Raw genomic sequence first — 55,379 nt, forward strand, 5'->3', positions numbered from 1 at the left:
ACGCGCAGGAGAGTCCCCGCAGGACGAGCGCGCAACCCAGGCCGGACATTCGCAGCCCGGGTTAAGTGCGCGAGCCGAGGAGACGCTCCGGAGCGGCCCCGGCCCACACCCGGCAAGCACGGCGCAGCCGAGGCCGCACCCGCCGAGCCCCCCGCAGGGGAAGCGGCGGCCCCGGCCCACACCCAACGCCCAACCCAGCCCCGCCGGCGATTGAGGCGCGGGGCCTGGGGCAGAGCCCCAGCAACGGCGCCACACCCGGCCAAGCCCCCCGCAGGGGAAGCGGCGGCCCCGGCCCACACCCGACGCCAAACCCAGCCCCGCCGGCGATTGAGGCGCGGGGCCTGGGGCAGAGCCCCAGCAACGACGCCGCACCCGGCAAGCACGGCGCAGCCGAGGCCGCACCCGCCAAGCCCCCCGCAGGGGACACGGCAGGGCTAGAGCTCCTTGTGGGGGCGGTCCGCGCCCGGCAGAGGCTTCGGGGGTTTGACCTTGATCTCCACGCCGCCCCAGAAGGCGAAGCCGGTCACCACCACCCGCGGGGCGCCCGGCTGCGCGGGCCCCGGCGAGTCGCGCTGGTCGAAGGCGCCCATCACGCCGAGGCCCCGTACGTCGACCTCGACCCCCGGCGGCACGGTGATCTGGATGCCGCCCATGATGGCGACGCAGGCGATCACGACCTCCCGCTCCGCGAAGTTCGCCTCGCGCAGGTCGATCTCCCCGCCGCCCCAGAACGCCACCGCGTTGAAGCGGGCGGGCACCGTCCACCGCCCCTTGCGCTGGAACCCCGACATGACGGCCACGGCCGTCGACGAGGACCCCGCCCCGCCGATCCGGGCGGGCCAGGACGTGCCCGGCCCGGCAGCCGACGGCAGACCGCCCCCGCCCGCCACCGGCGCGGCAGCCCCCGGCACGGCCGGCAGGTCCCGGGTCAGCGGTTCCAGTTCCGCGTAGGTCCGGGACCTGTACGCCGCGTCCAGCCGCTCCTCGAACTCCTCCATGTCGAGCCGGCCCTCGGCGACGGCGTCCCGCAGACGCTCCACCACCCGGTCCCGGTCGGCGTCCGACGCCCTCAGCTCCGGCAACGGCTTCTCCGGCCGCTCGTCACTCATGCGCACCAGCCTATGCAGTCATCAAGGGGAGTTGTATGACTTGCCCCTGATCAGCCCCTGACACGGACCCCGGCTTACCCCTGAGACGACGGCGCCGGGCAGCCCCCAGCCCCCTCAGCCCCGCCCCGCGTACATCCGCGCGATCACGTCCTCGATGTCCGGCTCCCGCACCGACAGGTCCACCAGCGGATAGTCCGCCGCGACCGCCGCCACCAGCGGCGCCGCCGAGGCCCCCGCCGGGAAGGCCAGCCACTGCCGCGGCCCGTCCACCCTCACCACCCGCGCCCCCGCCACCTCGATCGGCGGAAGCTCCCGCTCCAGGTCCACCACCAGCGTCCGCTCGCTCTCCGCCACCGACCCCGCCGAGTGCAGCCCGCCCAGCGGCCCGTCGTACATCAGGCGTCCGTGGTCGATCACCATCACCCGCTCGCACAGCTGCTCGATGTCCTGGAGGTCGTGCGTGGTCAGCAGCACCGTCGTGCCGAGCTCCTCGTTCAGCTGCCGCAGGAAGCCCCGTACCTTCGCCTTGCTCACCACGTCGAGCCCGATCGTCGGCTCGTCCAGGTACAGCACGTCCGGATCGTGCAGCAGCGCCGCCGCGATGTCCCCCCGCATCCGCTGGCCCAGCGACAACTGGCGCACCGGTACGTCCAGCAGCTCGGCCAGGTCCAGCCGCTCCACGCAGCGCTCCATGTTCCGCGCGAACCGCTCCGCCGGGATCCGGTACATCCGCCGCATCAGCCCGTAGGAGTCCTTCAGCGGCAGGTCCCACCACAGCGTGGTGCGCTGCCCGAACACCACCCCGATCCGGTGCGCGAGGCGCATCCGCTCGCGCGCCGGGTCGATGCCGGCGACCCGCAGCCGGCCGCCGCTCGGGGTGAGGATGCCGGTCAGCATCTTGATCGTGGTCGACTTCCCGGCGCCGTTGGGCCCGATGTAGCCGACCATCTCGCCCCGCGCGACCTCGAAGCTGATCCCGTCCACCGCCCTGACCTGGCGTTTCTCCCGGCGCATCAGGCCCACCCGGCGGCGTACGTCGAAGACCTTCTCGACCTGGTCCAGCGCGATCAGTGCCTCTGCCATCTACGGTCAGCTCCCCGTGCTTCGGTACGAACGGACACCCGCGCGCCACGCCAGCGACGCGGGCAGGAAGGCCAGGAAGGCGACCAGCGGGCTCGTGTACGCGACCCACCCGGGCAGCCCCAGCGGATCGGGCCGCCCCAGGACGTACAGGGCGGGCAGCCAGTTGACGAAGGCCAGCGGCACGACGAAGGTCACCCCGCGCAGCAGGTCCTTCGCGAACACCGTCGGCGGGTACTGGAGCATCGTGCAGCCGCCGTACGTGAAGGCGTTCTGCACCTCCGCCGCGTCCCCGGCCACGAACTGGAAGGCCGCGCCGGCCACCAGCACCGCCGAGAAGATCGCCGCCCCGGCCACGACCATCACGGGCACCAGCATGATCCGCCCCGGCGTCCACTCCACGTCCAGCACCACCAGCGCCCAGCCCAGCACCCCCAGCCCCTGCCCGATCCGTCCCAGCCGGCGCAGCGCGAACCGGTCGGCCGCGACCTGGGCGAGCACGGGGACCGGGCGCACCAGCATGGTGTCGAGCGAGCCGTCCCCGATCCGCTGGCCGACCCGGTCGGTATTGCCCATGACCAGGTCCGCCAGGCCCAGGGAGGCCGAGCAGGACCCGTACAGCAGGGCGATCTCGGGCAGCGTGAATCCGCCGAGGGCGTCCACGTGCGAGAACATGATGTAGATGCCGACGAAGTCGAGCAGGGTGATCGCCGCGTTCCCGAAGGTCGCGAGGAAGAACGACGTCCGGTACGTCATCGTCGACCGGATCCACATCGCCGCGATCAGCCCGTAGCCGCGCACCCCCTCCCACGTCCGGCTGCGCCGCGGCACGTCCAGTGCGCCCAGCGCCTCCGCGACCGCGGGGCCGCGGCCGGGATCCCGTTCCACCACGGCCTCAGCCACCCTGCACCACGACCTTCCGCGTCGCCGCCGACTGCAACATCCGCCCCACGCCCAGGAGTACGAACGCCCACGCCAGCTGGAAGCCCAGCGCCCGGGCCACGCCCGCGGCCCCCGCGTGCTTGCCCAGCAGCACGTCCATCGGAACCTGGAGCATCGCCGCCCAGGGCAGCAGCCGCACGAACTCGCCGAAGGCGCCCGGGAACACGGTCAGCGGCAGCAGCACCCCGGAGAAGAAGATGGAGATGACCGTGGCCATCAGGTTGACCCCGGCCCCGTCCATCAGCCAGAAGGCCGCCAGGCCCAACAGGTAGCGCACGGCGAAACTGATGACGAGCCCGAGCACGACGGACACCAGGAACAGCAGCCAGCGCACCGGGTCCACGGGCAGCGCCAGCGGGAAGGCCAGCGCCCCCGCCAGCAGCGGCACCACCCCGCGCCCCAGCAACTGGAAGCCCGCCCGCCCGAGATCGGCGGCGAGCCACCACATCTGGAGGTCCGCGGGCCGGTACAGGTCGACGGCGATGTCCCCGGTCCGGATGCGCTCCTGCATCTCCTCCTGGAAGCCGCCCCCGATGAACGCCCCGGCGGCGAGCAGCGACTGGCTCACCCATACGAAGGTCAGGGCCTGCGCCTGGTCGTAGCCGCCGAGTCCGGGCCGCTCGTCCCACAGCGCCACGTACGTGCAGGCCAGGATGAACCCGAAGACGGTGTTGGTGAACACCCCTGCCAGCGTGGCCGTTCCGTAGGTGGCGTAGCGCCGGAATCCGCCCGCGGCGACCGCCAGGTAGAGACGCGCTCCGTCCGCCTTGCTCCGGCCCGGGCCGCGCGCCGGACCGCGCGCCGTGCCAAGACCCGTACCGAGGCCCGTACCGAGGCCCGATCCGGACCCCGTTGCGTGAGCCGCTCCGCGATCCACCGCACCCCTCCGTTTCCCAGGTCGTTCCCACGTCGTACCCACCTCGGCCAAAGCGCGCGAGCTTAGTGCGGAGGGGCGATCCACGCGACCGATTTACGCCCGTCCGGCTCGGAATCGCCGGTCATCGGGTAGACAACATGAGGTACAGAAGTGGATATTTCGCACGGCGCCGAGGAGCCCTGGAGATGAGCGACCAGTCACCCCCACCGGGCTGGACCCCTCGCGACCCGGACGCACCCGGTGAGCGGCCGCCGACCCCGGCCCGCCCGCAGGCGGCCGCCGGACCCGCCGGGAAGGCCCGCCGCAACCGCAAGCGGACCGGCTGGCGCCGCCTCTTCCCCACCTGGCGCATGGTCCTGGGCGGCCTGCTGCTGATCGCGCTGCTGATCGGCGGCGCCCTCGTCGCCGGTTACCTGCTGGTCGAGATCCCGCCGGCCAACGCCGCCGCCACCGCCCAGTCGAACGTCTACCTCTACTCCGACGGGTCCCCGCTCGCCCGCGACGGAGAGGTCAACCGCGTCAACGTCCCGCTCTCCCAGATCCCCCGGACCGTCCAGGAGGCCGTACTCGCCGCCGAGGACCGGGACTTCCACTCCGAACGGGCGGTGGACCCCAAGGCGATGCTCCGCGCCGCGTGGAACACCGCGACGGGCAAGGGCACCCAGTCCGGCTCGACCATCACCCAGCAGTACGTGAAGAACTACTACCTGGGCCAGGAACAGACCATCAACCGCAAGGTCAAGGAGTTCTTCATCGCGATCAAACTCGGTCGCGAGAAGTCGAAGGCCTACATCCTCGAGGGCTACCTGAACACCAGTTACTTCGGCCGCAACGCCTACGGCATCCAGGCCGCCTCACAGGCCTACTACGGCAAGGACGTCGGCAGACTCACCACCGCCGAGGGCGCCTACCTCGCCACGCTCCTCAACTCCCCCAGCGCCTTCGACGTCGTGTCCCACCCCCAGGCCCGCCCCCGCGCCCTCGCCCGCTGGAACTACGTACTCGACGGCATGGTCAAGAAGCAGTGGCTGACGGCGGCCGAGCGCGCGGCCACCCAGTTCCCCGAGCCCGGCAAGGTCCGGCCGGCCGCCGGACTGTCCGGACAGCGCGGTTACCTCGTGGAAGCGGTCAAGGACTACATCACCGAGCACAAGATCCTCGACGACAAGACCCTCGCCGAGGGCGGCTACCGCATCACCACCACCATCGACAAGGCCCGCCAGAACGACTTCGTCGAAGCCGTCGACGCACAACTCGTCAGCAAACTCGACCCCGACGCCCGCAAGGCCGACCGGCTGGTCCGGGCCGGCGGCGTCTCCATCGACCCCGCCACCGGCAAGGTCGTCGCCATGTACGGCGGCATCGACTACACCAGGCAGTACGTGAACAACGCGACCCGCCACGACTTCCAGGTCGCCTCCACCTTCAAGCCGTTCGTCTTCGCCGCCGCCGTCGAGAACGACTCCCGCACCCAGGACGGCCGCCGGATCACCCCCAACACCGTGTACAACGGCGACAACAAGCGCCCCGTCGTCGGCGGCCGGATCCGCTACAACCCGGAGAACGAGGGCCAGGTCTCCTACGGGAACATCACCGTCAACACCGCCACCGACCTCTCCGTCAACGCCGTGTACGCACAGATGGCGGTCGACGTCGGCACCGCGAAGGTCAAACAGACCGCCGTCGCCCTCGGCATCCCCGAGAGCACCCCGAACTTCGACGCCGGACCGGCCATGGCACTGGGCACCATGCAGGCCAGCGTCCTCGACATGACCCAGGCCTACGCGACCCTCGCCGACCACGGCCGCCGCACCCCCTACACCTTCCTGGAGAAGATCGCCAAGGGCGACGACACGATCGCCCTGCCCGACCGCGACCCGGTCCAGGCCGTTTCCCGCGAAGCCGCCGACACCACCACGTCCATGCTGGTCAGCGTCGTCGACAACGGCACGGGTACGGCAGCCCTCGCCGCCGGCCGCCCGGCCGCGGGCAAGACCGGCACCGGGGAACTGGACCGCTCGGCCTGGTTCGCGGCCTACACCCCGGACCTGGTCACCGTCGTCGCGATGATGGGCCAGGACCCGGACACCGGAACCCTCCAGTCGCTGTACAACGCCCTGGGCGAGTCCCGCATCGGCGGTGGCGGCTACCCGGCCCGGATCTGGGCCGCCTACACCAAGGCCGCCCTGGAGGGCAGCGATCCCCTCGACTTCGAACTCGAACTCCAGCCGGGCGCGGCCCAGCCCCCACCCCCGCCCACGTCCCCCTCCGACTCCCCCGAGGAGACCCCCGGCGAACGCCCGCCGACACCCCCGGGACGCCCGAGCCCGCCGGTGCGGCCCACCCCGCCGACGGGCGGGCAGGACAACGGCGGGCAGGACAACGGGGGCCAGACCCAGGGAGGACAGGACAACGGCGGCCAGGACAACGGCGGCCAGACCCAGGGAGGACAGGACAACGGCGGCCAGACGAACGGCGGCCAGACCGACGGCGGAGCCAGCCAGGGCAACCAGGGCGGCACCACCACCGGCACCCCCGGCACGGACGGCGGCGCCACGGAAGGCCTGCGCCCGCCGTCGGCGTTCCTGGAATAAGGGTCCGCCGGTGACAGGAGCCAGGTCACCGGCCGGAGCCAGGTCAGTGACCTGAGGTCGCCTTCAGCCCCACCACGGCGACCAGCAGCAGACAGATGAAGAAGATCCGGGCGGCGGTGACGGGCTCACCCAGCACCGCCATACCGAGCACCGCCGCACCCGCGGCGCCGATGCCCACCCACACCCCGTACGCCGTACCGATCGGCAGGGTCTTCGCCGCGTAGGACAGCAGCAGCATGCTCGCGACGATCCCGGCGCCCGTGAACACGCTGGGCCACAGGCGGGTGAATCCCTCGGTGAACTTCATGCCGATCGACCAGCCGACTTCGAGCAGACCAGCGACGAGCAGCAGAACCCAGGCCATGACAGGCACCTCCGGAACGAGAGCGGAACGGGGTGCGTCGTCTTGTCGTCAACCCGGTACGGCGCGTCTCGTCGGGGGTTCCTCCCCACGGTAGCAAAGGGCGCAGAAAAGGGCTGGTGACCTCGGCCACCAGCCCTTCACCCGCATCAGCTCACACGGAGCCGGCTCAGCTGAACCAGCCGCCTCAGCTCACATGGTCAGAGGTACAGCCCGGTGGAGTCCTTCGACCCCTCCAGCCGCTCCGCGGCCACGGCGTGCAGATCCCGCTCGCGCATCAGCACGTACGTCGCACCCCGCACCTCGACCTCGGCCCGGTCCTCCGGGTCGTACAGCACCCGGTCACCGGGCTCGACCGACCGTACGTTCTGCCCGACCGCGACCACCTCGGCCCAGGCCAGCCGCTTGCCCACCGCGGCCGTCGCCGGGATCAGGATGCCGCCGCCCGAGCGCCGCTCGCCCTCGGGCAGGTCGGACTTCACGAGCACGCGGTCGTGCAGCATGCGGATGGGCAGTTTGTCGTGGGTGGTGTTCTCGCTCACGCCCCGAACCTACCCGCACCCGCACGCCCCGTACGCCGCAGGGTCGTCACCGCTTGCGGCGCGCCGACAGCACCAGCAGCCCGAGCACACCCGCCGCGACCAGCGCCACGGGCACGATCCGCTCGACCCGCGGAGCCCCGTCCTCGTGCCGCAGGCCGCCCTTCACGTCCGTCACGAGGCGGTTCACCGCGACGAAGGCGCGCCCGGCGGTGTGGTCGACCGTCGAGGCAACCCTGGCCTTCGCGTCCCCCATGATCGTCTTCGGGTGCATGCGCACACCGATCTCGTCGAGAGTCTCGGCGAGCTGCTCACGGCGGCGGACGATGTCCGCCTCGATCTGTGCGGGGGTCCTGGCTTCCGGCACCGCGCTGCCTCCGTCGTCGTGGTCTGTGGGGCGTAGTGCCCCATGAACAGGCTGTCAGCTTAGTCTCGTGGGATAACGATGCCCTCCCGAGGAGACTGTTGAGATGAGCGACCGACTTCAGCCGGGCGACACCGCCCCCGCCTTCACCCTGCCCGACGCGGACGGCAACAAGGTCTCGCTCGCCGACCACAAGGGCCGAAAGGTGATCGTCTACTTCTACCCGACCGCGATGACGCCGGGCTGCACCAAGCAGGCCTGCGATTTCACGGACAACCTGGACGTCCTGGCGACGGCCGGCTACGACGTCATCGGCGTCTCCCCGGACAAGCCGGAGAAGCTCGCGAAGTTCCGCGAGAAGGAGCACCTGAAGGTCACCCTGGTCAGCGACCCGGAGAAGGAGACCCTGACCGCCTACGGCGCGTACGGCGAGAAGAAGCTGTACGGCAAGACGGTGACCGGGGTCATCCGCTCGACGGTGGTCGTCGACGAGGAGGGCAAGGTCGAGCACGCCTTCTACAACGTCAAGGCCACGGGCCACGTAGCCAAGATCATCAAGGACCTGGGCATCTGACCCACCCCTCCCCGCCGCAGCGGCCCGCACCCATCCGGTGCGGGCCGCTCCGCTTATCGGACGAAACCAGCCGTAACCGTCCGACTATCGGCCCGTTACTCCGTACGAGCGCCGCACACGCGGCCGGGAACGGAGGGGGCGAGGATGCCGATCAGCCCGTACACGAGGGAACGACTCGCGGAGGCGGCGGAGGGCTCTCGCACGCTGACCGAGGCGCTGCTGAAACTGGGGGTGGACCCGAAGGGTGGCTCCCGGCGCTATCTGCACGACCGCATGCGGAAGCTGGGCGTGGACATCTCCCACTTCGAGCGGGACGGCAACCGATGGACCCGCGCGGTTCTGGAGGAGGCGGTCAGTGCCTCCAGCAACATGTACGAGGTCCTGCGGCGCCTGGGGCTCGACGCGGTGGGCGGGAATCACACCCATATCAGCCGCCGGGTTCGCGTGCTGGGCATCGACACCACGCACTTCACCGGTCCGTCCCGGAAGGACCGGATGCGGGACAACAATCGACGGCGTACGGCGGACGAGATCCTCCGCGAGGATCGCACGCCTCATGCCAGACGCACTCCGAGCACGACGCTCCGGCGCGCGCTGCTTGATCTCGGTATCGAGGAGCGTTGCGCCGATTGCGGCATAGACGCCGTCTGGATGGGGGAGCCCCTCCCCTTGGAGGTCGACCACATCAACGGCGACTGGCGCGACAACCGCCGGGGAACCTGAGGCTGCTGTGCCCCAACTGCCATGCGATAACGAGCACCTGGTGCCGAGGAGGTCGCAGCGAGCCCTCTCACTGATCTTGCTCGACCAGCCACAGCCGCCTGCCGCTATCATGACAGGCGGCTAGCGGCGGTGGCGCAACGGCGACGCAGCAGACTTAGGATCTGTGGCCCGTGAAACGGCTTGAGGGTTCGAATCCCTTCCGCCGCACCATAACGGCCTGTGAATCGAAGGATTGATTCACAGGCCGTTCGTCTGCGCGGGCTCAGCCCAACAGCTCCCGGACCACCGGGACCAGGGCACGGAAGGCCTGGCCGCGGTGGGAGATGGCGTTCTTCTCCGCCGGGGTGAGTTCCGCGCAGGTGCGGGACTCGCCGAGGGGCTGGAGGACCGGGTCGTAGCCGAAGCCGCCCGTGCCCGACGGGGTGTGGCGCAGGGTGCCCAGGAGGCGGCCCTCCACGACGCGTTCGGTGCCGTCCGGCAGGGCCAGGGCCGCCGCGCAGAAGAAGTGCGCGCCGCGGTGCTCGTCGGAGATGTCGCCGAGCTGGGCCAGCAGGAGCGCCAGGTTCGCGGCGTCGTCGCCGTGGGTGCCCGCCCAGCGGGCCGAGAAGATGCCGGGGGCGCCGCCCAGGACGTCCACGCACAGGCCGGAGTCGTCGGCAACGGCCGGGAGGCCGGTGGCCTGGGCCAGGGCGTGGGCCTTGAGGAGGGCGTTCTCGGCGAAGGTGACGCCGGTTTCCTTGACGTCGGGGATCTCCGGGTACGCGTCCGCGCCGACCAGCTCGTGCGGCAGGCCGGCGTCGGAGAGGATGGCGTGGAGCTCGGCGACCTTGCCCGCGTTGCGGGTGGCCAGGATCAGGCGGCTGGGCGTGGAGGTCATGCCCCCATTATTTCCGGCCGGCGGGCCCGGTCCCACGACCGGGTCAGCCCGGGGTGCAGACCTTGGAGATCTCGCTCGCCGCGTCGGCGACGGGCTGGATGTCCGGGGTCGCGTCGCCGCCCTCGATGGCGGTACGGACGTTCTTGACAGCCGTGTTCATCGAGTCGATGGCCTTGCCCAGGTCGGCGTTGTCCGTCTGGTCGCCGATCTTCTTGAGGTTCGTCTCGATCTGGTCGAGCGCGTTCTGGGCGTCCTGCGGGCTGTTGCCGGCCTGGGAGACCGCCTGCTGGAGGTCGTTCGCGCCATCCGTGATGGCGACCGCGGTGTTCGCGCAGTCCATGGCCGTGGAGATCGCATCGCACGCGGTGAGGGCGGGTATGGCCAGGGCCGCGGCGAGGGCCACGGCGGCGATGCGGTGCTTCGGCTTGTTCGGCTTCACTTCGGGTCCCCCAGGAACTCGGATGCGTGGACGAGCGCGCGGCTGTGACACCGTGCGCCCGTATCTGCGTAGACGCCGGGCGGGGCCCGGCGGTTGCCGCGGGTCCTACAGTTCGAGCGCGCCCAGCTGGATGGCTTCCAGGTCCGCGCAGCCGCCGGCCGCGAGGTCGAGGAGGGCGTTGAGTTCCTTGCGGTCGAAGGGCTCGCCCTCGGCGGTGCCCTGGACCTCGACGAAGCGGCCGTCGCCGGTGCAGACCACGTTCATGTCGGTCTCGGCGCGCACGTCCTCCTCGTAGCAGAGGTCGAGGAGCGGGACGCCGTCGACGATGCCGACGCTGACGGCGGCGACGGTGCCGGTCAGGGGCTTGCGTCCGGCCTTGATGAGCTTCTTCTGCTGGCCCCAGGCGACGGCGTCGGCGAGGGCGACGTAGGCGCCGGTGATGGCGGCGGTACGGGTGCCGCCGTCGGCCTGGAGGACGTCGCAGTCCAGGACGATGGTGTTCTCGCCGAGGGCCTTGTAGTCGATGACGGCGCGCAGCGAGCGGCCGATGAGGCGGGAGATCTCGTGGGTGCGGCCGCCGATCTTGCCGCGGACGGATTCGCGGTCGCCGCGGGTGTTGGTGGAGCGGGGCAGCATCGAGTACTCGGAGGTGACCCAGCCTTCGCCGCTGCCCTTGCGCCAGCGCGGGACGCCTTCGGTGAAGGAGGCGGTGCAGAAGACCTTGGTGTCTCCGAAGGAGATGAGGACGGAGCCCTCGGCGTGCTTGCTCCATCCGCGTTCGATGGTGACCGGGCGGAGCTGTTCGGGCGTGCGGCCGTCGATGCGAGACATGGCTGTGAGCCTAGTCCCTGCGGGCCCGGCCCTGTGTCCCCGTGCGGAGACCCCGTCCGGGTGGGTCCGGGACGGGGTCTGCGGGGGTCCCGGAGGTGGGTCCGGGGCGGTACCAGGGTGGTGCTGGGGTGGTACCGGGGTGGTTCTGGGTTCTGGGGGTCCGGTCAGGAAGCCCGGATCACATCATGTCTTCGATGTCGGCGGCGATCGGGTCGGCGTCGGTGCCGATGACGACCTGGATCGCGGTGCCCATCTTGACGACGCCGTGGGCGCCGGCGGCCTTGAGTGCGGCCTCGTCGACCAGGTCGGGGTTGACGACCTCGGTGCGCAGGCGGGTGATGCAGCCCTCGACCTCTTCGATGTTCTCGATACCGCCGAGCCCGGCGACGATCTTCTCAGCCTTGGTGGCCATGTGTTTCTCCCTGAGTGTTACGAAGAACGAGTCTCGGCGGCCGGTGCGTGCGGTGCCCTCGTACGCGGTCCGCATCGTCACGGTAACGCACGGTTGGCCCTGCTACGCGAGCGCGTGACCGGCATCTATCGAATGATGACGATCAGCGGCAACCTGCCCACAACTGGTCTACACCAGTGTGCCGTACGTGTCGCAACTGCCAAAAACGGGCCGGTCAGGGAGGACGCCGATGAGTGCGAGCAGCGCCGCTGCAGCGCCGCAGCCGAAGTGGTGGAACGGCTTGTTCCAGGGGCTGCAGAAGATGGGACGGAGCCTTCAGCTGCCCATCGCCGTCCTGCCCGCGGCGGGCATCTTGAACCGGCTCGGCCAGAACGACGTCTTCGGCAAGGACGGCCTCGGCTGGACCGACGTCGCCAAGGTCATGGCGTCCGCGGGCGGGGCGCTGCTGAACGCGGACCTCGGCCTGCCCCTGCTCTTCTGCGTCGGCGTCGCGATCGGCATGGCCAAGAAGGCGGACGGCTCGACGGCGCTGGCGGCGGTGGTCGGCTTCCTCGTCTACCGGAGCGTGCTGCGCGCCTTCCCCAAGGCCTGCCCGCCGGGGACCGAGGACATCGGGGGCGGCTGCCTGGGGCCCGAGAACACCTTCGCCGAGTACACCTTTCAGAATCCGGGGGTCTTCGGCGGCATCGTCATGGGCCTGCTGGCGGCCTGGTTCTGGCAGCGCTACCACCGGGTCAAGCTGGTGGACTGGCTCGGCTTCTTCAACGGCCGCCGGCTGGTCCCGATCATCATGACCTTCGTCGCGATCGCCTTCGCGGTCCTGTGCCTGTGGATCTGGCCGCCGATCGGTGACGCGCTGGAGGCCTTCTCCGACTGGCTGGTGGGCCTGGGTGCCTGGGGTGCGGGCATCTTCGGCGTCGCGAACCGCGCGCTGCTGGTGATCGGTCTGCACCAGTTCCTGAACGTGCCGGTGTGGTTCCAGTTCGGCAGCTTCACCAGGCCGGACGGCCAGGTCGTGCACGGTGACATCCCGATGTTCCTGGGGGGCGACCCGGACGCGGGGCAGTTCCTCTCCGGCTTCTTCCCCATCATGATGTTCGCCCTCCCGGCGGCGGCGCTGGCGATCACGCACTGCGCGAAGCCGGCGCGGCGCAAGGAGGTCGGCGGTCTGATGCTGTCGGTCGCCCTGACCTCGTTCGTCACGGGCATCACCGAGCCGCTGGAGTACTCGTTCCTCTTCGTGGCGCCGGCGCTGTACGTGGTGCACGCGGTGCTGACGGGTGTCTCGATGGCGGTGACCTGGGCCCTGGGCGTGCACGACGGCTTCAGCTTCTCGGCGGGGCTGATCGACTACGTCATCAACTGGAGCCTGGCGACCAAGCCCTGGATGATCATTCCGATCGGCCTGGCCTTCGCCCTCGTCTACTACGCGGTCTTCCGCTTCGCCATCACGAAGTTCGACATCCCGACGCCGGGGCGGGAGTCGGACGAGGAGATCGAGGAGATGCAGAAGGAGAACCTCAAGGCGTAGACGAGGGAGTCCGCGGCCGGTCGCCGTCCGGCCCTTCGGCCCCTCCCCCAGGCCCTCGGATCTTTGGATCCGGGGGCTTTGGCCATGTCCGGAGGTCCGGCGGCCCGGGCGTTCCACGACTCCGGGTGCCGTGTGGCGTAGACCACAGGAAATCGAAGGTTCCTTATCTATCCCTCACCGTGTTACAACTGGTCTACACCAGATATTGGTGTAGACCACGCGGGCCCGTCTGCGCTCGCGTACCCCCCTTTTTCGAGACGCCGCCGTCCCCCGGCTCGCCCTGGCGGCGCCTTGCCCACTGGAGGAAGTTGTGACGACGGCTAGCGCTGCCCCGGCAGCCCAGAAGAAGAAGGGCGCTGGCGTGATGGCCGTCATGCAGCGCATCGGCCGGAGCCTCATGCTCCCCGTCGCGGTACTGCCCGCCGGCGCTCTCCTGCTCCGCCTGGGTGCGGACGACATGCTCGGCGACAAGGACGTCTTCCCGACCTTCGTCCTCAAGATCGCCGGCTACATGGCCGCCGGCGGTGGCGCGATCCTCGACAACATGGCGCTGCTGTTCGCCGTCGGCATCGCGATCGGCTTCGCGAAGAAGTCGGACGGTTCCACGGCCCTGGCCGCCGTCACCGGCTACCTGGTCTTCCAGAAGGTGCTCGCCACCTTCACGGACAGCAACCTGCCGCAGAAGGCCACGGTTGTCGGCGACAAGATCGTCATGGTGGACGCCGCGGTCAACGCCGGTGTGCTCGGCGGTGTCGTGATGGGTGTCATCACGGCCCTGCTGTACCAGAAGTTCTACCGGACCAAGCTTCCGGACTGGGCGGGCTTCTTCGGCGGCCGCCGCCTCGTCCCGATCCTCTCGGCCTTCGCGGGTCTGCTCACCGGTGTCGTCTTCGGTCTGATCTGGCCGGTCCTCGGCACGGGTCTGCACAACTTCGGTGAGTGGCTCACCGGTTCCGGCGCCGTCGGCGCGGGCATCTTCGGTGTCGCCAACCGCGCGCTGATCCCGATCGGCATGCACCACCTGCTGAACTCCTTCCCGTGGTTCCAGGCCGGTTCCTTCGACACCGCCAACGGTGCCGTCCACGGCGACATCGCCCGCTTCCTCGCCGGTGACCCGAGCGCCGGACAGTTCATGACCGGCTTCTTCCCGATCATGATGTTCGCCCTTCCGGCGGCCTGCCTCGCGATCGTCCACTGCGCCCGCCCCGAGCGCCGCAAGGTCGTCGGCGGCATGATGTTCTCCCTCGCGCTCACCGCGTTCGTCACCGGTGTGACCGAGCCGATCGAGTTCACCTTCATGTTCATCGCCCCGGTGCTCTACGCGATCCACGCGGTGCTGACCGGTGTCTCGCTGGCCCTGACCTGGGCGCTGGGGATGCGCGACGGCTTCGGCTTCTCCGCCGGCGCGGTCGACTTCCTGCTGAACCTGGGCATCGCCAACAACCCGTGGGGCCTGGCCGGTGTCGGCCTCTGCTTCGCGGTGGTCTACTACGTCGTCTTCCGCTTCGCGATCACCAAGTTCAACCTCCCCACGCCGGGCCGCGAGTCCGACGAGGAGCTCGCCGAGCTGGCGAAGGCCGAGGCCAAGTAGGTCTCAGCACCCGCCGTCATCAGGACCGAAGTCCCCGCCTTTCCCTACGAAAGGCGGGGCTTCGGTCTTTCCGCGTTCTTTAGGTTGGAACCATGACGGAACAGCGCATCCTCGACCTCGACCGTGACCAGCTCGCCGCCCTGCGCGGCCGGGCCCTGACCCGGGCCGTCGCCGCCGCCGAGGGGCGGACCGTGGTCGCCGAGGTCTTCGCCGAACGCGCCGCCATGTCCCCGCACCCGGACGGCCGCGGAGTGCACAACGCCGAGCTCGTCGCCGCCTTCGGCGCGGACATCGTCGTACTGAACCTCATCGAACGGGCCTGGGACGGCGAGCGGCTGCGGCTGCCCGGGCTGGGCGAGTTCACCTCGTTCACGGAGCTGGCCCAGGTGATCGGGCGGCCCGTCGGCGTCAACCTGGAGCCCGGTGACGTACCCGAGGTCCGCCGGGCGAAGCCGGAGTACGCCAAGCGCCTGGTCGGCATGGGCGCGGCGATGCTGTGCATCACGGCGAACCCGGGCACGGGCGGCTCGTACGAGGCGATGGCGCGGGTCACCGGGGAACTGCGCGAGGGCCTGGGCGACGAAGCGGCGCTGTGGTCGGGGAAGATGCACCACGCCGGGCATCCGGAGCGGGTGACCACCGCGCGGCTGACGGCGCTGGTGGACGCGGGCGCGGACGGCGTCGTGATGCCGCTGCCCGGGACCCTGCCGGGGGTGACGCGGGAGCTGGCCGCAGCGGCGGTGGCGGCGGTGCAGGACGCGGGCGCGATCGTGATGGGCGCCATCGGCACCAGCCAGGAGGGCAGCCACGCGAACGTGGTGCCCCAGCTCGCGCTGAACGCCAAGGAAGCGGGCTTCGACGCCCACCACTTCGGGGACTCCTGGATTCCGGGGATGTGCGACCCGGAGGTGATGTACGCGTACTCGGTGGCGATCCGGGGCCGGCGCCACACCTGGAACCGGATGGCCCTCGGCGGCCGCCGGGCCCGCTCCTAGTGCTGTGGCGGTGTCGCGGACCTCGCCGGACGGGCCTCAGAGCACGCAGACCTCGCCGGACGGGCCTCAGAGCTCGTAGACCGCGCCCGCGTACGCCAGGTCGACCGGGCCTTCGTAGACCGCGCGGGCGTCGGCGAGGTTCTGGGCGGCGTCCGTCCACGGCGGGATGTGGGTGAGGACGAGACGGCCGACCTGGCCGCCGCGCGCGTACTCGCCGGCCTCGCGGCCGTTGAGGTGGAGGTCCGGGATGTCCTCCTTGCCGTGCGTGAAGGAGGCCTCGCAGAGGAAGAGGTCGGTGCCCTCGGCGAGCAGCCCCAGCTCGGGGCAGACGCCGGTGTCGCCGGAGTACGTGAGCGAGCGGCCGCCGTGCTCGACGCGGATGCCGTACGCCTCGACCGGGTGGGAGACCCGCTCGGTGCGGACCTGGAAGGGGCCGATCTCGAAGGTGCCGGACTTCAGGGTGCGGAAGTCGAAGACCTCGCTCATGGAACGCTCGTCGGGGACGTCCTCGTAGGCCGCCGTCAGGCGCTTCTCGGTGCCCTCGGGGCCGTAGACGGGGATGGTGCCGCAGCGGCCGCCCTCGTGCCGGTAGTAGCGGGCGACGAAGTAGCCGCACATGTCGATGCAGTGGTCGGCGTGCAGATGGCTCAGGAAGATCGCGTCGAGGTCGTAGAGACCGCAGTAGCGCTGGAGATCTCCGAGGGCGCCGTTGCCCATGTCGAGGAGCAGCCGGAAGCCGTCGGCCTCGACGAGGTAGCTCGAACAGGCCGATTCCGCGGACGGGAACGAACCCGAGCAGCCGACGACGGTGAGCTTCATGGAGCGTGAACCTCCGTGGACGGTCCGTGGACGGAATGCGGGCCGTGCGTGCGTCGAGCGTAAGGCGCGAAACGTCCGGTCGCTCCTCCGCGGCGGGCCGTTGTGGGGGGAATCACCTGCGCTGTCACCCGGGGGAGCGACGGTGGGCACTGGCGTTGCCGTGCCGGGGCGTTCCCGCGCGGCTACGGTCGAAGCATGGACACGTCCTGGTGGCCCGCCGTGGCCGCGGTCGTGGCCCTGGCACTGGTGATGCTGGTCGCGGGGAAACGGCTGGGGCTTCCCAGCCGTCCCCCGCCGCCGCACGGGACCGGCCCGGAGCCCCGGCCGAGACCGGGCGAGCTGTGGTGCCTGGCGGACGGGCGGACCTGTCTGGTGCTGGCGGTGGGGCCGGTACGGACCCACCGGGCGCGGGTCGCGTGGATCACCGGGAAGTACGACGACCGGCGGGCCGGGGTGATCCCGCTGCCCCCGGGGACGGTGGGGGCGCAGGGCCGGGCCGGTTTTCTGGAGGCGGACCGGCCGGCGGAGGTGTCGCTGTGGGAGTTCCGCAAGCGGCTGGGCATGCTGGATCCGGCGGTGTGGGACGAGGTCAAGGGGCTCGGAGGTGGTGACCTGTGACGCCGGTGGTGCGACTGCGGCGCGTGTACGACCCGCCGGAGCCGGGGGCGGACGGGGTACGGGTCCTCGTGGACCGGCTCTGGCCGCGCGGGCTGGCGAAGGCGGCGGCGGGGGTGGACGAGTGGCCGAAGGCCGTCACGCCGTCGGCGGAGCTGCGCAAGTGGTTCCACGCGGGCGGCTCCGCCGGGGAGTTCCGGCGGCGCTACGAGGCGGAGCTGGCCGGGCCGGAGGCGGTGGCGGAGCTGGACCGGCTGCGGGGCCTGGTGGCGGCGGGGCCGGTCACGCTGCTGACCGCGGTCAAGGACCCGGCGTCCAGCCATGCCGCGGTGCTCGCGGAGCTGCTGGGCTAGGGCTTGGGCGGAGCGGGCGGGTGCGGGTGCCGCTGCGCGTGCTGGTCCCCGCCCCGCCCTTTCACCGTTTCCCGGGGCTCCGCCCCGGACCCCGCGCCTCAAACGCCGGCGGGGCTGGATCTTGCAACCCCGAAGGGGCTACGCCCAGAGCTGGCCCTGGAGGACCTCGATGGCTTCCTCCGTGGTGGCCGCCGTGTAGACGCCCGTCGAGAGGTACTTCCAGCCGCCGTCCGCGACGACGAAGACGATGTCCGCCGACTCGCCCGCGGCCACCGCCTTGCGGCCGACGCCGATCGCCGCGTGCAGGGCGGCTCCGGTGGAGACGCCCGCGAAGATGCCCTCCTGCTGGAGGAGCTCGCGGGTGCGGGTGACCGCGTCCGCCGAGCCCACCGAGAAGCGGGTCGTGAGGACGGAGGCGTCGTAGAGCTCGGGGACGAAGCCCTCGTCCAGGTTGCGCAGGCCGTAGACCAGGTCGTCGTAGCGCGGCTCGGCCGCGACGATCTTGATGCCTTCGACGTGTTCGCGCAGGTAGCGGCCGACGCCCATCAGGGTGCCGGTCGTGCCCAGGCCCGCCACGAAGTGGGTGATGGAGGGGAGGTCCGCGAGGATCTCCGGGCCGGTCGTGGCGTAGTGGGCACCCGCGTTGTCCGGGTTCCCGTACTGGTAGAGCATCACCCAGTCCGGGTGCTCCGCCGCCAGTTCCTTGGCCACCCGGACCGCGGTGTTCGAGCCGCCGGCGGCCGGCGACGAGATGATCTCGGCTCCCCACATGGCCAGCAGGTCGCGCCGCTCCTGGCTGGTGTTCTCCGGCATGACGCAGACGATGCGGTAGCCCTTGAGCTTGGCCGCCATCGCGAGCGAGATGCCGGTGTTGCCCGAGGTGGGCTCCAGGATCGTGCAGCCCGGTCGGAGCCGGCCGTCCTTCTCCGCCTGCTCGACCATGTGGAGCGCGGGGCGGTCCTTGATCGAGCCGGTGGGGTTGCGGTCCTCCAGCTTCGCCCAGATGCGCACGTCGTCGGAGGGCGACAGCCGGGGCAGCCGGACCAGCGGCGTGTTGCCGACCGCGGCCAGTGGGGAGTCGTAACGCATCAGACAGCGCCGCCGGCCACGGCCGGGAGGATGGTGACGTTGTCGCCGTCCTTGAGCTCGGTGGAGATGCCGTCCAGGAAGCGGACGTCCTCGTCGTTCAGGTAGACGTTCACGAAGCGGCGCAGCTGGCCGCCGTCGACGATGCGCTCCTGGATGCCCTTGTGCCGCGTCTCCAGGTCCGAGAACAGGTCGGCCAGGGTGGCGCCCTCACCGGAGACGGCCTTCTCGCCGTCGGTGTAGGTGCGGAGGATGGTGGGGATGCGGACCTCGATGGCCATGGCTGGCTCCAGTGTCGTGAAGGGGCGTGAGAGCGTGAACCGCGCGGTTCTTGTGCGCCCCCGCGCGAGAGGGGCTGTGGTGCGCTGTGGGGCTCAGGCAGCGGGACAGATGGCGCTGGCGAGGCGGCACAGGTCGACGTGCAGCCGCGCCACGAGCAGCAGCCTGCCGGGCGTCTCGATGCTCACGTCGTGGGGAACCATGCGGTCATGTTAACGATTCCCGGTCCCCCGTTTGGAGTGTGATCCCGCATCGTGGACGGCCGCGGCTCACATACTGGTCAGTAGGCCTCGACGACCCGCACTTCCTCTTCCGTGATGACGCCGTCGACGATCCGGTACGAGCGGAACTGGAACTCCCCGAGGCCGTCCTTGTCCGCCGTGGAGACCAGGACGTAGTGCGCGCCGGGCTCGTTCGCGTACGTGACGTCCGTGCGCGAGGGGTAGGCCTCGGTCGCGGTGTGCGAGTGGTAGACGATCACCGGATCCTCGTCCCGGTCGTCCAGCTCGCGGTAGAGCTTCAGCAGATCCTTCGAGTCGAACTCGTAGAACGTGGGCGAGCGGGCCGCGTTGAGCATCGGGATGAAGCGCTCGGGGCGGTCGGTGCCCGCCGGGCCGGCCACGACACCGCACGCCTCGTCGGGGTGGTCCTGGCGGGCGTGCTCGACGATCTGGTCGTACAGGGCCTGGGTGAGGGTCAGCATGAGCGACAGGATAAGCAGACGGGCCCCCGCGTACCGAGGAGTGGTACGCGGGGGCCCGGATGCTGGACAGGAGGTCGGTGGCGTCAGACGTCCACGCTCAGCGAGACCTTCACGGAGGTGCCGCCGCCCTGGCCGCGGCGCTTGGAGAACAGGTAGGTCAGGCCCAGCAGCAGACCCCACAGCGGCGCGCAGTAGAGCGAGACGCGGGCGTCCTTGTCGATGCCCATCATCACGATGACCATGCCGATGAACAGGAGGGCGAACACGCTGGTCCACGGGGCGCCGGGGGCCCGGAAGGTGGACTGCGGCAGCTCGCCGCGGTCGGCCTTGGCGCGGTAGCGGATCTGGCAGACCAGGATCATGATCCAGGCCCACATGCCCGAGATGGTGGCGAAGGAGACGACGTAGTCGAAGGCCTTGCCCGGGGCGACGTAGTTGATCCAGACGCCCACCAGCATCAGCGAGGCCGAGAAGGTGGTGCCGATCAGCGGGGTGCCGCTCTTGGTCAGCCTGGTGAAGATCTTCGGGCCCTGGCCGTTGAGCGCGAGGTCGCGCAGCATGCGGCCGGTGGAGTACATGCCCGAGTTGCAGGAGGACAGGGCCGCGGTCAGCACCACGAAGTTGACGATGGCGGCGCCGACGCCGAGGCCCATGCGCTCGAAGGCGGCCACGAAGGGCGAGACGCCCGGCTGGAAGTGCGTCCACGGGACGACCGACAGGATCATGATCAGCGCGCCGACGTAGAAGACGGCGATGCGCCACGGCACGGTGTTGATGGCCTTGGGCAGCGTCTTCTGGGGGTCCTTGGACTCGCCGGCGGTGACGCCGACCAGCTCGACCGCGAGGAAGGCGAACATCACGATCTGCAGGGTCATCAGCGTGCCGCCGATGCCCTTGGGGAAGAAGCCGCCGTCGTTCCACAGGTTGCTGACTGTGGCGGTGTCGGCCGCGTCGGAGAAGCCGATGGTGAGGATGCCGGCGCAGATCAGGATCATGCCGACGATGGCGGTGACCTTGACCATGGAGAACCAGAACTCCAGCTCACCGAAGAGCTTCACGGAGATCAGGTTGGCGCCGTAGAGGATGACCGTGAAGATCAGCGCGTACGCCCATTGCGGGAAGCTGTCATGGGTCCAGTACGCCATGTACTGCGCGGCCGCCGTGACCTCGGTGATGCCGGTGACCACCCAGAACAGCCAGTACGTCCAGCCGGTCACGTATCCCCAGAACGGGCCCAGGAACTCGCGGGCGTAGTCCGAGAAGGAACCGGCGACGGGGCGGTACATGAGCAGCTCGCCCAGGGCCCGCATGATGAAGAAGATGACCAGGCCCGCGATGGCGTAGGCCAGGATCAGGCTGGGGCCGGCCTTGGAGATCGCCTTGCCCGCGCCCAGGAAGAGGCCGGTGCCGATGGCTCCGCCGATCGCGATCATCTGGATCTGGCGGGCACCGAGAGTGCGGTGGTAACCCTCGCCGCCCTCGCCCTGGCCGCCCTCCGCGGGCGTCCTGTCGTGCTGCTCGACCTGCACAGAGGTCATGTCTGGTGAGCCTTTCTCCACGCCGGGCCGCGCCTTCGACAGGCAGCGGTCCGGTCCTCGATCCCCCCGGATACGGATGGAGTTGCACGCCGGCGGTCCGCCGGTTCAAGCAGCAGGGGGACATGGGTGGCGTCCCGTCGGCGGTCGTGAAGATTTATCACGTGCTTATGGGTGGGCGAGGCAGGGAAATGTGACGTGGGACACCAGAAATTGGGGACATAGGTCCTGAAACGCATCAGATCACCGCATGGCGGTGATCTGATCGTTATCCGGATTTGAGCGTCCGCTGAGCGAACGGTGTTCGTCTCAGAGGGTCTCGATGAGCGTCTCCTGGAGGCCTCCGAGCCACAGGTACGCCATCACCATCGGCTTGCGCGGATCGTCGTCCGGCAGCCGGAAGAGCACCGCGCTCTCGTCGTCCTCGGTGATGTCGAGCCGGGCCGCGATGGTCAGCCGCAGGTCGTTGAGGGCGCCGAGCCAGCGCAGCGGCTGCTCGCCGGTCAGCTCCAGCACCGCCACCTCGTCGGCGTCCGGGGTGAGCCCGTCCAGGCTGCGTACGACGGCCAGCGCGTCCTCCCGCTTGCGGGCGCGCAGGTCGTTCTCGGTGAAGCGGCGGAACTCCGCCGAGCGGGCCGTCAGCTCCGCCGGGTCCACGCCCGCCTCACCGGCGCCGTCGGGAGCCCCGTAGGCGTCGGGGAAGAGCCGGGCCAGGGCCGGGTCGGACGGGGGCTCGGAGGGGCCCTCGGCGAACAGTGCGGCCAGCGGGTCGGCGTCCTCGGCCGGCTCCGCCGCCCCGGGGCCGATCAGCTCCAGCAGCTGGACCGCCAGGGAGCGCAGGATGGAGATCTCGATGTCGTCGAGCGCGATGGCGGCCCCGCCGCCCTTCAGCGCCTGGAACGTGCCGCCCATCAGTTGCGGTCCTGGGTGAGGGTCGCCCACAGGCCGTAGCCGTGCATGGCCTGCACGTCGCGCTCCATTTCCTCGCGGGTGCCGCTGGAGACGACCGCCCGCCCCTTGTGGTGGACGTCGAGCATCAGCCGGTGCGCCTTGTCCTTGGGGTAGCCGAAGTACGCCTGGAACACGTACTCCACGTAGCTCATGAGGTTGACCGGGTCGTTGTGCACCAGGGTCACCCAGGGGACGTCGGGTTCGGGGACCGCGTAGGTCTCTTCGGCCGATTCGGTGCGTTCGATCTCAATGGGAGCAACACTCACTCGTCCCATGCTGCCACTGTGACGGCCCCGTCGCACAAACGGGCCCTACATCTCGTCACTCTGACGAAATGTGCGCTAGCATCCGTGTCATGAACCCTGCGGACCTGGGCCTGCCGGTGGACGTGCCGTCGACAGCGCTCTTCACGGACCATTACGAGCTCACGATGCTGCAGGCCGCCCTGGCGAACGGCACCGCCGACCGCCGTTCGGTCTTCGAGGTGTTCACCCGCCGGCTGCCCGAGGGGCGGCGCTACGGCGTGGTGGCGGGAACCGGGCGCGTGCTCGACGCGGTGGAGAACTTCCGCTTCGACGCCGCGGTGCTGGAATTCCTCCGCGAGCGGGCCGTCGTCGACATGCGGACCCTGGACTGGCTGGCCTCGTACCGCTTCTCCGGCGACATCTGGGGCTATCCGGAGGGGGAGGTCTACTTCCCCGGCTCGCCGATCCTGCGCGTCGAGGGCAGCTTCGCCGAGTGCGTGCTGCTGGAGACCGTGATCCTCTCCATCCTCAACCACGACTCGGCGATCGCCGCGGCCGCCTCCCGGATGTCCTCGGCGGCGGGCGACCGGCCGCTGATCGAGATGGGCGCGCGGCGCACCCACGAGCTGGCGGCGGTGGCCTCGGCGCGCGCCGCGTACGTCGGCGGCTTCACCTCGACCTCGGACCTGGCGGCCGGCTTCCGGTACGGGATCCCGACGGTCGGCACCAGCGCCCACGCCTTCACCCTGGTGCACGACAACGAGCGGGACGCGTTCACCGCCCAGGTGGCCTCGCTGGGCAGCGGGACGACCCTGCTCGTGGACACCTACGACGTCGCCGAGGCCGTACGGACGGCCGTGGAGGTCGCCGGCACCGGGCTGGGTGCGGTCCGCATCGACTCCGGCGACCTGCTGCTGGTCGCCCACCGGGTGCGCCAGCAGCTGGACGAGCTCGGCGCGACCTCGACGAGGATCGTGGTCACCTCGGACCTCGACGAGTACGCCATCGCCTCGCTGGCCGCGGCGCCCGTGGACGCGTACGGGGTCGGCACCCAGCTGGTGACCGGCAGCGGGCACCCGACGTGCTCGATGGTCTACAAGCTGGTGGCGCGCGCGACCTCGGCGGACCCGAAGGCGGCGCTGGCCCCGGTGGCGAAGAAGTCCACGGGCGGCAAGACCTCCATCGGCGGCCGCAAGTGGGCGGCGCGGCGTCTCGACTCCGACGGGGTGGCCGAGGCGGAGGTCGTGGGCGTGGGCCCGGTCCCGTCGGCCCTGGCGGACACGCAGCTTCTCGTGCAGCTGGTCAAGGCCGGGGAGGTGATCGCTCGCGAGCCGCTGGAGGCCGCGCGGGACCGTCACCGGGCGGCCCGGGCGGGGCTCCCCCTGTCCGCGACCCAGCTCTCGCGCGGCGAGGCCGTCATCCCTACGGAGTACGCGTAACCCTGCGGGTCCGCTGCCGGGGCTCCGCCCCGGACCCCGCGCCTCAAACGCCGGCGGGGCTGAATTTGGCTGATGCCGCCCGCAGGGCGATCTCAGCCCCGCCGGGGCGCACTCCAGCCCGTCCGGCGTTCGGGGACCGGGGTCCGGGGCGGAGCCCCCGTTTCGGGAAGGGGCGGGGTGGGGGAAGAGCCCCCGCAGGGCCCCGCCGCCGCACAGAGACACCGAGCCGAAGGACAACGTCATGCACCGCGCACTGATCGTCGTCGACGTCCAGAACGACTTCTGCGAGGGCGGCAGCCTCGCGGTCACCGGCGGAGCCGACGTCGCCGCCGCCATCACCGAGCTCATCGGCCAGTCCACGGCCGGCTACCGGCACGTCGTCGCCACCCGGGACCACCACGTGGATCCCGGCCCGCACTTCGCCCGCCCCCCGGCCGAGCCGGACTACGAGACCTCCTGGCCGGTGCACTGCGTCGCCGGGACGGAGGGCGTGGGCTTCCACCCGAACTTCGCCCCCGCCGTGGCCTCCGGCGCGGTCGCCGCCGTGTTCGACAAGGGCGCGTACGAGGCCGCGTACAGCGGGTTCGAGGGGGCCGACGAGAACGGCGTGACCCTGGCCGAATGGCTGCGCGACCGGAACGTCACCGAGGTGGACGTGGTCGGGATCGCCACCGACCACTGCGTCCGGGCCACCGCCCTGGACTCCGCCAAGGCCGGTTTCGCCACCCGCGTCCTGCTGGACCTGACGGCCGCCGTGGCCCCGCACACCACCGCCCGCGCCCTGGACGAGCTGCGGGCGGCGGGCGTGGTCCTCGTGGGCGACCGGGCCGCGTAGCCGCCCCGGCCGCGCCACCGGGCCCCCGGAGGCCCAGGAGGCCCTCAGGTGGCCGCTAGGCCCTGTCCGGGCGATCTTCGCGGGCCCGCGCCGTCTGGTACGGCACCTCGCCGCGTTGTCGGACCGCGCGAGTACGGTCGAGTACGAGCTGCGATCCTCCGCCTTGCGATGCACCGCACCAGACGACGCGGGCTGATCCACGAAGATCGCCCGGACAGGAGCTAGGTGCCCAGCAGGGCCCTGATCGGGTGCCAGAGCTCCTCCGCCCGGTCGGGCGCGCAGCGCCACAGCAGGCCGTCCGGATGGTGCAGGACGGCCGTGACCTCGTCCGGCGTCGGGGGCTGGGCGTTGCCCCGCAGGTACACGGCCCGCATGCCGAGGTTCCGCAGCCTGGTCAGGGCGCGGGCCCGGTTCGCAGCGTGCACCAGCACCCGGACGTTTCCGTCGTCGGCGCCCTCGCCGAGCGACGGCCTCGGCAGCGTGAGCGCGACCACCACGCTGCCGCCTGGCAGTCTGACGAAACCTCCACCGGGCATGTCTGTCATCTCCCCCGTCAATAAGAAACTCGCACCACGCATCTAAACGCGATCGGCCGCCGCCCGCTAGAGGGCGACGGCCGATCATGCTTTGACCTGCGGTTTTGCCGAATTACTTCGAGGAGGGGCCGACCTCGAGGGTCATGACCTCACCGTCGTAGGTCTCCTTCAGGATCTTGATCTTGGTGTTGGTGTCAGTGACCTTCACCGATCCGGTCGGGTTCTCGTCGTAGAAGTACTTGCCCTTGCGGTCGTCGAAGACCAGGTTGGCCGGCTTCGGCTTCAGGAACAGCGACTCGCCGTTCTTGTGCAGGGTGAACGCGTCCGTCGAGTAGGCGCTGAAGGTCGCGTCGTACGGCTGGATCTTGTTGCGCAGCAGCGTGCCGTCCGCCCACTTCATGGGCTTCGCGTTGGCGTCGACCGGCAGGATCAGACCCTGGCCCGGGTGCTGGCTGGTGTTGTTGTCCTTCTGGGAGGTGTCCCACTGCCAGATCAGCAGACCGTCCTGGTACGGGTAGTGCTCGACCCAGTCCGGACGGGTGTTGCCGAAGCCGAAGTTGTACGGGCCCACCTTGAGGGTGGAGTCGTACGAGACGTAACGGCGGTTCTCGGCCAGGTAGTACTGCGCGTACTCCTTGGCGAAGCCGGCACCGATCCGCGAGAAGCCCTTGCCGGTCCAGCCGTTGTCGCCGTCCTCGGCGCCGTCGGTGAACAGCGTGGCGCCGTCCGCGGTGATGTTGACGGCATCGGCGGTGAAGCCCTTGCCGCCCGCGCCGCCGTCCGTCTGGTAGCGGAAGCGGAGGTCGATCTTCTTGCCCGCGTAGGCGTCGAGCGGGAAGTTCAGCGACTTCCAGGCGCCCGAGACACCGGTCAGCGACGGGCTGCCGGAGGCGTCGACCGGGAGGGCCGCGCCGTCGGCGGTGCCGGCGAGGGGCGTCCAGGTGGCGCCGCCGTCGGTGGAGGCCTCGGTGTAGAGGTAGTCGTACTCGGCCTCGATGTCCCACCAGCCCTTGAGCGACAGGGCCGCGGAGGACTTGCCGGTCAGGTCCACGGAGCGGGTGAGGGTGTTCTTGAGGTCGTCACCCATGTTGCTCCACCACTGCGAGGAACCCTCGGCGGGAGCGACGACGTCCGTCTGGACCTTCTTCTTCGGCAGCTCGACGACCAGCGCCTGCTTGTCCTTGGTGTTGTACTCCGCGACGCCCAGCTTGTGGGTGGACTTCGTCGCGGCCTTGGCCGTGTCGTAGTTCAGCCAGCCCAGCTGGAGCTTGTCCCAGGCCGTCATGTCGCCCGGGAGGTCGCCTATGGAGTCCTGGCCGGTGCCGAGCCAGGAGCCCGCCGACATCAGGGACCAGAAGCCGACGCCGTTCTCGCCGCCACCGGAGGTGTCGTACAGGTCCGGGAGGCCGAGGTCGTGGCCGTACTCGTGCGCGAAGACGCCGAGGCCGCCGTTCTCCGGCTGCATCGTGTAGTCGCCGACCCAGATGCCGGTGTCACCGATCTGGGTGCCGCCGGCCTTGTTGTTCTCCGGGCCGGTCTTGCCCGCCTGGGTGCCGTACGCGTACCAGCGGTGCGCCCACAGCGCGGTGGTGCCCTGCACGCCGCCGCCGGCCGACTCGTCCTCGCCCGCGTGGACGATCTGGAAGTGGTCGATGTAGCCGTCGGCCTCGTTGAAGTTGCCGTCGCCGTCGAAGTCGTAGCGGTCCCACTGGTCGTACTGGGCCAGCTGCGCCTTGATCTCGGCGTCGGTCTTGCCCGCCTTCTTCTGAGCCTCCGTCCACGCGAGGACGCCGTCCTTGACGGTGTCCCACACGTTGGAGCAGTTGGTCTGGCCGCAGTAGTTCGAGCCGTAACGACCCTCGTTGTACGGGACCTTGACCCAGTCGGAGACCTCGCCCTCGACCGAGTAGCGGCCCGAGGAGGTCTTCTCGTAGTAGGTCTTCAGCGAGTGCTTGCCCTGGCCGGTACCGAAGTACAGGTCCTGGAAGTAGTCGCGGCTGAAGTCCTTGCGCCAGGCGGTGCTGTTGTCCTTGGCGCGGTCCGGCTGGGCGATCGTGTTGTGCAGCGGACCGGGGGTGCCGCCGTACTTCTGGACCGGGGGCTGGGGGCCCTCCGGGCCGTCCGGGTCGTGCATGGTCGTGGTGTCGACCTGGTCGCCGAACTCGACGAGGATCGTGAAGATCTTGTCGGTCTTCTCGCGGCCGAGCTCGACGTACTTCTTGTCGTCGAGCTTGACGACCTTCGAGGCGCCGCGCTGCTCGACGTCCTTCTTGCCCTGCAGGACCTGCTCCAGGGCGGCCTCGCGCTGCTGCGCCTGCTGCTCGCTGAACGGGCCTTCGAGGTCGTGCTTGACGTGCTCCTTCGACGGAGCCGTCGGGTCCTGCCGGTCGGCGACGGGCGGCGCGGACGAGCCCGGGTCGGCCTGGGCCGTGGTCATGAAGGCGCCGGAGGCCGCGGTGGCGGCCAAGGTCACGCCGATGGCGGCGCCACGCAGAGCGCGGCGCCGTGCGGAGTTGCTGGTCACTTGATGTCGTTCCCCTCCCGCGGCCGCAACGTAGGTCGGAACGTCTCCATAGGAGCGGGGGGTTCCGCGCGGCGCGCGTCTCAAGTGACGACATTTGACCGGAGAGAACAAAGAAAAGACAGACCTTGACTTGTTCCTTACAACTGCACTATGCGGTAGGCGAGTTCCGCTATCCGGACGTTCCGCTGCCATATGGGGCGAAGGACGCTTCCCGACCCCCGTCACGGCGCGAAGGAATGACCCCGTGCGCCCCCTGTGCTCCGGCACCGTGGGTAAGGTCACGCTTACCGGCGGTTCCGCTCGGGCATCCCAGGTCCTAGAGTCACTTGACGCGCGACCTAGTTGAGCCGACTCCCCCTCCCGCCTTGAGGACGGATATCGCCATGCCGCGTCCGACTGCCGCACAGCTCGCCTACGGGTCCGCCACCGTCGTCGTCTCGACGATCGCCATGCTGCTGCTCTCGAAGACGAGCACCGGCCTGGGCGTCGCGGTCATCTCCGCGGCCGCCCTCGCCCTGGGCCTGCTCGTCGCCGTCACCGTGCCGGCCCCCAGGCGCCGCGGCCGCCACGCGGCCCGTACGCGGTCCACCGCGGCCCCTGCGGACACGGCCGGAGCGACGGACGGCGCCCGGGTGCCCGATCCCCGGACGGCCGGCGCCGAACACCCCGTGCACCATTGAGACGTTCGTCACGCACTTGCTCCGCGCCGCGCGAAATCGGCTGAAAACAGACGTGGTTCACCGCCCCGCGACGGGGGCGGCCGACGCGAAGCGGCGCGGGCGGCCTCCCCGTGGGGAAGCCGCCCGCGCCGCGACGTGCCGCGCGCCTGCCGGTCCGCGCGCCCTGTGTGTCTTTGTGTCTGCGTGACTGCGTGACTGCGTGACTGCGTGACTGCGTGACTGCGTGCTAGCCGGACTGGACCACCACCGTCTTGCCCACCTTGTCGTGCAGGCCCTGCTTGTAGGGCTTGTCGACGAGGATCGAGATGACCAGCGCGATCGGCCACAGGCAGAAGCAGCAGATCAGCGTGGGCAGCCAGAGCATGGCGGCGCGGCCCAGGGCGGCGTTGGACTGCGGGACGCTGCCGTCGTTGAGCATCGCGACGCGCAGGCCCAGCGCCTTCTTGCCGACCGTCTGGCCGTTCTTCTTGGTGAAATACCAGTCGTAGCCGACGTACGCGACGATCGAGATCAGCGTCATGATCAGGCCGCTCCCGCTGTAGGAGCGGGTGATGACCTCGCTGATGTCCTCGCCCTCGTTCGTCTCGACCATGTACCGCTTCGTGCCGAACGCCAGCTGGATGAGGAACAGCGGCACGGCGATGATCAGCACGTCGATGATGCGCGCGGCGAGCCGCTTGCCGAAGTCGGCGAGCGGGGGCATCCCGGCGAGCGGATCGGGCATGCCGTAGCCGCCGCCACCGCCGTACGGGTCCCCGCCGCCGCCGTAGGGGGGCGGCGGGGGCGGATACCCGCCTGCTCCGCCGCCGCCCGCACCGCCCGGGGGCGGAGGAGGCGGATACCCGCCCCCGCCGGGAGGCGGTGAGCCGTACGGCGATCCGCCTCCCGGCGGGGGTGTCGGTTCCTGGGGCTTCTTGAGGAACGGGTCGTCCTCGGGCCTCTCGCCCGGCGGCGGCTGGTCGGTACTCATGGCCCGAGTCGAACCCGGCTCCGGTACCCCCGCAACGGGAACGCGTCCGTTCGGGGGTCCGGGCGGGCCCGGGGGGCCCAAGAGACGCCCTAGCGGGCCACGTACGTCTTCGCCGCCTTGTCGTGCCAGGCCTGGCGGCGCGGCCGGTCCACGAGGCACCACAGGCTGCCGGGGAGGCCCAGGAAGGCGTACACCAGCCAGCGGCGCAGGGCGGCGCCGAAGGTGGGCGGGCGCAGGGTGGCGGTGGCCAGTACGCGGACACCGAGCAGCTTCTTGCCGGGGGTGCGGCCCCAACGGGCGGTGGGCAGGGCCTCGTAGAAGACCCCGAAGAGCAGGACCGCGCCGAGGACCAGCCCGAGGTGGCCGGCGATGGTGGCGTCCACCAGCCAGACGGTGGTGGCGCGGCCGCTGCCCCGGGCCACGTCCACCTTGGCCTGGACGTGGGCGGTGGCGGCGGGGAGGAGCGGCCAGGCGGCCCCGGCGGCGACCGCGGCGAGGACGAGGGAGTCCAGGAGGCGGGCCATGGCCCGGCGCGGCAGCCCCGCCGGGCGTACGGCGCGCTCCGCCATCCGCTCGAACACGGCGCGGGCGGTGGTCTGCGGGCGGGCGGCCGGGGAGGCGGCAGCCGGGGCTGCGGCCTCGGCGGCCTTGGGCACCGACGGGCGGACTCCGGCGGGCCGGGGCGCCCGCACCTCCACCGGGGGAGCCTCGTCCGGCTCCGCGGCCGTGTGGCGGGCGGGCTCCGGGGCAGCGCGACGGGCGGGCTCGGGGGCCGCGCGTCGGGCCGGCTCGGGGGCCGCACGTCGGGCCGGCTCGGGGGCCGCACGTCGGGCCGGCTCGGGCGTCCGCCCGGCGGTGCGGGAGCCCGGGGCGGGGCGCGGCGGGACCCAGTCCTCGGCCTCGGCCGCGCGTGCCGCGTCTGGCGCCCGTCCGGCCCCTGGCGCCTGTGCCGCCTCGGAAGGCACGGCCGGTGCGGCCGGCGCGGCCTGCGCAGCCGGGGCGGCGGTCGCGCGCGGGGCCGCCTCGGGCCACGAGGACGTGATCCCGGACCCGCCCCCGGAGCCCCCGGGGGCGTCGGGCCACGCAGGGGCGGGCGCGGCCGCCGCCGCCGGGGCCGGAGCCGGGGCAGCCGCGGCCGGGGAGCGGGCGGACAGGATGCCCTGGGCCTGGGCGGGGAACCGCGTCGCCGGAGCCGCCGCGGCGGCGGCCGTACGGGCCAGCGAGATCCCCGCCGGACGGGCGGTCCCGTGCTGCCCGGCCGGATGCCCGGCGGCGGCATGCCCGGCCGCGAGCCCCGGCTCGTGCTGCCCGGCGGCATGCCCCGACCCCTGCTGCCCGGCCGCTTGCCCCGACCCGTGCGGCCCGGCGGCAGCGTGCCCGGCCACCTGCTCCTCCCCCTGCTGCCCGGCCCCGTGCCGCACCGCCTCGGGCTCCGCGGGGCTGCCCCACGACACCCGGTGGTCTCGCGGCCCGCCGAAGCCGGCCTGGTGGGCGGGGTCGGCCTGCCACACCACCGGCTCGGGCTGCCGTGCGGGTTCCGGTTCGGGCTCCGGTCCGCGCAGCAGCCCGGTCGCGGAGGTGCCGTCCAGGAACACCGGACCCGTCTCCTCGGCGGGAGCCGGAGCGGGAGCGGGAGACACGGCAGGCGCAGCAGGCACGGCCGGCGCGGGGCGACTCGTACCCGGAACCCAGGACGCGCCGTTCCAGTACCGGACGTACCCGGGGATGGACGGATCCGGGTAGTAGCCCTCGCGGGCGGCGTGCTCGCCGTCACCAGGGGAGGCCGTCAATGTCCCCAACTCCGATCGTGGCTTGAGGCTTGTGCAGGGGAGGACCATAGCCAAGAACCGCCACCCGACAGGTCCGGTAACGGGAGAATGCAAGCCTTCGGGCGAACCCCGGGCCATACGACTGTTTCCGGTCACCCGACAGAAATCAGCCAATCTCTCTTTCCCTGCCAGAAGTCGCGTCATACCCCGGCACCCCGGAGCTCTCTCCGGGTGTGGGGCGCGATCCGGCCCCGCACACCGAAGCGAAGCGCACACGAGCGCACCGAAGTGAGGCCGTCATGCACCACCCCGTCATCGAGCGCGAGCTGGAACTCAAGCTGGTCCTGTCCCCCGAGCGCAGCGTCCCCGTCCCCGCCCGGCTCCTCTACCTCACGGACGACCCGTACGCCGTCCACATCACCTTCCACACCGGTTCGAGCACCCCGGTCAACTGGACCTTCGCCCGCGAACTGCTGGTGGAGGGCGTGTTCCGGCCCTGCGGCCACGGCGACGTCCGGATCTGGCCCACGAAGGTCGACAATCGGTCCGTGCTCTGCATGGCGCTCAGCTCCCCCGACGGCGACGCCCTGCTGGAGGCCCCCGCCCCCTCCGTGTCGGCCTGGCTGGAGCGGACCCTGCGCATCGTGCCGCCCGGCACCGAGGCCGAGCGGCTCGGCCTGGACGCGGCGCTGGCCGAGCTGCTCACGCCGACCCCGGCGGACGATCTGTGGCTGCGCGACCCGTGGCCGTCGGACGAGTCGTCCGACGGGGACCTGTGAGGGCGGGCGTACGGGCCGCGCGCCGCGGGCCGCGGGCCGGGGCGGCGTACGTCAGAAGAGCTTGCCGGGGTTGAGCAGGCCCAGCGGGTCGAAGGCGTGCTTGACGGCGCGCTGCATCTCCAGTCCCACCGGGCCGAGTTCCCGGGCCAGCCACTCCTTCTTCAGGATCCCGACCCCGTGCTCGCCGGTGATCGTCCCGCCCAGTTCCAGTCCCAGCGCCATGATCGCGTCGAAGGAGGCGCGGGCCCGGCGCGTCTCGTCCTCGTCGGCCGGGTCGAAGCAGACGACCGGGTGGGTGTTGCCGTCGCCCGCGTGCGCGCAGACCCCGATGAGCAGGTCGTGCGTCCGGGCGACGGCGGCCGTCCCGTCCAGCATCTCGGCGAGCCGGGAGCGCGGTACGCACACGTCGTCGATCATCGTGGCCGGGCGCAGGGTCTCCAGGGCGGTCAGCGACATCCGGCGGGCCTGGAGCAGCAGTTCGGACTCCGCCTCGTCCTCGGCGGGGACGACGGCGGTGGCCCCGGCGGCCGTGCACAGCTCCCCCACGGCCGCCAGCTCCTCGGGGGCGTGCGGGCTGTCGAAGGCGGCGAGCAGCAGGGCCTCGGTGGTGTCGGGCAGGCCCATCTTGCCGAGCGCATTGACGGCGCGGACGGTCGTACGGTCCATCAGTTCCAGCAGGGAGGGCGTCAGTCCGGCCTCCATGACGGCGCAGACGGCGGCGCAGGCGGCCGCGGCGGAGGGGAACTCGGCGGCCAGCGCGAGCTGCCGGGGCGGCGCGGGCCGCAGGGCGAGGACGGCCTGGACGACGACGCCGAGGCTGCCCTCGGAGCCGACGAAGAGCCGGGTGAGGTCGTATCCGGCGACTCCCTTGGCGGTACGCCGGCCCGTGCGCAGCAGCCGCCCGTCGGCGAGGACCACGTCGAGGCCGAGGACGTACTCGGCGGTGACCCCGTACTTGACGCAGCACAGGCCGCCGGAGGCGGTGCCGATGTTGCCGCCGATGGTGCACTGCTCCCAGCTGGAGGGGTCGGGCGGGTAGTACAGGCCCTGTTCGGCGACGGCCCGCGAGAGCACGGCGTTGACCACGCCCGGTTCGACGACGGCGATCCGGTCGACGGGGGAGATCTCCAGGATCCGGTCCATCTTGACGAGCGAGAGCACGATGCAGCCGTCGGAGGCGTTGGCGGCGCCCGACAGGCCCGTACGGGCTCCCTGCGGGACCACGGGGACCCGTAGGGCGGTGGCGGTGCGCAGGACGTGCTGGACCTGTTCGACGGTGCGGGGCAGGACGACGGCGGCCGGGGTGCCGGCCGCGCAGAAGCCGGCCATGTCGCCGGCGTAGGAGGCGGTCACCTGGGGGTCGGTGAGCAGGGCCTCGGCCGGGAGGCCCGCCAGCAGGCGCGCGTGGAGTGCGGCGGAGGGAGAGGGGTGGGTGGAGAGATCGTCATCCATGGGCTCAGCGTGGCAGCCGGGGCCATCGGTGTGAACACGCCCGCGCCCCTCTTCGGACACCTCGGCGAGCTCTTCATATTGACGCACAGTGACCCCATGCACCGTTTCGACCGTATCGACGAGGAAGCGCAGCAGCCGGCGCCGCCCGTGACCTTCACCGGCCGCAAGACGCTCGTGGCGGCCGCGGTGGCGGTGGTCCTGATCGCCGGGGCCTTGCTGATCCGGCCGGCCCGCACCGGCGACGACGCCCGCCCGCCGGGGCCGAGCGAGCGGGCCGCGTCGGCGGTCGGCATGGGTGCGCCCGCGGCGGCGGTGGACCTGACGGCCCTGATGGCGGACCGGGAGAAGTGGCTGGCGCAGCACGGGGACGACGACGCCTCCTGGGCGGTCCTGGGCTCCGCGTACCTGGAACAGGCGCGGCGGACCGCGGATCCGGGCTGGTTCCCGAAGGCGGAGAAGGCGCTGAAGCGGTCGCTGGAGGTCCGGCCGGCCGAGAAGGGCAACTTCGACGCGATGACGGGCATGGGCGCGCTGGCCAACGCCCGGCGGGACTTCGGCACGGGGAAGAAGTGGGGCGAGCTGGTACGGGCGCAGGCGCCGCAGCGGTGGACGGCGTACCCGGTGCTCGTGGACGCGTACACCGGCCTCGGCGACTACAAGGGCGCCCAGAAGGCGATGGAGCGGCTGCTGGAGCTCCACCCGGGCCTCGCCGGGTACCTCCGGGCCTCCCAGGTCTACCGGGACCGCGGCTGGCGCGAGGACGCGGCGATGTCGATGGAGCACGCGGCGGGCGCGGCGAAGACCCCGGCGGAGAAGGCGTACACGCTGTTCCGGCTCGGTGAGCTGTCGTGGGAGCGGGGCGAGACGGCGGAGGCGCTGCGGCAGTACGAGGGCGCGCTGCGCACGGACCCGGCGCAGGCCCAGGCGCTGGGCGGCCGGGCCCGGGCGCTGGCCGCGCTGGGGCGCGGCGGGGAGGCGGTCCGGGACTACCGGATGGCGCTGGGGCGGACCCCCGAGCCGCGCCTCGCGCTGGAGCTCGGCGAGCTGCTGGAGTCGATGGGGCGCGGGGAGGAGGCGCGTACGCCGTACGACATGCTGGGCGCGCTGGTCGCCCGGGCCGGCACGAACGGGGTCGACGACGACGTGGTGCTGGGCCTGTACGAGGCGGACCACGGCGATCCGGGGGCGGCGGTGCGGCGGCTGTCGCAGGAGTGGTCGCGGCACAAGAGCGTGCAGGTCGCGGACGCGCTGGGGTGGGCGCTGCACAAGGCGGGCGAGGACTCGGCGGCGCTGGAGTACGCGAAGAAGGCCACGGAGCTGGGGCTGCGGAGCGCGGATTTCGCGTATCACCGGGCGATGATCGAGCGCGCCCTGGGCGACGAGGCGGCGGCCCGCCGCCACCTCCAGGAGGCGCTGCGGACGAACCCGCACTTCTCCCCGCTGCGGGGGCCGCTGGCGAAGCAGGCGCTGGCGTCGATCGGGCAGCCGCCGCCGGGGGGTCCGGAGAACCTCCAGCCGGCCACTCCGTGGGTGGCGCCGGAACTCCCGAAGGCGGCGAAACCCGTGGCGAAGCCCGTGGCGAAGCCGAAGCCGCCTGCCGAGCCGCCTGCGGCGAAGCCGACCCCGAAGCCCAGCCCGGCTCCCTCGTCCCGCTGACGGCGGCCGCGCCTCGATCCCTGGCCGGGCTCAAAGACCGGGGCTCCGCCCCGCACCCCGCGCCTCGAACGCCGGCGGGGCTGGAATTGCCGCTGCGCGGCAACCCAGCCCCGTCACGGGCACGACCCGGCCCCGCCGGCGTTCGAGGCGCGGGGTCCGGCTGCGCAACCTACAGGTTGCCGCGCTTCTCCTGCTCGCGCTCGATCGCCTCGAACAGGGCCTTGAAGTTGCCCTTGCCGAAGCCCATGGAGCCGTGGCGCTCGATCATCTCGAAGAAGACCGTCGGCCGGTCCTGCACCGGCTTGGTGAAGATCTGCAGCAGGTAGCCGTCCTCGTCGCGGTCGACGAGGATCTTCAGCTCGCGCAGGGTCTCGACCGGCACGCGCGTCTCGCCCGCCCACTCGCCGAGCGTGTCGTAGTACGAGTCCGGGGTGTCCAGGAAGCTGACGCCGGCCGCCCGCATGGAGCGGACCGTGGCGACGATGTCGTTCGTGGCCAGCGCGATGTGCTGGACGCCCGCGCCGCCGTAGAACTCCAGGTACTCGTCGATCTGCGACTTCTTCTTCGCGATCGCCGGCTCGTTGATCGGGAACTTCACCTTCAGGGTGCCGTCCGCGACCACCTTCGACATCAGCGCCGAGTACTCGGTCGCGATGTCGTCGCCCACGAACTCCTTCATGTTCGTGAAGCCCATGACCTTGTTGTAGAAGGCGACCCACTCGTTCATGCGGCCGAGCTCGACGTTGCCGACGCAGTGGTCGATGGCCTGGAAGGTGCGCTTGGCCGGGGGCTCGACGATCGGGTCGGCGGCGACGAAGCCGGGCAGGTACGGGCCGGAGTAGTCGCGGCGCTCCACCAGGGTGTGGCGGGTCTGGCCGTAGGTGGCGATGGCGGCCAGTACGACCGTGCCGTGCTCGTCCTTGACCTCGTACGGCTCGTCCAGGCCGCGCGCGCCGTGCTCGACGGCGTACGCGTAGGCCGCGCGGGCGTCCGGGACCTCGATGGCGAGGTCGACGACGCCGTCGCCGTGCTCGGCGACGTGCTCGGCGAGGAAGCGGCCCCGGTCCGTCGTGGCCTTGATGACGGAGGTGAGGACGAAGCGCGCGCCGCCGTTGGACAGGACGTAGCTGGCCGTCTCGCGGGTGCCGTTCTCCGGTCCGGAGTAGGCCACGAGCTTCATGCCGAAAGCGGTCGAGTAGTAGTGCGCGGCCTGCTTGGCATTGCCGACGGCGAAGACGACCGCGTCCATGCCCTTCACCGGGAAGGGGTCCGCCTCACGCGCGGTGTGGTGGGCGGTGTCGGGGTTCACCAGAGACTCAGTCATGAGCGCAGAGTCCCGCCGATCCACAAGCTGCGCAATAGTTTCCATTTTTGCTGTACAGACTGCCCAGGACGGGCGGAGGATGGCTGAGAGATCTGTGCACTATGACCATCTCCCAGCGCCCCCGGAGGCATCCCATGGGAATCGACGACCTGGATGGCCGGCTCATCGTCCTGCTGGCCCGCGAGCCCCGGATCGGGGTCCTGGAGGCCTCCCGGCGGCTCGGCGTGGCGCGCGGGACGGCGCAGGCGCGGCTGGACCGGCTTCAGTCGAACGGAGTCATCCGCGGGTTCGGGCCGCAGGTCGATCCGGCGGCCCTCGGGTACCCGGTGACCGCCTTCGCCACGCTGGAGATCAAGCAGGGCCAAGGGGTCGACGTACGGGCCCACTTGGACGGCGTACCGGAGGTGCTGGAGCTGCACACCACCACCGGGCACGGGGACATGCTGTGCCGGCTGGTGGCCCGGTCCAACGCCGACCTCCAGCGGGTGATCGACCGGGTCGTCGGTTTTGATGGGATCGTTCGGGCTTCGACGGCGATCGTCATGGAGAATCCCGTACCCCTGCGGATCATCCCCCTGGTCGAACAGGCGGCCGAGGACGACACCCGCTGAGGCGGAGGCGAGGCCGACGCGAGGCCGCACGGCGCCCCACGGGGCCGCAGGCGGCCGGACGCGGGCGGACACACAGGACGAGGCTGCTGAACCCGGTGACGAAGAAACTGACGACCGAGGTGGCGCGGGAGCTGAACGCCAAGGTGGATGTGGAAGGGCAGGACCCGCACCGGGTCGCGAAGGACTGGCTGGTCCAGGAGGGCTTCATCAAGGAGGGCTGATCGAAGGAGGGCTGATCGCCTCCGGTGGGGCGGGCCCGTCAGCAGGACGGGACGGCCTCGCCCTTGTTCAGCGCCCGCAGGGCGTCCACCGCCCCGGTCAGCGTGGTGACGGGGACCAGCCGCAGCCCCGCGGGGAGTTCGGACTGCGCGTCCGCGCACTCCGCCGCCGGTACGAGGAACACGCTCGCCCCGTCGCGGTGCGCCGCCTGCGTCTTCAGGGCCACCCCGCCGACCGCGCCGACCGCGCCGTCCGGGCTGATGGTGCCCGTACCGGCGACGGTGCGCCCGCCCGTGAGGTCGCCGCCGCTGCCGTCACCGTCGAGCTTGTCGACGATGCCGAGGGAGAAGAGGAGGCCGGCGCTGGGACCGCCTACGTCGGCGAGGTTGAGGTCGACCTTCACGGCCTTGGGGTCCTTGTGGAGATATCCGAGGGCGGCCTCGGCGGCGGTCGACTGCGACCTGGTCATTTCCTCCAGGTTGTGCTCCTCGATCTGCTCGGTCGTCTGCCCGGAGGGGTAGATGGCCTCCTTGGGCATGACCGCCCGGTCGGCCCGGAACCAGCTGTCGACGAGCTCGCCCAGGTCCACCTTCTCGGAGGGGCCCGGGGCCTGGATGGTCGTCATGAGGAGCCGCCCCTTGGGCTCCCGGACGGGGGCGCCGGTGATGCTGATGACGTTCTTGCCGTCCCGGGCCCCGAGCACGTCGGCCGTGAGCCCCGGCTGGGCCAGCACGAAGGGCAGCGGCGCGAACCCCGCGACGGCGACCAGGCCGACCACGGGCACGGCACAGACAGCCAGGGCAACGGGACGCGGCAGACGTGTGAGGCGTGAGAGCACCCGGCCAATCTATCCCCCGCCACCGCGGCCCGGCCCGCACACCCTCCGGCCCCGCCGGTAGGCGCGGGGGCGCACGCCGCCAGCCCCGCGGGCACACCCTCCACCCCGCGGGCACATCTCCAGCCCCGCCGGCGCACTTCCAGCGCCGCCGCCACATCTCCAGCCCCGCCGACGTTTGAGGCGCGGGGGCCCGGGGGCAGCGCCCCCGGCAACGGCGCCGCACCCTGAACCAGCCCGGCGGCGGCAGCGAAACGGCAACGGCGCCGCACCCGAAAGCGCACCGGCAGCGAAACGGAAACGGCCCGGCTAGCGCAGCGCGTCGGCGACCTCCCGCGCCGCGTCGACCACCCGCGGCCCGACCCGCTCCGGCACGGCATCGGCCAGCATCACGACGCCGACGCTGCCCTCCAGCCCGGTGATGCCCACGAGCGGCGCGGCAGCGCCACTGGCGCCCGCTTCGAGCTCCCCGTGGGTGAGGGTGTAGCCCGGCTCGATCAGGGAGCCCTGGCGGGCGGCCAGGATGGCCCGTCCGGCGGCCCCGCGGTCCAGCGGGTGGCGGAAGCCGGCCCGGTAGGCCACGTGGTAGTCCGTCCAGGTCGGCTCCACCACGGCCACGGCGAGCGCCTCGGTACCGTCGACGAGGGTCAGGTGCGCGGTGGCACCTATGTCCTCGGCGAGGGACCGCAGCGCGGGCAGGGCCGCCTCGCGTACGAGCGGATGCACCTGTCGGCCCAGCCTCAGCACTCCGAGCCCGACCCGGGCCCGCCCGCCGAGGTCACGGCGGACCAGGGCGTGCTGTTCCAGGGTGGCGAGGAGCCGGTAGACCACGGTGCGGTTGACACCGAGGCGGTTGGAGAGCTCGGTGACGGTCAGACCGTGGTCGGTGTCGGCGAGCAGTTTGAGGACTCTGAGCCCTCTGTCGAGAGTCTGGGAGGTTTCCGCGGTCACGACGCCTCTCCCTCTTTCGGTGGGCGGCGGTGACTCTCGGGGTGGCACGCCGCCGGTCCCGCGGCAGCGCACGGAGAGGCCGCCGGTAGCGGCCATGGCACCGGCTGCGCTCCCGCGGCGGCGCTGCCACGGTGCGTTCGATGCGGGGACATTAGCGAGCGGGTCCGCTGAGCGGAAGGGCTCGTCCAGAATCCGGGCGCCTGCTACCCGTTTATGCCGGTTGATGATCGCACCGGTGTCAATTCGTGACCTCAAATTCCACACAGGGCCTTTACAGGCCCATTACTCTGAGCGCGTTCAAAAAGATATTCGACAGGCCCTGGGGGGGACGTGCTCACGTGCGGCGCCCAGTGCCGCACGGAGGGATTCACCCACCCATGAACTTCAAGCGTCTGGCCGTCGTGGCTGCCGCCGCTGTCGTCGGCCCCTCGGTCCTGATGGCCACCCCCGCCATGGCCGACGAGGCCCAGAACCCGGCGGTCTCCACCCCGGACACGGCCCCCAAGGACGACTCGGCCCCCGCCGAGGCCCCGGCGGCCGAGACCCCGGCGAAGGAGGCCCCGGCCGCGGAGAAGCCCGCCGCCGAGCAGCCCGCCGCGGAGGCCCCGGCCGCCCCGGCCCCGGTCGTCCCGGTCCTGCCCCCCGTCGACGCCCCGGCTCCGGCTCCGGCCCCGGTCGTCCCGCCGGTCGCCGAGACCGACGAGGACCTGGAGTGGGACGAGAACCTGGTCGCCACGGGTCCGAAGCTCGGCCTGAACGGCGTCCCGTCCACCTTCAAGGCGGGCGGCGACTGGACGAAGTTCACGGTCTCCATCGACAACACCAAGGGCAAGCCCCAGGCGAGCTACGTGCTCGTGCTGGCCGTCGCCAACGAGAGCCTCGAGCTCCAGGGCGACGACGTGCGGGTCCAGGTGTTCTTCAATGGCGCCTGGCACGACGTCGAGATCATCGGCGACGGCGGCACCCCCGTCGCCCTGCTGACGGACGACCTGGCGATCCCCAACAACGCCAAGCTGGACCTCCAGGTCCGCGTGAAGTTCAACGCGGGCGCCCCCGCCGGCGAGATCGCCATCGCGGTGGCCGGCGGCAGCAACGAGGACGAGGACGTCTGGTCCGACACCGTCTGGACCGAGTCGAAGATCGTCAAGGGCGGCAACACCACCAAGCCCAACGGCGGCTCCAAGCCCGTCGAGCAGGCCGGCCACGTGACCACCCCGAACAGCGGCTCCGGTTCGACCGGCACGGTCAACACCGCCGGCCAGCTCGCCGAGACCGGCTCCGACGCGGCGACCTCGTGGGCGCTCGGCGCGAGCGGCGTGGCCCTGGCCATGGGTGCGGCCCTCGTCGCGGGCACCGGCCGTCGCCGCCGCCCCACCGCGTAACGGCGTAACCGCGTAACCGCGCATAGAAGGGGAACGGGGTCCGTGCGAACCTCCGCACGGACCCCGTTCCGCATTCCGGATGAACTCACCGCATCCGGGTGGCCCACTCCTGGACCTTCTTGATCCGCTCGCGCAGCTGTCCCGCCGTCGCCTCCGCGCTCGGCGGGCCGCCGCACACCCGGCGCAGCTCCGTGTGGATCACCCCGTGCGGCTTGCCGCTCTGGTGGACGTAGGCGCCCACCATCGTGTTCAGCGACTTGCGCAGCTCCAGCAGCTCCTTGTGGGAGACCACCGGCCGCCGGTCGGCGGGCAGCTCCAGCAGGTCGGCCTCCGCGTCCGGCTTGCGCCGGCTGTGCGCGATCTGCCGCGACTGGCGCTTCTGCAGGAGCATCTGCACCTGGTCCGGCTCCAGCAGGCCGGGGATGCCGAGGTAGTCCTGCTCCTCCTCGCTGCCCGGGTGTGCCTGCATGCCGAACTCGGCGCCGTCGTAGAGGACCCGGTCGAAGACCGCGTCGGACTCCAGCGCCTCGAAGGACATCTGCTCTTCCTCGCCGGTGTCCTCGTCCTCCTGCTTGTTCGCCTCGTCCATCTCCTTCTCGGACTCGGCGTACGGATCCTCCTCGCCCTGCTTCTTCGGCTTGTCGAGGACGTGGTCGCGTTCGACCTCCATCTCGTTGGCGAAGCCGAGGAGATAGGGAATGGTCGGAAGGAACACGGACGCCGTCTCGCCGCGCCTGCGCGATCGTACGAAGCGTCCGACGGCCTGGGCGAAGAACAGCGGGGTGGAGATGGTCGTCGCGTACACGCCGACCGCCAGCCTGGGGACGTCGACGCCCTCGGACACCATGCGGACCGCGACCATCCAGCGGTCCTCGTTCGCACTGAAGTCGTCGATCCGCTTCGACGCGCCGGTGTCGTCGGACAGGACGACGGTCGCCTTGGTGCCGGTGATCTCGCGGATCAGCTTGGCGTACGCGCGCGCCGAGTCCTGGTCGGAGGCGATGACCAGCCCGCCCGCGTCCGGGATGCCCTTCCTGACCTCCGTCAGCCGCTGGTCGGCGGCGCGCAGCACGTTCGGCATCCAGTCGCCGCGCGGATCCAGCGCCGTACGCCAGGCCTGCGAGATGGCGTCCTTGGTCATCGGCTCGCCGAGGCGGGCGGCGATCTCGTCGCCCGCCTTGGTGCGCCAGCGCATGTTGCCGCTGTAGGAGAGGAAGATGACCGGCCGCACGACTCCGTCGCCGAGCGCGTTGCCGTAGCCGTAGGTGTAGTCGGCGGACGACCGGCGGATCCCGTCGTTGCCCTCCTCGTACGCGACGAAGGGGATGGGGTTGGTGTCGGACCGGAAGGGGGTGCCGGTCAGCGCCAGACGCCGGGTCGCCGGGTCGAACGCCTCCAGGCAGGCCTCGCCCCAGGACTTCGAGTCACCGGCGTGGTGGATCTCGTCGAGGATGACGAGGGTCTTGCGCTGCTCGCAGCGGTTGCGGTGCAGCATCGGGCGCACGCCGACACCGGCGTAGGTGACGGCGACCCCGTGGTAGTCCTTGCTGAGCGGTCCCGCCGAGTACTCGGGGTCCAGCCGGATGCCTATCCGGGCCGCCGCGTCCGCCCACTGCTTCTTCAGGTGCTCGGTGGGGGCGACGACGGTCACCTGCTGCACCACGTGGTGGTGCAGCAGCCAGGAGGCGAGGGTGAGCGCAAAGGTGGTCTTGCCGGCGCCGGGCGTCGCGACCGCGAGGAAGTCCCGCGGTTGCGTCTCGATGTAACGGTCCAGCGCTCCCTGCTGCCAGGCGCGCAGCTTGCTCGCCGTACCCCACGGGGCACGGCCGGGGAAGGCGGGTGAGAGGTGGTGGGAGGCGGTAGTAGTCACGGTCTCCGGTTCGGGCTCTCGGCGTACTCGCGTACTGGTACGGGCAGTCGTACGTAGGACAACCGGGCCACCCTACCGGGACGGGCCCGCCCCTCGTGGAGGGACGGGCCCGTGACCTCGGGCGGTGCGGCGAGCGTCACATCGCTTCGTGCAGCGCCCGCAGCCGACGCGCGATCTGCGCCACGTCCTCGAGGCTGCCGGTCGCCACCTCGATCACCAGCTTGTACGACTCGTCCTGATCGACGTCGATCATTTCGGTCCCGTTGAAGTCGAGGAACACGACGGTGCACATCCACGCCATGCGCTTGTTGCCGTCCACCAAGGGGTGGTTGACGGCGAGCGACTGGAGCAGCGCGCCGGCCTTCTCAAACAGGTCCGTGTACGCCTCGACCCCGAACATCTGGGACTGCGGCCGGTGCACGGCGGAGCTGAGCAAGCCCAGGTCGCGGACCGCGACCTGCTGTCCCGCCATGGCGAGCTCCGCCAGGTCCAGGGCTTCCTGGACGGTCAGGTACTTCACTCACTCCCCCAGGCGGCGCAGCAGGTCGGCGTGACCCTTGGCGTACTTCTCGCCCAGCCGGCGGACCGTCTCGCGGTCCGCCTCCTGTTCGAGGTAGCGGTCGATCGCCTGAAGCACTATGGCGTGCATGCTGCGGCCCTCTTCCTCAGCGCGGATCTTGAGGGCCTCTTGCTGGTCGTCGCGGAGACGCAGGTTCATCGCCATACCAAAACGGTACCACCTCGGTGGGGCCACGGTGGTACTACTCTGCGGCGGACGCAGGGGCCGGCTCCAGCCGTGTCGCGACCCAGGCCCCCACCAGCGCCACGCAGGCCATCGGCAGGAACACGACCACGAACGCGGCGGGATGCGAGGCCGTCCCCCCGGCGGTGACGGCGTGCGCGGCCCCCACCGTGCCCCCGCCCAGCGCGGCGAAGGCAGCCCCGCCCGCCGCCAGCAGGACGACGTTGGCCAGCGCGTCCGAGATCTGCAGCGACGCGGAGTTGGCCCCCACCTCCTCCGGAGCCGACAGCTTCAGCAGCAGCACGCTCGTCGAACCGATCACCAGGCCCATGCCCAGGCACCCCACCGCCCAGGCCAGCGCCAGCGTCCACACCGGCACCGACTCGATGAGCACGGCCGGAGCCGCGGCCACGGCGGCGGCCACCAGCACCATCCCCACCACCATCAGCCGCTCCCGGTACGGCGCCACCCGCCCCTTGGACTGCACCCACGAGCCGCCCGCCCAGGTCACCCCGCCCAGCGCCAGCGAGAACCCGGCCATGGTCGGGCTAAGCCCCCGCTGGGTGACCAGCATCAGCGGTACGAAGCTCTCCGCCGCGATGAACGAACCCGCGGCCACCCCGCGCAGCAGCACCACCGACGGCAGGCCGCGCCGCGCCAGGTAGGTCCCGCGCGGCAGCAGCCCCAGCACGGCCGGCACCAGCAGGGCCGCGCCCACCGCGGCCGGCAGCAGCGACAGCCACCGCAAGTCCTGCGCGGCGTACTGGAGCAACCCGGCCCCGGCCGAGATGCCGAAGGCCAGCCGGATCCGCCGCCGGTCGAAGGCCACCCCCTCGCCGCCCACCGGCCCGGAGGCGGCCCGCCGTATGGCCGGCAGCGCGACGACGAGCGGCACCACGACCAGCACGGGTATGCCGAGGAACACCCACCGCCAGCCGAGGTGTTCGGTGACGGTCCCCGAGACCAGCGGTCCGACGATCGACGGCACCACCCAGCTCGCGGCGAAGGCCGCCATGATCGCGGGGCGCAGCCGCTCCTCGTAGGCCCGGCTGACGACCACGTACAGGGCGACGATCACCAGCCCGCCGCCGAAGCCCTGCACGGCCCGGCCGAGCACGAACACCCACATCGTGCCGGCGGTGCCCGCGAGCACGAGTCCGGCCGCGAAGGCCGCGATCCCGCCGGTCAGCGGCCGCAGCGGCCCCTCCCGGTCGGCCCACTGCCCGGACAGCACCATGCCGAAGAGGCTGGTGGTGAAGTAGGCGGAGAAGGCGAAGGCGTAGAGTCCGATCCCGTCCAGCTCCCGGGCGGCGACGGGCATGGCCGTACCGACGGCGGTGGCCTCGAAGGCGATCAGAAAGATGACGGAGATGATCCCGACGCTGATTGTCCGGTACGCGGGGCCGAGGATGGAGGCGGGTGACGGGGTCGGCGGGACCGGTGCGGTCTTCTCGGGCACGCGGGGTTCGAGGGGGGCGCTCATCGCCCCAGCGTAAGGTGCGTACCCGTGCCGCGACCCTGTCAATTCGACCGATCCTGCACTCGGTCCGCAGACCTAGGACGCCGGGGACTGTGAACGCGGCATGGCAGTCGTATTGCGGCGCCCGCGCATCCCTTCCCCTCACCGGCGGCCGGCCGTACGGTCGTGCACATCACCACCCCACAGCCGTGTGCCCGAGTGGTTGAGGGACTCGCCTGCAAAGCGAGTTACGCCGGTTCGATTCCGGTCACGGCTTCGAGGCGGGCCGCTCAGGGCCAGGCGCTCCCTGAGCGGCCCCCGCCACGCCCAGCGCCCTCCGGCCGGGTCCCGCCGCTCCGGATCCCGCTGGGCGGGGCCTCACGGGCTCGGGCTGCCGCTGGGCTTCGGGCTCGCGGTGGGGACGGGCTCCGGCAGGCCCGCCGCGTCCGCGGGCAGACCACCGTCGTTCACGCAGCCCAGCTCCTTGGCGACGGCCAGCGCCGCGGAGTGGGTGACGGCCCGGTAATCCTGAGCCGGAACGGCTTCACCTTCGCTCTCGCCCGTCCGTGCCTGGAAGGCCACTGTGATCTGCAGAGGTATGTCCTGAGTCGAGCCGACTCGGGAGCTGACGCAGTCGAAGGTGAGGTCGACGTCCTTCCTCCGCACGGAGAGGTGCGCGTCCCCTGCGCCCACGCCCGGGAGGTCAGCCGGAAGCGCGGCATGCTTGCTGTAGGCAGTGAACATCAGTCGCACCGTGCGGTTGTGAAACCCTGCGGAACCCGAGACCTTGCATACCGGCTGGGGCATGTCCGGGATCTTCTTGCCTGCCTGGTACGCCTTCTCCATGGCCTGCGCGACTGCTCGGACGTCCGCGCCCCTGTCCTCGTCCGGCACCTGAAAGTCAGTGGACTGGAGCACCCGCTCCAGAGCCTGCCCACCCTGACCCGTGAAGAGCCCGGCACAGGCCTCCCCAGCGGTGAACAGTCTCGGAGCCGTAGAGCGCGGTGGCTGCTCCGGTTCCACGGTGGAGCAACCGGCAGCCGCCATACCGAGGACGGCGAGTGCGACAGCGGGAGTAGCCAACGGCCATCGCATCCGCTTGGGATTCACTTGGCGCCCTTCGTCTGCGGCTCGTGCCCCTGCTGCCGGGCGGTGGAGTTGCCGGTCTCGTATCCGACACGCATCGACTCGACGAAGTCGTTGCCGAAGTCGCTGTTCGGATCGACGTTGTGCCGCCTCATGAACTCCTTCATCGGCGCCTCCGCGCTGTGCTCGCCAGCCTGGAACATGGACTTGTTGCTGTCGTGCGTCTCGCCCTCGCTCTTGTCCTTGTGCTTCTCCACGGCCTTGTCCGACCACTCGCCGATGACCTGCGAGGCGGCCTGCTCCACGGCGCCGCTGCCGAGGTCCACGGCCATCGGCACCAGGACCGCCGCCGCGCCCGCCGCGGCCACCGTGGCGGGCAGGAAGGCGACACCGGCCGCAATGGCGGACGTCGTACCGAATTCGACCCAGGCGGACTGCTTCTCGTGCGCCTTCTCGTATTCCTCGTGCTTCTTCTCCCCGACCCCCTTGACCTGCTCCGCCCTGGACTCGTCGAGGATCCCCTGCACCTCGGCGGTCGTACGGATGGCCGCCCTCGCCTTGCCTTCATCGATCTTGCCCTCGTGCACGCCCTGACTCTCCAGAACGCTCGCGGAATAGACGCGTTCCGCAGTGGACACCGTGGCGTAGGCGTCAGGGTGCTGCCCGAGCGCCGCGAGCAGGTCACGAGCCTCTTCGCGCCCGATGTCCGTGTGTGCTTGATTCTCACCGTGAGAATCGGTGAAGACGCTCTGCTTCGGATCGGTGGCCAGCGCGGCGTTGACGTCGTCGATGTAGCCGGCCGTCATCCGGCCCAGGCTGTCGGCAAGGGCCTCGTGCTGCTTGAGCAGCCCCGCGTCACCGCCGTACTGCGCCACGACCGACCTCATGATCTTCGCGGTGTCCTCGCTCCGCTTCAGCTCCGGTGACGGATCATCCCAGGCGTGGCCGAGCGTCGCGGCTTCCAGGGCGTGTCCGAGGGCATCGGGCATGTGCTGCTTCGCCTTCTCCGCACCCTTGGCATCCAGGTCGTGGGAGTCGTTCAGGCTCTCGTACTTCTCGTGAGCGAAGTAGTCCAGGTAGTTCGTGACGTCCTTGCCGAGGTTCGGTACGCCCGCCTTTACCGTCCCGTCCTGGTTGTAGGCGACCAGGTCCGTCTTTTCGCGCTTGAAGAACTCCGTTGCCGCTTCCGGGCTGTGCCCCAGCGCCTCCAGGAAGCTGTTCACGGGGTCGAAGCCGGCGCCGCTCCCGCCGGAAGGGTTGAACTGCGTCGGATTCCAGCCGTTGACGGCCTTGTTCTGGAAGAAGAACTGCTTGTCCTTCGCCTGGACCTGGGTGGCGTGATCCGCGATGGGGACGAGGAAGCGGGCGTCGTAGTTCCCGTACCGCATGATGCCGCCGAGGATCTGGTAGCCGAACGGATGGTTCCCGTCATGCGGCACTAAGGGGATCCGCTCCGTCCCCAGACGCCTCAGGTCCTGGGCGAAACGGTCCGGAAGGTGCCGTGGGTGATCGGGGTCGGTGGCGGTCGCGAGGTTGAGGCCCAGGTTCTTCTGCAAGTCCTGGATGTCCGTGAGGCGCTGCGGGTCGTAGCCCCGGGCGCCGGTGTCGACGGAGAGCTGCCCGAAGAACTCGAGCGTGCCCTTCGGACCGAGCGCCTCGTAGAACGCGGTCGAGAACTCGGGGTTGGCCTGGTTGTCACTCAGCAGTTCGTTCAGCTCCACGAGCTCGTCGTGGCTGAGCGCGCGTCCCTTCTTCGCGAGTTCGGTGGCCCGGCCGGCCTGCTCGGCGTCGAGGCTGCCGTACTTCGGCCCGCTGAAGTCGTGGCCGTCGGTGACGTTGGCGCCGAGCATGCGGGCCAACGACTGGTCGACGTCGTCGCAGTTGTCGATGATGGCGTCGATCTTCTGCTGCCACAGGGCCCGGTTCTCGCGCAAGGACTGCTGGTAGTCGGGGTCGTGGCGCGCCGCGTTCCGGTCGCCCTCCGTCGCGAGCGGGATCGCGGAGACCCGGCCGGCCGCGTCGACCTGGAAGCCGGCGGCGGGGGCCTCCTCGCCGGCGATCTTCTTCAGCTGCTCCTTGGACGACCTGATGACGGCGAGGCCCTCGGTCAAGGCCTTGTGGACGCCCTTGGCCTCCTTGGCCGCGTCATCGAACTCCTTGGCCGTCTTGGTGACGAACTCCCGCCCCACGCCGGCCGTGACCCCGCTCCACTCGGCCTTGTCCGCCTTGGCCTTCATCCCGTTGCGGGCCACCTCGGCCAGCTCGTCCAGCTTGTCGGCCATCGCCTTCCAGTCGGTGGCGGCCGTCTGGAGCTTGTCGACCGGTGCGTTGATCACGTTCTCGTACGTCAGCACGTGCCGTTACGCCTTCCTGTTACCGCGCGCCAGCGCTCTTCAGGGATGCCGCAGAGTCAGCTACTTGCTACTTGAGGTACTTGTCGATCGCGGCGCTGGTGAAGTCCGCCACGAGGTGCTGCTCGTCCTTGGAGTGCGAACGGACGGAGTAGTTCAGGCCGTTGGAGATGTTCGCGCAGGCGGCCACGAGGGTCTTCACCTGGCTCTCCCAGAGGTTGTTGACCTTGAGCAGGGCGGCCCCGCTCGCGAAGCCCTCCTTGCTGAGGGCGCCCGCGGCATCGGCGGTCGCGGTGGCGGCGTGCTTGCCGTCCGTCTGCAGCCGGGAGTGCAGCTTGTACGCCTCGGAGCCGATGCCGCCGATGTGGTCCTGGTTCAGCTCCAGGTCACCGGTGCCGCCACCGCCGGGATCGGCGGGGACCTGGTTGAGCCGCATGGATACGTTGGCCGTGGCGGAGGCGCGCGCCGCCGACCATTCCTCGTCGAACGACATCGCGTGCACTCCCGTGTCAGGTGGGGCCGGATGGACCGATCAGATCGAGTCGGTCAGCGGTTGGTGCGCCGTACGACAACTGCGGTGACGGCTCCGCCGATCAACAGGCAAGCTCCCAGACCGAGGCCGATCCAGGGGAGCATGCTGCCCTCGTCCTTCTTCTTCGCCTCGGCCTGGGGAGCGGGCGCGGGCGTACCGGACGCCGGGCCCTTCCCGTCCGGGGAAGCGGACGGGGACTTGGCCGCGTCGGCGGCGGCGAGGTCGGGCAGCGGGAACACGTCCGCCGGACCGGGGTCGCCGGGGGTCGGCACGGCGATACGGGGCCGGACTACGCCGTAGCCGACGTAGTCGTTGCGCTCGGCCCCGTCGACGGGCTTCCCGGCGGTGTTCAGCAGGACCCGCAGTACCTGGTTGTTGGTCCAGTCGGGGTGCGCGGACCAGAGCAGGGCGGCGGAGGCGGAGGTCAGGGCGGTGGCGTCGCTGGTGCCGTGACTCTTACACAAGCCCGTTTTGCCGCCACAAGCCGTGACGATGTCGATCCCCGGGGCAGACATGTCGATCTGCGGCCCATGCTGCGATTCTTTGGTCGGTTCACCAGCGGCGTCCACAGCTCCGACGCCGATCACTCCGGGCGTCGCCGCAGGATAAAGAACCTTGTTGAGGGTATCCCCGTCATTACCGGCGCCAGCGAAGATCAGCTTCCCCTTAGAAAGCGCATACTTCACCGCCTCACGGCGCGCTTCGTCCTCCTTGGGTGTACCAGGAAGGGCCAGGGAGATATTAATGATCTTGGCATCAGAATCCGCCGCATACCGGATAGCCGCGACCCACGACGGGGTCAGCAGACTTGTCTCCTTGGGCACACGGATCGGAAGAATCTTGGCACCCGGCGCGAGCCCAAATGCTCCGTCTCCACTGGGATGCTTTCCACTGGCTGCGATCAGTGCTGCCATGCTGGTGCCATGACCATCCACGTCTGCGCGTTCGTCGCCCTCGATGTCATCCGCCATGAAGTCCTTACCTGGTAGGACTTGTCCTTCCAGTTCCGGAATGCGGTCGACACCTGTATCGATCACCGCGACGGTGATGCCCTTACCCGTACTGATCTTCCAAACATCGTCAGCCTTCATGGCGTCGAGATGCCACTGCTGCGATCGAATGGTGGCCGCGTGGGCCGGGGTCGCGGCGACCCCGGCCAGCAGCAGACCCACCAGGGCCGAGGTCGCCTTGCGCATGCGCATCCCGTGCAATGTCCGCTCTACTCAGTCGATCACCGGCGGCACAACACGACGGTTGCTCTGCCAGGTCTCTTCGTCTTCGGCCAGGTAGTCGGGGCGTTCGCCCCCCTGGTCCTCGCGTCGCTGGCCCGGCGCACCTACGCCCGCACCCGCGTGACCCATCGCACCCGCTCCTGCGCCACCGCGGTTGTTTCGGACGAGACCCGAGCCGCCTTGGGTGAAGGGCTGCGCGCCTGCCACCGGACGACCGGCCACTCCGGCCGTTCCGGACTGGCGCCCGCCGACGATACCGCCCTGCTCGGTCGCCAGGCGACGGCCCACCGGGGACCCGCTCTGGCCGCCGTGCGGGCCGCCGACCCCGGGGCCCATGCCGCCGCCCATGCCACGGCCGGTGTGCTGGCCTTCCGTACCGATGACCGTGCCACGCGGAATGCCCGGGCCGGGGCCGTTGGGCGTGACCGGCTTGCCGCCCATGATCCCGGAGTCACGCGGAGGCAGACCCGGGGTACCGGTGAACTTGCCACCGGTACCGGGCGGACCCTGGAGGGGGCCGATCCCGGGGCCTGGGAGACCAGGCGCCTTCACGTTGCTGACCGGCGGGAGCGTCATAGGCGGGACGAAGGGGCCGGGGGTGGGGAGGGCAGGGCCGGGGCCACCCGGCATCGGCCCGGTGGGGAGACCTGTCGTCGGGGGCAGAGTCGGGTTCTGAGGGGCAATGACGCTGTCGATGTTCACGTCCACGTCACGCTCCGGAATACCCACCGGCGGAAGGGGCACGGACCCCGTCGGGGGCACTGTGGTCTCTGCGTGCGGCGGGGATCCAGGCGTCCGGCCCGGCTCCTTTACAGAGCCACTGCCATCGGACGCCGACGAACCATAATACGAGCCCCCTGAATAGCTCCCCGTTCCGGAACTGCCCCCCTCGCGGGCCATGTCCTCCCGGCCGGAAACCATCTCCGGCACGAGCACCTCCGGCGGCGGCGGGAACGTCGGGACCGGCGCCTTGTCCATCTCCTTCGACGACAGGTCGTACCTACCGGCCAGCTTGTTCATCGCGTCCACGGCCCGCGCGTGGTCAGCGTTCAGCTTCGCCACCGCATCCATGCCCCGCGGCGTCTGGACGTTGGCTTTGAGCGCTGCCTCGGCAATGGGGTTGTACTGGGGCATGTCCCCCTTAGCCCCGCTGGGGTCGGGCTTGACCTCGGTCATGATCTGGGCGGCTTCGGTCATCTGCTTGCCGCCCGCGGCGCTGTACTCGGCCAGGCGCAGCGTCGCGCTGCCCATCTTGTCCGCCCACTCCGCGAAGGCGTCGGCAGCTTCGCCTTCCCAGCCCTTGACCTTCCGCTTCTTGAGCTCGTCGCCGATCTCCTTGATCGTCGTCGCAGCATCGGCGAGCTGCTTGGCCCGTGTCCGCACCGCTTCCGGGTCGATCGCAGCGACCATCGCGTACAGCTCTGCGTGCGTGTAGCCCTCGAACTTCGTCGCCATCAGACCACACCACCCTTGCCGTCAGCCTTCTTCTCCGCGGACGGGTCACGGTCCCGGACGTAGTGCTCCTTCGCCTCCTTGGCGATGGCCACCATCCGGCGCTTCGTCTCCTCGTCCACCCCGTCGTAGCCCTTGCCCGCCGAGAGGATCGCGATGCCCAGGCCCTCGATCGAGTCCGCCAGCCCCTTCGACAGCTTCTGCAGCTCCGAGTGGACCGTGTTGTACGACTTGTAGAGGGCCTCGGCCTCCGGGAAGTTCTTGCCCAGCGCGCCCGCCGGCAGCGTGCCGTCGGCCAGCTTGCCGTGGTCCGCCGGGGACTTCTCCAGCGACCTCAGGAGGCCGTCCACCCGGGTCTTGTAGTCCTTCAGCGAGTCGTACTCGATCCGCAGCGCGGCAGCGGCCTTCGACTGTGCCGCCGCCTGCGCCATGATCGACGCCGCGACATCGCCCGAGACGTCTCCCAGAAAAACTGATGGCCCGTTGTCCGCTGCCATGATGGCCTCCCCGACTCCCCGTCTCCCCGTAGGAATGGCGTCTCCGCCGCTCCCCGTCCCCGTTCACAACCGTTCGCACGCGCGCGTGCACGGCCGTACCGATCACTCTAGCGACCGGTACCGACAGTCCCAAGCCCGGGGTTGCACGTGCAATGCGGGTCACATGGTCATGAGTTGGGTACGGCCACCGCCGCGGACGGCCTGATCGGGAGCCTGTTGACCGGTCGGCCCGTTGCGGCGCGTACCGCCGAGGCCACCGCCGCCGGGGCCGTCACCACCGGGATCGCGCTCGCCGCCTTGGCCCCGAAGGGGGCCACCACGTCCCGTTCCTCGACCAGTTTGACGATGCGGACGGCCGGGGCGTCCAGCGAGGTCGGCAGGGTGTAGCCGGTCAGGTCCGGGTGGCGGACCAGCCCGGAGACCGTCCGGAGGTTCTCCGTGAGCGCCGCGCCCACGCCCTGGGTGACGCCCGCCTCGATACGGGCCGCCAGCTGGCGGGGGTTGAGGATGCGGCCGACGTCCTGGGCCACCGCCAGCTCCACCACGCGTACCGAGCCCAGCTCGATGTCCACGTCCACCACCGCGCGGATCGCGCAGAAGGCGAGGCCGACGAAGGCGTCGCCCTGGCCGTCCGCGTCCAGGGGTTCCGTCGGGTGGGGGCGGCACTGGGCGGTCGCCCAGAGCTCCTTGCCCTCCATCGCCTCCGCGACCGTCGTCGAGAACGCGCCGTCGTACGAAGTGATCCGGCCGTCCGTGATCTGCAACAGCTCCGTGGACATGCCCAGTTTGTGCGCCATCGGCTGGAGCAGCTGGGTGCGGACCATCTTCGCCGCGCGCTCGACCGCCCCGCCCGACACCCACGTGTGCCGGCCGTGCGCCGACGGGCCCGCCGGCGGCTGGTCGGTGTCGACCGGGGCCATCACCACCTCGTCGACGCCCAGCGTCTCCTGGACGATCTGGCGGGCGAGCGTGGCGAAGCCCTGGCCCGTGTCGACCGCCGCGCAGATCACCGTCGCCGTGCCGCCCACGACCTTGACCGTCGCCGTCGACACCTCGTCGGTGCCCTCGGCGCCGAGCATGTGGACCATGCCGACCCCGTACCCGACGCCGCGCCGCACCGCGCCCGGCTCGCCCGCGCCCTCGGGGCCGCCCGGCAGCAGCCACTCGTCCTCGGGGGTGTCCTTCGGGAGGGCGGGCAGCTCGAAGTCGCGGACCGCGCGCAGCAGTTCCGCCACCGGCGCCGGACAGGTCACGGTCTGGCCGGTGGGCAGGAGGTCGCCCGTCGCCAGGACGTTGCGCATGCGCAGTTCCGCGCCGTCGATGCCGAGGGCCGCCGCGAGCTTGTCCATCTGGCCCTCGTACGCGGCGCACACCTGCATCGCGCCCTCGCCCCGGACGTGGCCCGACGGCGGGTTGTTGGTGCGTACCGCCCAGCCCTCGACGAAGGCGTGCGGGACGACGTAAGGGCCGCAGGCGAAGGCCACCGCGGCGGCCAGGGACTCCGAGGACGCGTCGGCGTACGCACCGGCGTCCATCAGGATCTGCGCCTCTACCTTGACCAGCCGGCCCTCCGCGTCCGCGTGGTGGCGGTAGCGCAGCAGGGTCGGGTGGCGGTGGGTGTGGCCGAGGAAGGACTCCTCGCGGGTGGCGACCATCTTGACGGGGCAGCCCGTACGCAGGGCCAGCAGGCCCAGCGGCAGCTGGAAGGCCGCGTCCTCGCGGTCGGCCGTCGCGCCGGGGACGCCGGTGACGACGACCCGTACGCGGTCGGGCTCCAGGCCGAAGCAGGCCGCCGCCAGGTCGCGGTCGGTGTGCGGGTCGGTGGAGGCCGTGTACAGCTCGACGCCGCCGTCCGGCCGCGGTACGGCCAGCCCCGCTTCGGCGCCGATGGGCGCGGGGTCCTGGCGGCCGATCCGGTAGAGGCCCTCGACGACGATCTCGCCGGTCGCCTCGGGGTCGCCATAGCGCAGCGGGATGTGCCGGATCAGGTTGCCGTCGGGGTGCAGGGCGGGGGCGCCGAAGGACTGCTCGGGGTCGGTGACCGGGTCGAGGAGTTCGTACTCGACGGCGATGGCGGCCGCGGCGAGGCGTGCCGTGTCGGGGTGGTCGGCGGCGACGGCGGCGATGGGCTCACCGTGGTGGCGCACGACGTCGTGGGCGAACACCGGCCGGTCGGCGATGCGGCGGCCGTGCGTGGTGGACCCGGGGACGTCGGCGTGGGTGACGACGGCGCGCACGCCGGGCATCTCGGTGGCGGCCGTGGTGTCGATGGACAGGATCCGGGCGTGGGCGTGCGGCGAGCGCAGCACGGCGGCCCACAGGAGGCCTTCGGCCCACAGGTCGGCGGCGTACGGGAAGGTGCCCTCGGATTTGGCGCGGGTGTCCGCGGCCGGGACGGAGGCTCCGATTCCGCGGGGTTCCTGCTGTTCCGCGGCCTCTTCCGCCGCCGCGGCCAGGGCCGTCACCGTGGTGTTGAGCGCCGTCGTCGCCGTCGCCGCGTCCTGCCCGCTCACGCCGTGCCTCCGTGGTGGATGCCGCCCTCGCCGGGCGCTGCCTGGTGCGGGATGCGCGGCTCCGGGGAAGCCTGCGGGGCCGCGGGCTCGGCCGGCGCCGCTCCGGACGCCGTCGCCTCGCGCTCGGCCACGACCTCGCGGACGGCGTCGACGACTCCCGCGTAGCCGGAGCAGCGGCAGAGGTTGCCGCACAGCGCCTGGCGGGTCTCCAGGTCGCTGGGGGCGTGGTTGCCCTCCAGCAGGTCATGGATGGTCATGGCCATGCCGGGTACGCAGAATCCGCACTGCACCGCGCCCGACCTGCACAACGCCTGCTGCACGTCCGAGAGTTCCCCGTCGGTCGCCAGACCCTCGACGGTGCGGACCTCGCTGCCGGCGGCCGTCGCGGCCGGGACGAGGCAGGAGGCGACGAGCCGGCCGTCGACCTGCACGGCGCAGGCGCCGCATTCGCCCTGCGAGCAGCCGTCCTTGGCGCCGGCGAGGCCGAGGCGCTCGCGCAGCACGTAGAGGAGCGACTCGCCGATCCAGGCGCCGGTGACCGGGCGGTCGGCGCCGTTGACGCGCAGGACGTAGGAGGCCAGCGGGTGCTCGTGATGGGCGACGGCCCCGGCTGCCGGTTCTTCTTCGTACGTCGGCTCCTCGGGCGGGAAACCTTCGGCGGTACCCGCACCCGGAGGTGCCACAGCGAGATCGGCGGCACCCTCGGCCGGATTGGGCGCGGCGGTGGTGTCCTCGGGGTCCGGGACGACCCCGGCGACCCCGTGCGAGTCCCCCGGCCCGTGCTCCGCCTCGGCCGGAACCGGCGCGGCCGGAACCGCCTCGGCCCCGCCGAACCCGTGCCCGCCCTCCGGCCCGTGCTCCGACTCGGGCGCATGCCCGGGCTCCGCCGTGCGGCCGGCCCCGGGCTCCGGCGCGTGGCCGGGCCCAGCCTCCGCCACGTGCCCCGCCCCGGGCTCCGGCACATGGCCCGGCCCGTGCTCCGCCACATGGCCGGGCTCAGACTCCGCCTCACGGCCGAGCCCAGGCTCCGCCGGATACCCCGGCCCAGGCTCCGCCACATGGCCAGGGTCAGACTCCGCCTCACGGCCCGGCCCGGCCTCCGCCGCATGCCCCGGCCCAGCCTCCGGCCCGTGCCCGAAGGCCGCGAAGCCGTGGCCGTCGGTGTCGCCGCGGCGCGCGGACCCGGCGGAGGGCGCCGCCTCGGCCCTGGCGCCGCCGAAGAGGTCCAGCCCCTCCGCGGGCGCGGCGGGCGCGGCCG

General features: G+C 71.3%; 54 protein-coding genes, 2 tRNA genes, 1 pseudogene and 1 riboswitch (1 of these 58 running past the window's edge). Of the genes and pseudogenes, 18 read left to right on the forward strand and 39 right to left on the reverse strand.

The features are described 5' to 3' along the window. Positions 1–434 precede the first annotated feature (434 nt). The 4 genes from AB0D94_RS26675 to AB0D94_RS26690 all read right to left on the reverse strand — a co-directional run bounded on the left by AB0D94_RS26675 (position 435) and on the right by AB0D94_RS26690 (position 3,876). Positions 435–1,109, reverse strand: a complete 675-nt coding sequence (locus AB0D94_RS26675) for a DUF1707 domain-containing protein (RefSeq protein ID WP_362056345.1) — start codon at positions 1,107–1,109, stop codon at positions 435–437. Between the two features lie 114 nt (positions 1,110–1,223). After that, positions 1,224–2,192 (reverse strand): ATP-binding cassette domain-containing protein, encoded by a 969-nt coding sequence (locus tag AB0D94_RS26680; protein ID WP_362056348.1) that lies wholly within the window; start codon positions 2,190–2,192, stop codon positions 1,224–1,226. Positions 2,193–2,198: 6 nt separating this feature from the next. Further along, complete coding sequence (locus AB0D94_RS26685) at positions 2,199–3,035, reverse strand: ABC transporter permease (protein WP_362056450.1); 837 nt, start codon at positions 3,033–3,035, stop codon at positions 2,199–2,201. Positions 3,036–3,084: 49 nt separating this feature from the next. Next, on the reverse strand, positions 3,085–3,876 hold the full coding sequence (locus AB0D94_RS26690; RefSeq protein ID WP_362056452.1) for an ABC-2 family transporter protein: 792 nt from the start codon (positions 3,874–3,876) through the stop codon (positions 3,085–3,087). 317 nt (positions 3,877–4,193) lie between these two features. Between AB0D94_RS26690 and AB0D94_RS26695 the strand changes: the two genes are divergently transcribed. Continuing rightward, positions 4,194–6,602, forward strand: a complete 2,409-nt coding sequence (locus tag AB0D94_RS26695) for a transglycosylase domain-containing protein (protein WP_362056350.1) — start codon at positions 4,194–4,196, stop codon at positions 6,600–6,602. Positions 6,603–6,645: 43 nt separating this feature from the next. Here the strand turns inward: AB0D94_RS26695 and AB0D94_RS26700 are convergent, their stop codons facing one another. From AB0D94_RS26700 to AB0D94_RS26710, 3 genes are all read right to left on the reverse strand, one after another. Then, a complete protein-coding gene (locus tag AB0D94_RS26700) occupies positions 6,646–6,966 on the reverse strand; it encodes a multidrug efflux SMR transporter (RefSeq protein ID WP_362056352.1) in 321 nt (106 codons plus the stop codon). A 31-nt stretch (positions 6,967–6,997) separates the two neighbouring features. Next, positions 6,998–7,071, reverse strand: a riboswitch (guanidine-III (ykkC-III) riboswitch). Positions 7,072–7,163: 92 nt separating this feature from the next. Continuing rightward, a complete protein-coding gene (locus AB0D94_RS26705; protein ID WP_030239046.1) occupies positions 7,164–7,505 on the reverse strand; it encodes a co-chaperone GroES in 342 nt (113 codons plus the stop codon). 46 nt (positions 7,506–7,551) lie between these two features. After that, positions 7,552–7,869 carry a DUF3618 domain-containing protein gene (locus tag AB0D94_RS26710; RefSeq protein ID WP_362056355.1) on the reverse strand — a complete coding sequence of 106 codons (318 nt, stop codon included), beginning with the start codon at positions 7,867–7,869 and terminating at the stop codon, positions 7,552–7,554. A 103-nt stretch (positions 7,870–7,972) separates the two neighbouring features. On the opposite strand from AB0D94_RS26710, the gene bcp reads away from it, so the two are divergent. The 3 genes from bcp (at position 7,973) to AB0D94_RS26725 (ending at position 9,373) form a co-directional block, all read left to right on the forward strand. Then, positions 7,973–8,440 carry a thioredoxin-dependent thiol peroxidase gene (gene bcp / locus AB0D94_RS26715; protein ID WP_362056357.1) on the forward strand — a complete coding sequence of 156 codons (468 nt, stop codon included), beginning with the start codon at positions 7,973–7,975 and terminating at the stop codon, positions 8,438–8,440. A gap of 144 nt (positions 8,441–8,584) precedes the next feature. Continuing rightward, positions 8,585–9,163: an HNH endonuclease gene (locus AB0D94_RS26720; protein ID WP_362056359.1), complete on the forward strand. Its 579-nt coding sequence runs from the start codon at positions 8,585–8,587 to the stop codon at positions 9,161–9,163. Positions 9,164–9,286: 123 nt separating this feature from the next. Beyond that, positions 9,287–9,373: transfer RNA gene (locus AB0D94_RS26725), tRNA-Leu, on the forward strand. A gap of 52 nt (positions 9,374–9,425) precedes the next feature. Here the strand turns inward: AB0D94_RS26725 and rdgB are convergent. The 4 genes from rdgB to AB0D94_RS26745 form a co-directional block, all read right to left on the reverse strand. After that, a complete protein-coding gene (gene rdgB, locus AB0D94_RS26730; protein ID WP_362056361.1) occupies positions 9,426–10,040 on the reverse strand; it encodes an RdgB/HAM1 family non-canonical purine NTP pyrophosphatase in 615 nt (204 codons plus the stop codon). A gap of 43 nt (positions 10,041–10,083) precedes the next feature. Beyond that, complete coding sequence (locus AB0D94_RS26735) at positions 10,084–10,479, reverse strand: hypothetical protein (protein WP_362056363.1); 396 nt, start codon at positions 10,477–10,479, stop codon at positions 10,084–10,086. A 105-nt stretch (positions 10,480–10,584) separates the two neighbouring features. Then, the gene (rph, locus tag AB0D94_RS26740) at positions 10,585–11,310 is read right to left on the reverse strand and encodes a ribonuclease PH (RefSeq protein WP_030717976.1); all 726 of its coding nucleotides are present in this window, start codon (positions 11,308–11,310) and stop codon (positions 10,585–10,587) included. A 178-nt stretch (positions 11,311–11,488) separates the two neighbouring features. Then, positions 11,489–11,797: a PTS glucose/sucrose transporter subunit IIB gene (locus AB0D94_RS26745; RefSeq protein WP_362056454.1), complete on the reverse strand. Its 309-nt coding sequence runs from the start codon at positions 11,795–11,797 to the stop codon at positions 11,489–11,491. A gap of 154 nt (positions 11,798–11,951) precedes the next feature. Here AB0D94_RS26745 and AB0D94_RS26750 point away from each other — a divergent pair, with 154 nt between their 5' ends. From AB0D94_RS26750 to AB0D94_RS26760, 3 genes are all read left to right on the forward strand, one after another. Further along, a complete protein-coding gene (locus AB0D94_RS26750) occupies positions 11,952–13,253 on the forward strand; it encodes a PTS transporter subunit EIIC (RefSeq protein ID WP_362056366.1) in 1,302 nt (433 codons plus the stop codon). 310 nt (positions 13,254–13,563) lie between these two features. After that, a complete protein-coding gene (locus AB0D94_RS26755) occupies positions 13,564–14,844 on the forward strand; it encodes a PTS transporter subunit EIIC (protein ID WP_362056368.1) in 1,281 nt (426 codons plus the stop codon). Between the two features lie 92 nt (positions 14,845–14,936). Continuing rightward, positions 14,937–15,839, forward strand: a complete 903-nt coding sequence (locus AB0D94_RS26760; protein WP_362056370.1) for a hypothetical protein — start codon at positions 14,937–14,939, stop codon at positions 15,837–15,839. Positions 15,840–15,905: 66 nt separating this feature from the next. On the opposite strand, the gene AB0D94_RS26765 is transcribed toward AB0D94_RS26760, so the two are convergent. Further along, the gene (locus AB0D94_RS26765) at positions 15,906–16,658 is read right to left on the reverse strand and encodes an MBL fold metallo-hydrolase (protein WP_362056372.1); all 753 of its coding nucleotides are present in this window, start codon (positions 16,656–16,658) and stop codon (positions 15,906–15,908) included. Positions 16,659–16,853: 195 nt separating this feature from the next. Between AB0D94_RS26765 and AB0D94_RS26770 the strand changes: the two genes are divergently transcribed. Further along, positions 16,854–17,276 carry a hypothetical protein gene (locus AB0D94_RS26770; protein ID WP_362056374.1) on the forward strand — a complete coding sequence of 141 codons (423 nt, stop codon included), beginning with the start codon at positions 16,854–16,856 and terminating at the stop codon, positions 17,274–17,276. Between the two features lie 5 nt (positions 17,277–17,281). Next, a complete protein-coding gene (locus tag AB0D94_RS26775) occupies positions 17,282–17,626 on the forward strand; it encodes a DUF488 family protein (protein WP_362056456.1) in 345 nt (114 codons plus the stop codon). Between the two features lie 138 nt (positions 17,627–17,764). On the opposite strand, the gene AB0D94_RS26780 is transcribed toward AB0D94_RS26775, so the two are convergent. From AB0D94_RS26780 to clpS, 7 genes are all read right to left on the reverse strand, one after another. Beyond that, complete coding sequence (locus AB0D94_RS26780; protein WP_362056376.1) at positions 17,765–18,715, reverse strand: cysteine synthase; 951 nt, start codon at positions 18,713–18,715, stop codon at positions 17,765–17,767. Further along, positions 18,715–18,993, reverse strand: a complete 279-nt coding sequence (locus AB0D94_RS26785; protein ID WP_362056378.1) for a MoaD/ThiS family protein — start codon at positions 18,991–18,993, stop codon at positions 18,715–18,717. Before AB0D94_RS26785 ends, AB0D94_RS26780 begins: the two co-directional genes overlap by 1 nt. Before the next feature lie 93 nt (positions 18,994–19,086). Further along, a complete protein-coding gene (locus AB0D94_RS26790) occupies positions 19,087–19,194 on the reverse strand; it encodes a putative leader peptide (RefSeq protein WP_310941867.1) in 108 nt (35 codons plus the stop codon). A gap of 77 nt (positions 19,195–19,271) precedes the next feature. After that, the gene (locus AB0D94_RS26795) at positions 19,272–19,694 is read right to left on the reverse strand and encodes a M67 family metallopeptidase (RefSeq protein ID WP_362056381.1); all 423 of its coding nucleotides are present in this window, start codon (positions 19,692–19,694) and stop codon (positions 19,272–19,274) included. A gap of 83 nt (positions 19,695–19,777) precedes the next feature. Further along, positions 19,778–21,232, reverse strand: coding sequence for an amino acid permease (locus tag AB0D94_RS26800; protein ID WP_362056383.1), 1,455 nt, complete (start codon positions 21,230–21,232; stop codon positions 19,778–19,780). Positions 21,233–21,538: 306 nt separating this feature from the next. After that, entirely contained in the window at positions 21,539–22,141 is a 603-nt protein-coding gene (locus AB0D94_RS26805; protein ID WP_362056385.1) for a DUF2017 domain-containing protein, read from the reverse strand. Further along, the gene (gene clpS / locus AB0D94_RS26810; protein ID WP_362056387.1) at positions 22,141–22,455 is read right to left on the reverse strand and encodes an ATP-dependent Clp protease adapter ClpS; all 315 of its coding nucleotides are present in this window, start codon (positions 22,453–22,455) and stop codon (positions 22,141–22,143) included. Before clpS ends, AB0D94_RS26805 begins: the two co-directional genes overlap by 1 nt. An 80-nt stretch (positions 22,456–22,535) precedes the next feature. On the opposite strand from clpS, the gene AB0D94_RS26815 reads away from it, so the two are divergent. Next, complete coding sequence (locus AB0D94_RS26815) at positions 22,536–23,864, forward strand: nicotinate phosphoribosyltransferase (RefSeq protein ID WP_266936460.1); 1,329 nt, start codon at positions 22,536–22,538, stop codon at positions 23,862–23,864. A gap of 241 nt (positions 23,865–24,105) precedes the next feature. After that, positions 24,106–24,699, forward strand: coding sequence for an isochorismatase family protein (locus AB0D94_RS26820; RefSeq protein ID WP_362056390.1), 594 nt, complete (start codon positions 24,106–24,108; stop codon positions 24,697–24,699). A gap of 221 nt (positions 24,700–24,920) precedes the next feature. Here AB0D94_RS26820 and AB0D94_RS26825 read toward each other — a convergent pair whose 3' ends face one another. Both AB0D94_RS26825 and AB0D94_RS26830 read right to left on the reverse strand, forming a co-directional pair. After that, entirely contained in the window at positions 24,921–25,235 is a 315-nt protein-coding gene (locus tag AB0D94_RS26825) for a hypothetical protein (RefSeq protein ID WP_362056391.1), read from the reverse strand. A gap of 112 nt (positions 25,236–25,347) precedes the next feature. Further along, positions 25,348–27,702, reverse strand: a complete 2,355-nt coding sequence (locus tag AB0D94_RS26830; protein ID WP_362056458.1) for an immune inhibitor A domain-containing protein — start codon at positions 27,700–27,702, stop codon at positions 25,348–25,350. Positions 27,703–28,142: 440 nt separating this feature from the next. Between AB0D94_RS26830 and AB0D94_RS26835 the strand changes: the two genes are divergently transcribed. Beyond that, a complete protein-coding gene (locus tag AB0D94_RS26835; protein WP_362056393.1) occupies positions 28,143–28,439 on the forward strand; it encodes a hypothetical protein in 297 nt (98 codons plus the stop codon). Between the two features lie 226 nt (positions 28,440–28,665). Here the strand turns inward: AB0D94_RS26835 and AB0D94_RS26840 are convergent, their stop codons facing one another. Next, positions 28,666–29,409, reverse strand: coding sequence for an RDD family protein (locus tag AB0D94_RS26840; protein ID WP_362056395.1), 744 nt, complete (start codon positions 29,407–29,409; stop codon positions 28,666–28,668). A gap of 89 nt (positions 29,410–29,498) precedes the next feature. Then, on the reverse strand, positions 29,499–31,199 hold the full coding sequence (locus AB0D94_RS26845) for an RDD family protein (protein ID WP_362056397.1): 1,701 nt from the start codon (positions 31,197–31,199) through the stop codon (positions 29,499–29,501). Positions 31,200–31,477: 278 nt separating this feature from the next. Between AB0D94_RS26845 and AB0D94_RS26850 the strand changes: the two genes are divergently transcribed. Then, a complete protein-coding gene (locus tag AB0D94_RS26850; protein ID WP_362056399.1) occupies positions 31,478–31,957 on the forward strand; it encodes an SsgA family sporulation/cell division regulator in 480 nt (159 codons plus the stop codon). 51 nt (positions 31,958–32,008) lie between these two features. On the opposite strand, the gene AB0D94_RS26855 is transcribed toward AB0D94_RS26850, so the two are convergent. Next, the gene (locus AB0D94_RS26855) at positions 32,009–33,409 is read right to left on the reverse strand and encodes an FAD-linked oxidase C-terminal domain-containing protein (protein ID WP_362056401.1); all 1,401 of its coding nucleotides are present in this window, start codon (positions 33,407–33,409) and stop codon (positions 32,009–32,011) included. Positions 33,410–33,505: 96 nt separating this feature from the next. On the opposite strand from AB0D94_RS26855, the gene AB0D94_RS26860 reads away from it, so the two are divergent. Next, on the forward strand, positions 33,506–35,065 hold the full coding sequence (locus AB0D94_RS26860) for a tetratricopeptide repeat protein (RefSeq protein WP_362056403.1): 1,560 nt from the start codon (positions 33,506–33,508) through the stop codon (positions 35,063–35,065). A gap of 169 nt (positions 35,066–35,234) precedes the next feature. Here AB0D94_RS26860 and hppD read toward each other — a convergent pair whose 3' ends face one another. Beyond that, positions 35,235–36,389 (reverse strand): 4-hydroxyphenylpyruvate dioxygenase, encoded by a 1,155-nt coding sequence (gene hppD, locus AB0D94_RS26865; RefSeq protein ID WP_362056405.1) that lies wholly within the window; start codon positions 36,387–36,389, stop codon positions 35,235–35,237. A 134-nt stretch (positions 36,390–36,523) separates the two neighbouring features. On the opposite strand from hppD, the gene AB0D94_RS26870 reads away from it, so the two are divergent. Further along, positions 36,524–37,000, forward strand: a complete 477-nt coding sequence (locus AB0D94_RS26870; RefSeq protein WP_362056407.1) for an Lrp/AsnC family transcriptional regulator — start codon at positions 36,524–36,526, stop codon at positions 36,998–37,000. Between the two features lie 83 nt (positions 37,001–37,083). Further along, positions 37,084–37,221 (forward strand): annotated as a pseudogene (locus tag AB0D94_RS26875) (glycine betaine ABC transporter substrate-binding protein); the annotation flags it as partial. Positions 37,222–37,259: 38 nt separating this feature from the next. On the opposite strand, the gene AB0D94_RS26880 reads toward AB0D94_RS26875, so the two are convergent. Together AB0D94_RS26880 and AB0D94_RS26885 are read right to left on the reverse strand one after the other, a co-directional pair. Next, positions 37,260–38,057 carry a S16 family serine protease gene (locus AB0D94_RS26880; protein WP_362056409.1) on the reverse strand — a complete coding sequence of 266 codons (798 nt, stop codon included), beginning with the start codon at positions 38,055–38,057 and terminating at the stop codon, positions 37,260–37,262. A gap of 306 nt (positions 38,058–38,363) precedes the next feature. After that, the gene (locus AB0D94_RS26885) at positions 38,364–39,005 is read right to left on the reverse strand and encodes a helix-turn-helix domain-containing protein (RefSeq protein ID WP_007264382.1); all 642 of its coding nucleotides are present in this window, start codon (positions 39,003–39,005) and stop codon (positions 38,364–38,366) included. A 377-nt stretch (positions 39,006–39,382) separates the two neighbouring features. Here AB0D94_RS26885 and AB0D94_RS26890 point away from each other — a divergent pair, with 377 nt between their 5' ends. Then, positions 39,383–40,387: a hypothetical protein gene (locus AB0D94_RS26890; RefSeq protein WP_362056412.1), complete on the forward strand. Its 1,005-nt coding sequence runs from the start codon at positions 39,383–39,385 to the stop codon at positions 40,385–40,387. 85 nt (positions 40,388–40,472) lie between these two features. Here AB0D94_RS26890 and AB0D94_RS26895 read toward each other — a convergent pair whose 3' ends face one another. From AB0D94_RS26895 to AB0D94_RS26910, 4 genes are all read right to left on the reverse strand, one after another. Further along, positions 40,473–42,257 (reverse strand): DEAD/DEAH box helicase, encoded by a 1,785-nt coding sequence (locus tag AB0D94_RS26895; protein ID WP_362056414.1) that lies wholly within the window; start codon positions 42,255–42,257, stop codon positions 40,473–40,475. 136 nt (positions 42,258–42,393) lie between these two features. Further along, the gene (locus AB0D94_RS26900; protein ID WP_362056416.1) at positions 42,394–42,777 is read right to left on the reverse strand and encodes a type II toxin-antitoxin system death-on-curing family toxin; all 384 of its coding nucleotides are present in this window, start codon (positions 42,775–42,777) and stop codon (positions 42,394–42,396) included. Continuing rightward, positions 42,778–42,975 carry an Arc family DNA-binding protein gene (locus AB0D94_RS26905; protein ID WP_362056460.1) on the reverse strand — a complete coding sequence of 66 codons (198 nt, stop codon included), beginning with the start codon at positions 42,973–42,975 and terminating at the stop codon, positions 42,778–42,780. 43 nt (positions 42,976–43,018) lie between these two features. Then, positions 43,019–44,482 (reverse strand): MFS transporter, encoded by a 1,464-nt coding sequence (locus AB0D94_RS26910; protein WP_362056418.1) that lies wholly within the window; start codon positions 44,480–44,482, stop codon positions 43,019–43,021. 181 nt (positions 44,483–44,663) lie between these two features. Between AB0D94_RS26910 and AB0D94_RS26915 the strand changes: the two genes are divergently transcribed. Continuing rightward, positions 44,664–44,735 (forward strand) — tRNA-Cys (locus tag AB0D94_RS26915). Positions 44,736–44,836: 101 nt separating this feature from the next. On the opposite strand, the gene AB0D94_RS26920 is transcribed toward AB0D94_RS26915, so the two are convergent. The 8 genes from AB0D94_RS26920 to AB0D94_RS26955 all read right to left on the reverse strand — a co-directional run. Continuing rightward, complete coding sequence (locus AB0D94_RS26920) at positions 44,837–45,202, reverse strand: hypothetical protein (RefSeq protein ID WP_362056420.1); 366 nt, start codon at positions 45,200–45,202, stop codon at positions 44,837–44,839. 362 nt (positions 45,203–45,564) lie between these two features. Next, positions 45,565–47,898, reverse strand: coding sequence for a hypothetical protein (locus AB0D94_RS26925; RefSeq protein WP_362056422.1), 2,334 nt, complete (start codon positions 47,896–47,898; stop codon positions 45,565–45,567). A gap of 67 nt (positions 47,899–47,965) precedes the next feature. Next, complete coding sequence (locus AB0D94_RS26930; protein ID WP_362056424.1) at positions 47,966–48,388, reverse strand: hypothetical protein; 423 nt, start codon at positions 48,386–48,388, stop codon at positions 47,966–47,968. 53 nt (positions 48,389–48,441) lie between these two features. Further along, positions 48,442–49,629, reverse strand: coding sequence for a type VII secretion-associated serine protease mycosin (gene mycP / locus AB0D94_RS26935; RefSeq protein WP_362056426.1), 1,188 nt, complete (start codon positions 49,627–49,629; stop codon positions 48,442–48,444). 21 nt (positions 49,630–49,650) lie between these two features. After that, positions 49,651–51,114: a WXG100 family type VII secretion target gene (locus AB0D94_RS26940; protein WP_362056428.1), complete on the reverse strand. Its 1,464-nt coding sequence runs from the start codon at positions 51,112–51,114 to the stop codon at positions 49,651–49,653. After that, positions 51,114–51,608, reverse strand: a complete 495-nt coding sequence (locus AB0D94_RS26945; protein ID WP_362056430.1) for a hypothetical protein — start codon at positions 51,606–51,608, stop codon at positions 51,114–51,116. The genes AB0D94_RS26940 and AB0D94_RS26945 overlap by 1 nt, the downstream gene beginning before the upstream one ends. A gap of 167 nt (positions 51,609–51,775) precedes the next feature. Then, positions 51,776–54,121: a xanthine dehydrogenase family protein molybdopterin-binding subunit gene (locus AB0D94_RS26950; protein WP_362056432.1), complete on the reverse strand. Its 2,346-nt coding sequence runs from the start codon at positions 54,119–54,121 to the stop codon at positions 51,776–51,778. Then, positions 54,118–55,379 carry the 3' portion of a 2Fe-2S iron-sulfur cluster-binding protein gene (locus tag AB0D94_RS26955; protein ID WP_362056434.1) on the reverse strand. The gene runs 1,120 nt beyond the window's last position, so 1,262 of the gene's 2,382 nt are visible here — the last part of the coding sequence; the start codon falls outside the window, past its right edge — the gene reads right to left on this strand; its stop codon occupies positions 54,118–54,120. The genes AB0D94_RS26950 and AB0D94_RS26955 overlap by 4 nt, the downstream gene beginning before the upstream one ends.

The sequence above is a fragment of the Streptomyces sp. NPDC048255 genome (assembly GCF_040652415.1).
Classification (GTDB): domain Bacteria; phylum Actinomycetota; class Actinomycetes; order Streptomycetales; family Streptomycetaceae; genus Streptomyces.

Excerpts from the sequence above, each read along its gene's own strand:
- clpS (WP_362056387.1), bottom strand. The coding sequence starts at position 22,455 with ATGGGACGAGTGAGTGTTGCTCCCATTGAGATCGAACGCACCGAATCG.
- AB0D94_RS26890 (WP_362056412.1), top strand. The coding sequence starts at position 39,383 with ATGAACTTCAAGCGTCTGGCCGTCGTGGCTGCCGCCGCTGTCGTCGGC.
- AB0D94_RS26675 (WP_362056345.1), bottom strand. The coding sequence starts at position 1,109 with ATGAGTGACGAGCGGCCGGAGAAGCCGTTGCCGGAGCTGAGGGCGTCG.
- AB0D94_RS26745 (WP_362056454.1), bottom strand. The coding sequence starts at position 11,797 with ATGCGGACCGCGTACGAGGGCACCGCACGCACCGGCCGCCGAGACTCG.
- AB0D94_RS26800 (WP_362056383.1), bottom strand. The coding sequence starts at position 21,232 with ATGACCTCTGTGCAGGTCGAGCAGCACGACAGGACGCCCGCGGAGGGC.
- AB0D94_RS26945 (WP_362056430.1), bottom strand. The coding sequence starts at position 51,608 with ATGGCAGCGGACAACGGGCCATCAGTTTTTCTGGGAGACGTCTCGGGC.
- rdgB (WP_362056361.1), bottom strand. The coding sequence starts at position 10,040 with ATGACCTCCACGCCCAGCCGCCTGATCCTGGCCACCCGCAACGCGGGC.
- AB0D94_RS26850 (WP_362056399.1), top strand. The coding sequence starts at position 31,478 with ATGCACCACCCCGTCATCGAGCGCGAGCTGGAACTCAAGCTGGTCCTG.
- AB0D94_RS26820 (WP_362056390.1), top strand. The coding sequence starts at position 24,106 with ATGCACCGCGCACTGATCGTCGTCGACGTCCAGAACGACTTCTGCGAG.
- bcp (WP_362056357.1), top strand. The coding sequence starts at position 7,973 with ATGAGCGACCGACTTCAGCCGGGCGACACCGCCCCCGCCTTCACCCTG.
- AB0D94_RS26840 (WP_362056395.1), bottom strand. The coding sequence starts at position 29,409 with ATGAGTACCGACCAGCCGCCGCCGGGCGAGAGGCCCGAGGACGACCCG.
- AB0D94_RS26805 (WP_362056385.1), bottom strand. The coding sequence starts at position 22,141 with ATGGGCGGCACGTTCCAGGCGCTGAAGGGCGGCGGGGCCGCCATCGCG.
- AB0D94_RS26905 (WP_362056460.1), bottom strand. The coding sequence starts at position 42,975 with ATGAACCTGCGTCTCCGCGACGACCAGCAAGAGGCCCTCAAGATCCGC.
- rph (WP_030717976.1), bottom strand. The coding sequence starts at position 11,310 with ATGTCTCGCATCGACGGCCGCACGCCCGAACAGCTCCGCCCGGTCACC.
- AB0D94_RS26825 (WP_362056391.1), bottom strand. The coding sequence starts at position 25,235 with ATGCCCGGTGGAGGTTTCGTCAGACTGCCAGGCGGCAGCGTGGTGGTC.
- AB0D94_RS26780 (WP_362056376.1), bottom strand. The coding sequence starts at position 18,715 with ATGCGTTACGACTCCCCACTGGCCGCGGTCGGCAACACGCCGCTGGTC.
- AB0D94_RS26870 (WP_362056407.1), top strand. The coding sequence starts at position 36,524 with ATGGGAATCGACGACCTGGATGGCCGGCTCATCGTCCTGCTGGCCCGC.
- AB0D94_RS26700 (WP_362056352.1), bottom strand. The coding sequence starts at position 6,966 with ATGGCCTGGGTTCTGCTGCTCGTCGCTGGTCTGCTCGAAGTCGGCTGG.
- AB0D94_RS26680 (WP_362056348.1), bottom strand. The coding sequence starts at position 2,192 with ATGGCAGAGGCACTGATCGCGCTGGACCAGGTCGAGAAGGTCTTCGAC.
- AB0D94_RS26930 (WP_362056424.1), bottom strand. The coding sequence starts at position 48,388 with ATGTCGTTCGACGAGGAATGGTCGGCGGCGCGCGCCTCCGCCACGGCC.
- AB0D94_RS26940 (WP_362056428.1), bottom strand. The coding sequence starts at position 51,114 with ATGGCGACGAAGTTCGAGGGCTACACGCACGCAGAGCTGTACGCGATG.
- AB0D94_RS26910 (WP_362056418.1), bottom strand. The coding sequence starts at position 44,482 with ATGAGCGCCCCCCTCGAACCCCGCGTGCCCGAGAAGACCGCACCGGTC.
- AB0D94_RS26770 (WP_362056374.1), top strand. The coding sequence starts at position 16,854 with ATGGACACGTCCTGGTGGCCCGCCGTGGCCGCGGTCGTGGCCCTGGCA.
- mycP (WP_362056426.1), bottom strand. The coding sequence starts at position 49,629 with ATGCGCATGCGCAAGGCGACCTCGGCCCTGGTGGGTCTGCTGCTGGCC.
- AB0D94_RS26920 (WP_362056420.1), bottom strand. The coding sequence starts at position 45,202 with ATGTTCACTGCCTACAGCAAGCATGCCGCGCTTCCGGCTGACCTCCCG.
- AB0D94_RS26790 (WP_310941867.1), bottom strand. The coding sequence starts at position 19,194 with ATGGTTCCCCACGACGTGAGCATCGAGACGCCCGGCAGGCTGCTGCTC.
- hppD (WP_362056405.1), bottom strand. The coding sequence starts at position 36,389 with ATGACTGAGTCTCTGGTGAACCCCGACACCGCCCACCACACCGCGCGT.
- AB0D94_RS26750 (WP_362056366.1), top strand. The coding sequence starts at position 11,952 with ATGAGTGCGAGCAGCGCCGCTGCAGCGCCGCAGCCGAAGTGGTGGAAC.
- AB0D94_RS26695 (WP_362056350.1), top strand. The coding sequence starts at position 4,194 with ATGAGCGACCAGTCACCCCCACCGGGCTGGACCCCTCGCGACCCGGAC.
- AB0D94_RS26855 (WP_362056401.1), bottom strand. The coding sequence starts at position 33,409 with ATGGATGACGATCTCTCCACCCACCCCTCTCCCTCCGCCGCACTCCAC.
- AB0D94_RS26720 (WP_362056359.1), top strand. The coding sequence starts at position 8,585 with ATGCCGATCAGCCCGTACACGAGGGAACGACTCGCGGAGGCGGCGGAG.
- AB0D94_RS26860 (WP_362056403.1), top strand. The coding sequence starts at position 33,506 with ATGCACCGTTTCGACCGTATCGACGAGGAAGCGCAGCAGCCGGCGCCG.
- AB0D94_RS26765 (WP_362056372.1), bottom strand. The coding sequence starts at position 16,658 with ATGAAGCTCACCGTCGTCGGCTGCTCGGGTTCGTTCCCGTCCGCGGAA.
- AB0D94_RS26815 (WP_266936460.1), top strand. The coding sequence starts at position 22,536 with ATGAACCCTGCGGACCTGGGCCTGCCGGTGGACGTGCCGTCGACAGCG.
- AB0D94_RS26760 (WP_362056370.1), top strand. The coding sequence starts at position 14,937 with ATGACGGAACAGCGCATCCTCGACCTCGACCGTGACCAGCTCGCCGCC.
- AB0D94_RS26785 (WP_362056378.1), bottom strand. The coding sequence starts at position 18,993 with ATGGCCATCGAGGTCCGCATCCCCACCATCCTCCGCACCTACACCGAC.
- AB0D94_RS26835 (WP_362056393.1), top strand. The coding sequence starts at position 28,143 with ATGCCGCGTCCGACTGCCGCACAGCTCGCCTACGGGTCCGCCACCGTC.
- AB0D94_RS26795 (WP_362056381.1), bottom strand. The coding sequence starts at position 19,694 with ATGCTGACCCTCACCCAGGCCCTGTACGACCAGATCGTCGAGCACGCC.